The organism is Rhodoferax sp., from assembly GCF_028714215.1.
Lineage (GTDB): Bacteria > Pseudomonadota > Gammaproteobacteria > Burkholderiales > Burkholderiaceae_C > Rhodoferax.
The window spans coordinates 1-57,671 of sequence record NZ_JAQTMS010000016.1 but is presented as its reverse complement, the minus strand read 5'-3'; the positions used below and the strand labels follow the sequence as shown (position 1 = coordinate 57,671).

The following is a 57,671-nucleotide window of genomic DNA, read 5'->3' as shown; positions in this document are numbered from 1 at the left end:
TGTGGTGCCGGCCTCCGGCGCGGTCGACCCGGCCGAGCTGTTCGAGCTGGGCCGCGCCCTCGGGCCGCTCTCCACTTTTGCGGCGCCCACCATCGTCAAGCGCCTGGTCGATCACGCCGAGGCCAGCGACCTCACCGCGCAGGATTGCGCCGCCAGTTTCAAGACCATCGTCTATGGCGGCGCACCGATGTACCTGGCCGACATGCAACGCGCGCTGCGGGTCATGGGGCCGCGCTTTGTGCAAATCTACGGCCAGGGCGAAACTCCCATGGTGGCAACCGCCTTGTCGCGCCGGCATCTGGCCGACAGCACGCACCCCAGGTACCTGGAGCGCATGGCGTCGGTGGGCCTGGCCCAGACGCCGGTGCGGGTCCGCGTCAGCGACGAACGGGACCTTGATCTGCCTGTGGGTGAAGTGGGCGAAGTGCTGGTGCAGGGCGACAGCGTCATGGCCGGCTACTGGGATAACCCGCAGGCCAGCGCCGCGGCGCTGCGGGACGGCTGGCTTTACACCGGCGATGTGGGCTGCCTGGACGCCGATGGATTCCTGACCCTGAAGGACCGCAGCAAGGATCTGATCATCAGTGGCGGCTCCAATATCTATCCGCGCGAAGTGGAGGAAGCGCTGCTGAGCGCCCCCGGCGTGGCCGAGGTGGCGGTGGTCGGCTCCCCTGACCCGGAGTGGGGCGAAGTGGTGGTGGCCTTTGTGGTCGCGCAACGCAACGCCACCCTGGCGACTGGCGAGCTGGACCTGCACTGTCTGGCGCAGATTGCGCGCTTCAAGCGTCCCAAACGCTATGTGCTGCTGGACGAGTTGCCCAAGAACAACTACGGCAAGGTGCTCAAGACCGAGTTGCGGCAACGCCTGCGCGATGAGGCGGTCTTGTCCGGCGACCTGGGCACAGACGGCGGGACAGCGGCCAAGTGACTTTCCTTCTGATCGTCCTGCTGGCCGTTGCTGCCATTGCCATCCGCTACTTGCTGAAGAAACCCAGCGCCGGCGCCGGCCCAGCGAAATCACTGGCAGCGCCGCCGGCCGACCTGCACACCAGAGCGCAAGCGCCAGCGCCTGCCGCAACCCCGGTTGCTGCCGCGCCAGCGCTGCCGGCCGAGATACCGACCGAGCTGGCGGGATGGCGCTTCATCGACCGGGACGAACTGGCGGAGGAACGCCGGTGGGCACTGCAAGCCGAACTCCGCAACATTCCCCGGCCGCCGTTGTCCCTGCACAAACTGCTATCCCCGGAACTGCTGGACAGCGCCACCTCGGTCGAAATCAACGACCTGATCCTGGGCGAGGCACTGATCGCGGCCAAGGTCCTGGCGCGCGTCAATTCTCCGTTCTACGGCTTGCGCCGGCCGGTGCTCAGCATCGGGCAGGCGGTCACCTTCCTGGGCCTGAACGCGGTGCGCAGCATCAGCCTGCAGTACCTGCTGGATCAATCGTTCCAGGCCAGCAGCCCCGAGCACAAAAAGGTTTTCGACACGGTCCTGAGTGCTAGTGCATTGGCCGGCGAACTGTGTTTGAAGCTGGCCCAGCGCCTCGACTGGCCGGAGCAGGGTTCCCTGGTGACGCAGGTGGTGCTGTCGTTCCTCGGTCAACTGGCGACGGCTTCCCTGATGCCGGCCGAGCGCAGTGTCTGGATTGCAGAAAATGGCCTGCTCGAAAGAGCCCGCGCGGAGCAAGCCCAATTGGGGCTGGCTGCCGGCGAAATCGGCAGCCTGCTGATGCAGGAATGGGGCTTGCCGGGGAGCCTGATCGAGCAGGTCAGGGAAATCGACCGCGTCCTGCTGACGCCACCCGCCCTGACGGCGCCCCAGCGCCGCAGCCGTCTGGCCTTGTGCTATCTGTGCGCCCGCCTGGGTGAAAGACTGGCGCTTGGCAGTCTGAGCGATCTCTGCGCTTTCGATCCGGCCGCCGATTCGAGCGCCGAGTTGTTCTACCTGCGCAGCTATCTGGTCTTGCCCGAACTGGCGCGGCTGATCGAGTTTCTGCACGCGCCGGAATTGGGCAAAAGCATCCAGCAAATGCGTCTGGCGATGCGCCCGCGGGGCTAGTTCGTAAGCCAAATATTGACCGTCGCCACCTGGAACGAATCGTAGGTGGATGTTGCGACAAAGGTCATGGGAATCGAAGACTGCAACGGGTAGGTGGCGTAAGTGTCCAAGGCCACGGTGGACGAGTTCAAGGTGGTTGCGGTGATGTCCGCGCCGGCGTAGTACATCTGCACGCCGCCACTGATCGCGCTGCCACCGACGTAGAGGGTCCACACCACCGGCTCGCCCGCATCCAGACGCACCGACTGTCCGACATGGATGGCAAGGTCGGTCGAACCGCCGGGAGCGACGGAGGTGTCACCCATGAACAGACCACCCACTGTGACGCCAATGTTGAAATTTCCGGACGGACCGGCATTGCCGCCGCCACCGCAGGCGCTCAAAACGAGCGCCGCCGCGAGCGCCGTGCCGGCCATCCAGAGTCGATGCTTGCCAATGCGGCTCGGCTCCCGGTTTTGGTTTTGGTTTTGGTTTTGGGTTGTTTTATTTGGACTTATCAACATGGATGCCTTTCGTTATTCCAACAGGTATCAAACGTTCGACGCATGTTTCCGACGACACTCAAGATGTGAGAAATGGAAACAGTGCGTTGATCAGCATGACGACCAAGAGATCGGTCCACTGGCGCCGACCGATCGGATTTTTGAGCATCTAGCCCGAACAGACTGTTCGGTAGACAACATAGGAGCCATGTTTCTGGAGCGCCGCTACGCCAGTGGCAGTGCGGCATTTCCGGCCCGCCACCCCGGGCCGGTGGAAATCAACCCGCCACCCAGGCGCACTCGCAGGTGAAGTGGCGCAGGTATTGGGGCTGCTTGGTGATTCTCACGCCGCGGATGCTGGCGGCTTTTTGCTTGACCTCGTCAATCACCTCGGCCGCGTAGTCGAAGTGCGACTGGGTGTACATGCGCCGGGGAAAGGCCAGCCGAACCAGTTCCATGCTGTGGTAGGTTTCAGTGCCATCGGCCAGCCGTTTGCCGAACATCACCGAGCCGATCTCGACCCCGCGGATGCCGCCTTCCAGGTACAGCGCATTGCACAAGGCCCAGGCCGGGTAATGCTGTACCGGCATATTGGGCAGTACCGTCCTGGCATCGATGTAGACGGCATGGCCACCGGTCGGTTTGACGAAGCCGACGCCGGACGCTTCCAGTCGCTCGCCCAGGTATTCGGCGGTGCGCAGGCGGTAGCGCAGGTAGTCTTCCTGCATGCCCTCCTCCAGTCCCACTGCCAGCGCCTCCAGATCGCGCCCGGCCAGGCCGCCGTAGGTGGGAAAGCCTTCGGTCATGATCAATACGTTGCGCACCGCGTCCATCCACTCCTCGCTGCGCAGCACGATAAAGCCGCCGATGTTGACCATGCCGTCCTTCTTGGCGCTCATGGTGCAGCCGTCGCAGTAGGAGAACATCTCCTGCACTATTGATTTGATCGGCGTGTTCTCATAACCGGGTTCGCGCATCTTGATGAACATGGCGTTTTCGGCGAAGCGGCAAACGTCCATGATGAAGGGCTTGCCATGGTGCTTGAGCAGTGCCGCATAGGCCCGGATGTTGGCCATGGAGACCGGCTGGCCGCCACCGGTGTTGTTGGTCACCGTGAGCATGCCAAACGGAATGCGCTCGCCCTGGGTTTTCAACAAGGCCTCGACGCGCTGCAAGTCGATATTGCCCTTGAACGGGTAGATCAGGGCCGGCTGCAAGCCTTCGGCAATCACCAGATCGACCGCCTCGACGCCAATGTATTCGAGATTCGCGCGAGTGGTGTCGAAGTGCGAGTTGTTGGGTACCAGGTCGCCCTTCTTGCAGACCGCGGTGAACAACACCTTCTCGGCCGCGCGCCCCTGGTGCGTCGGAACGAAATGCTTCATACCGGTGATGTTCTGGATGACGGCTTCCAGTCGATAGAAACTGCGCGCTCCGGCGTAGCTCTCATCGCCTTCCATGATGGCGCCCCATTGTTTGGAGGACATGGCGCCGGTGCCGGAGTCGGTCAGCCAGTCGATCAGCACATCCTCGGCGCGCAGCTTGAAGACATTGAGTTTGGCGGCCTCCAATAGTTGCTCACGCTCGGCGCGGGTGGTCATGCGGATCGGCTCTATGCTTTTGATGCGAAACGGTTCAATCAGGGTTTTAGGCATGGCAATAGGGTGGAAGTTGTAGAAGTGGGCGTGAAGGTAGCACCGCCCAAATCAGCGTGGTGTCGGGTATTGCCAACAGATCGAAAATATTTTGCCCGTGCCACGATAATCGAACAGTCCACGCCCGATTCCAGCGGGCGGACAGTTAAATTTCAGGAGAAAAAAATGGCAAAAGGTCAACAAAACAGCAACAAGATGGTCAAGAAACCGAAAAAGGACAGCGCTCCGCCGAAGGCGGTGTCGCCCGATGCCGTACGCCCCACCATCACCACCGTGGTGCCGGTGCGCGGCAAGGCGAAGAATGCCCCCAACAAGGGCTAGCCACCACGTTTGATCCCATGCAGTCGCACGACGCAGCGGGTGAACTCCCGCTGCTGTACGTGGACGATGCCCTGCTGGTGCTCGACAAGCCGGCCGGACTGCTGGCGGTGCCTGGTCGCGGTGCCGACAAACAGGACTGCCTGAGTGCGCGGGCGCAGCGCCATTACCCCGACGCGCTAGTCGTGCACCGACTCGACATGGCCACCTCGGGTGTGATGCTGCTGGCGCGCGGCGCCGCCGCGCAACGCGCGCTGAACCAGGCCTTCGCCAACCGCAGCGTTGGCAAACGCTACCTTGCCGTGGTCGACGGACAACTGCCAGCGCCGCCTGAAGGCTGGGGCGAGATCAGGTTTCCGATCCGCGTCGACTGGCCGAATCGACCACGCCGTGTGATCGACCCTCAGTTTGGCAAACCCAGTCTGACGCGCTGGCGCGTGCTGTCCTACAACGCCGCACAGCAAACGACCCGGCTGGAGCTTGAACCGCTGACCGGACGCTCGCATCAATTGCGCGTGCACCTGCAGGCGCTGGGGCATGCCATCGTCGGCGACGCCCTGTACGGCTGCCCCAGAATTCAGGCGCTGGCGCAGCGTTTGCTGCTGCACGCCTGCTCACTGGAATTGCGTCATCCGGTGAACGATCAGGCCATGCGGTTTGTCAGCGCCGCAAGCTTTTGACGCCGCTGTCCCACAAGGTGTACTACTCAACGCGCGTAATGGAGGTCGGCTTGAAGCCCAGATCGGCCGCCTTGCCTTTGCGGGCACGGGCCGCCCGGGCGTTGTTCAAGCTGCGAATCTCCAGCGTTTCCTCGCGCGCTTTGCCACCGCGCCCAATGCCTTCGATCTTCACGCTGCGGGTGTAGGCTGCCGCACCGGCCAGCGTGTCCTTGTCCTCCAGGGCAATCAGCATCAGACCCCGGCCACCATTGCTCAAAGTCTTCAGATCCTTGATCTCGAAGGTCAAAATGCGGCCGCCGGTGGAGGCACAGGCCACATGGGTCGCCGGCAACAGCGCTACTGCACCTGAGCCACCGGCCACCGGCGACGGACGGCACAGCACCTCGCCCGCGTTGCAGCTGACGAACGCCTTGCCGGCCTTCAGCCTGGAAGTCATGTTCTCGATCGACGCGATAAAGCCGTAGCCGCCCGAACTGCTGAGCAGCAGAGTCGCGCCAGCCGGGCCGGCGAAGTAATAGCACAACTGCGTGCCGGATTCGAGCTCCAGCAGGCTGGTGATGGGCTGGCCGTCGCCGCGGGCGCCCGGCAACATAGACACGGCGACCGAGTAAATGCGTCCGTTGTTGCCGAACGCCAGCAGCGTGTCCAGCGTGCGGCACTCGAAGCTGCCGTACAAGGCATCGCCGGCCTTGAAGGCGAAGTTGGCGGCGTCATGACCATGGCCTTTTTGCACCCGCACCCAGCCTTTTTCGCTGACCACCACGGTCACCGGCTCGTCCACCACCTTGACCTCCAGCACCGCTTTTTTCTCGGCCTGGATCAGGCTGCGCCGGGCATCGGCAAAGGTTTTGGCATCAAGCTCGATTTCCCGGATCATGAGCCGGCGCAGCGTTGCCGGGCTGGCCAGGATTTCTTCCAGTTTCTTCTGCTCGTCACGCAGCGTGCTGAGCTCCTGCTCGATCTTGATGGCCTCCAGCCGAGCCAACTGGCGCAGGCGAATTTCCAGGATATCGTCGGCCTGCCGCTGCGACAGATTGAAGCGCTCCATCAGCGCTGAGCGGGGCTCGTCGGACTGGCGAATGATGGCGATCACCTCGTCGATATTGAGCAGCACCAGTTGCCGGCCTTCGAGGATGTGGATGCGCTCCAGCACCTTGGCCAGCCGGTGCTGCGAGCGCCGCTCCACGGTGCGCTGGCGGAACTCGATCCACTCGGTCAGCATCTGGCGCAAGGACTTCTGGGTCGGCCGGCCATCCAGCCCGACCATGGTCAGGTTGACCGGCGACGAGGTCTCCAGGCTGGTGTGGGCCAGCAAGGTGGTGATCAGCTCCTGCTGTCCGATGCGGCTGGTCTTGGGTTCGCACACCAGGCGCACGGCGGCCTCCTTGCTGGATTCGTCGCGCACCACGTCCAGCACCGACAGCAGCGCCGCCTTGAGCTGGTTCTGCTCCAGCGACAAGGCTTTTTTGCCGGCCTTGATTTTGGGGTTGGTCAACTCCTCGATTTCTTCCAGCACGCGCTGGGTGCTGACGCCGGGCGGCAGCTCGGTCACCACCAGTTGCCACTGGCCGCGCGCCAGTTCCTCGATCTTCCAGCGTGCCCGCACCTTGAGCGAGCCGCGTCCCGTGCGGTAGGCCTCGGCAATGTCGGCAGCGCTGCTGGTGATCTGCCCGCCGCCCGGATAGTCGGGGCCCGGAATCAGCGCCAGCAGCTCTTCATGGTTGAGCTTGGGGTTCTTGATCAGCGCCACGCAGGCATCGGCCACCTCGCGCAGGTTGTGGCTGGGGATTTCGGTCGCCAGGCCCACCGCGATGCCGCTGGCGCCATTGAGCAGGGCGAACGGCAGGCGTGCCGGCAACTGGCTGGGCTCCTCGGTGGAGCCGTCGTAGTTGGGTGCGAAGTCGACCGTGCCTTCGTCGATCTCGTCGAGCAGCAGGCTGGTGATTTTGGCCAGCCGTGCCTCGGTGTAGCGCATGGCGGCGGCACCGTCGCCGTCGCGCGAACCGAAGTTGCCCTGGCCGTCGATCAGCGGATAGCGCTGTGAAAAGTCTTGCGCCATGCGCACCAGCGCGTCGTACGCGGCCTGGTCGCCGTGCGGATGAAAACGGCCCAGCACGTCGCCAACAACCCGGGCGCACTTGACCGGCTTGGCGCCGCTGTTGCCGTTGGCGCCGCCGAAACCCAGGCCCATGCGCGACATGGCGTACAGGATGCGCCGCTGCACCGGCTTCTGGCCGTCGCAGACATCCGGCAAGGCACGTCCCTTGACCACGCTCAGGGCGTATTCCAGGTAGGCGCGCTGGGCGTAGCTGGCCAAGTTGAGCTGGCTGTCGTCCTCGGCCGGGGCCGGGACCAGATCAAGAATTGTGGGGTCGTTCATGGGAGAAAACACTCGTTTCGATAACGCTGCGGCGAGGCCCAATGGGGTGACTTCCTCATGCTGGAGTACCAGAAATCGTCAGCCACCCCATTGGACCTCACCTTCAACTTTGTCATAGGGATTTGATGGCTACACGTCGATTTCAACCGAATCCCCATGCAACTCCATCAGCTCGCGCCGCGCCGCGGCCTCGCCCTTGCCCATCAGCTTGGTGATCAGGGACTCGGTCTGCCCGAAGTCCATGCTGCCCAGGTGCACCGGCAGCAGGCGCCGGGTATCGGGATTGAGCGTGGTCTCCCAGAGCTGGGTGGCGTTCATTTCGCCCAGACCCTTGAAGCGGCTGATGCTCCAGGCCGACTCGCGCACACCCTCCTTGCGCAGCTTGTCCAGAATCGCCGTCAACTCGCCCTCGTCCAGCGCGTAGGCCTTGGAGGCCGGCTTCTTGCCGCGCGCCGGCGCGTCGACCCGGAACAGCGGCGGACGGGCCACGAACACATGGCCTTTCTCGATCAGCTTGGGGAAATGGCGGAAGAACAGGGTCAGCAGCAAGACCTGGATGTGCGAGCCGTCGACGTCGGCGTCCGACAGGATGCAGACCTTGCCGTAACGCAGCCCGCTCAAGTCGGGGTGGTCGTCGGGACCGTGCGGGTCAACGCCGATGGCCACCGCGATGTCGTGAATTTCGGTGTTGGCAAACAGGCGGTCGCGCTCCACCTCCCAGGTGTTGAGCACCTTGCCGCGCAGCGGCAAAATGGCCTGGCTCTCCTTGTCGCGCCCCATCTTGGCGCTGCCGCCGGCCGAGTCGCCCTCCACCAGGAACACTTCGTTGTGCGCCAGGTCGCGGCTCTCGCAATCGGTCAGCTTGCCGGGCAGCACGGCCACGCCGGAGCCCTTGCGCTTTTCGACTTTCTGGCCCGCCTTCTGCCGCGCCTGCGCCGCCTTGATCGCCAGCTCGGCCAGCTTCCTGCCGTATTCGACGTCCTGGTTCAGCCACAGTTCCAGACTCGGACGAACAAAGCTGGAGACCAGGCGCACGGCATCGCGCGAGTTCAGACGTTCCTTGATCTGGCCCTGAAACTGCGGGTCCAGCACTTTGGCCGACAGCACATAGCTGGCGCGCGCGAAGACGTCCTCCGGCAACAGCTTGACGCCCTTGGGCAGCAGCGAATGCAGCTCGATGAAACTCTTGACCGCCGTGAACAAGCCGTCGCGCAAGCCGCTTTCGTGGGTGCCGCCATCGTGGGTGGGGATCAGGTTGACATAGCTTTCGCGCACCGGCTGGCCGTCCTCCGTGAAGGCGACGCACCAGCTGGCGCCCTCGCCCTCGGCAAAATTGTCGCTCTGGGCATCGGCAAAACCTTCACTCTCGAACACCGGGATCACCAGTTCGCCGGTCAGCGTCTGCATCAGGTAGTCGCGCAGGCCGCCCTTGAAGACCCAGCTCTGCGTCTCCCTGGTCTTCTCATTCACCAGGGTGACGTTGACGCCCGGCATCAGCACCGCCTTGCTGCGCAGCAGATGGGCCAGTTGCGCCAGCGGCAGCGCGGTGGTCTCGAAGTATTTGGCATCCGGCCAGACGCGCACGCTGGTGCCGGATTTGCGGTCGCCCTCGCCCTGCTTGCGCAATTGCAGCGGCTCGACCACCTCGCCGCCGGCAAACACCAGGCGCGCCACCATGCCCTCGCGGTAGGTGGTCACCTCCAGCCGGGTCGCCAGCGCGTTGGTCACACTGACGCCCACGCCATGCAGGCCGCCGGAAAAGCTGTAGGCGCCGCCCTTGCCCTTGTCGAACTTGCCGCCGGCATGCAGCCGCGTGTACACCAGCTCGATCACCGGTGCGTTTTCTTCCGGATGCAGGCCGAACGGAATGCCGCGCCCGTCGTCCTCGATGCTGACCGAGCCGTCGGCGTGCAGCACCAGTTTGATTTTCTTGCCATACCCTGCCAGCGCCTCGTCGGCCGCGTTGTCCAGCGCCTCCTGGATCACGTGCAGCGGGGTGTCGGTGCGGGTGTACATGCCCGGCCGCTGCTTGACCGGCTCCAGGCCCTTGAGCACGCGGATCGAGGCTTCTGAATATTCGTTGCTTGGTTTGACTGCCATAGGGCGCGCATTGTAGTCTGTAATTGAACTTTTGCTGTATAAAACTACAGCCAATTACAAACCCAGTGTCGAAGCCGGAAAGCCCGGCGCGCTGTTGCGGATCACCTCGTCCAGAAATTCCTTGAGTTGCACGCCGCGCTCATGGTCGTAGCCGCAAATGCCCGTGCTGCGTTGCGGATCGAGCCGGTGCATGAACCAGCCGGCGCTCCAGATGGCACTGGGAAAATCGGCCGGCACCGCGACCCGGGAAACCCTGCCCTCGACGATGTGGTCCCAGGTCTTGCGCCAGGCGACAAAACGCGGGTGCAGTCGCAACACCTCGTCGTAACGGGTCGCCAGCATCACCAGGCGCCGACCGGACGTCGACCAGGCCTGCAGCGATTCGATCACCGAGCGTTCGCGCAAAGGCCAGTCGGCAAAACTGGCATCGCTTAAAATAAGCTCGCGCCAGCCTTCCTGGGCCGCTCTGCCAAGCGCGTCGCGCACCAGTCGGGCAAAGGCTTCACGGCCGGAAAAACGGCCGCTGGCCAAGGGATCGGCGGGTAATGGGTTTGTCATAAAAGTCCTGATCAGTCCCGCCATATTATTCTTATTCACTCTCTAAGCAGCAACAATTCTCCAATGGAAATCAAACAACAATGTGTGGTCGCGCTGACCTGGACGCTCACAGACACTTTGGGTGAGGAACTTGACGTGCTCGACGATCCGGTTGAATTTCTGGTCGGTGGCGACGATCTGTTCAAGACCATCGAGGAGGCGCTGCAAGGTTATGAAGCGGGCGCGACGATCGAACTGCAAATCGAACCGGAACAAGGGTTTGGCGATTTCAACGACCAGTTGGTGTTCCTGGAGTCGCGCCAACTGTTTCCCGCGGAACTGGAAGAAGGCATGACCTTCGAGGGTGCCTCACTGCCCGCCGGCTGCAACCCGGAGGCGCCCAAGGACGCCTTGTACACCGTCACCGATATCTACCCGGAGCATGTGGTGCTGGATGGCAATCACCCGCTGGCCGGCATCGCCTTGCGCCTGCGCCTGAAAGTGCAAGCGGTTCGGGAGGCCACCGAAGAAGAGATTGGACGTGGCTCGGCCGGAACCGGTTTTTTCAAGGTCCAGCCCCTGCACGCAACGACCCCTGGCAACCGCACTCTGCACTGAGTCACTGATAGAGATCCGGCTGCCACTGGTGGCCCAAGGCAGGGAACCCCGTGGAACCGGCTTCGCCGGGCCACTGGGGTTGTCCCCCTGGGGGGAGAGGCGGCTACACGCAGTGAGCCGCAACAGGGGGGGGTTAAGTCTTCCCGGTCGAGCCGTAACCGCCCTCGCCGCGCTGACTGGACGGAAATTCGGTCACCACATTGAACTGCGCCTGCAGCACGGGAACGATGACCAGTTGCGCGATGCGCTCCATCGGCGCTATGGTGAAAGCGGTATCGCTGCGGTTCCAGGCGCTGACCATCAACTGGCCCTGGTAGTCGCTGTCGATCAAGCCCACCAGATTGCCCAGCACGATGCCGTGCTTGTGCCCCAGGCCGGAGCGCGGCAGGATCAGGGCGGCAAAATTCGGGTCCTGCAAATAGATGGCGATGCCGGTCGGTACCAGTTGCCAGGCGTTGGGCTGCAGGGTTAACGGCTGCTCCAGGCAGGCCCGCAAATCGAGCCCGGCGCTGCCGGGTGTGGCGTAGGCCGGCAACTGATCAACCATCCGCGGGTCAATGATCTTGACGTCAATTTTCATTCTTATCAGCCCCTGGCTCCAATTCTGTTTGCGATATTGGCGATCAATTGACGCGCCAGCGAAAGTTTGGATGCGCGTGCCAATTCGGTGGCACCCAACTCATCCACCAGCAGCAGCGCATTGTCATCCTGCCCGAACGTCGCCGGGCCGATATTGCCGACCAGCAGCGGCACCTCTTTGCGTTGCCGCTTGGCTTGCGTGTGGGCCAGCAGGTCGTGGCTCTCGGCCGCAAAACCGACGCAGTAAAGCGCGCGACTGCGGCCACGGGGCGACTGCGCCAGGGTGGCCAGAATGTCCGGATTTTCGACAAAACTCAGCTCCGGCGTTTTGCCCGAACCATCCTTCTTGATTTTTTGCTCGGCCGCGCTGGCCGGTCGCCAATCGGCCACCGCCGCGGTGGCTATGAAAACGGTGGCGGCCGGCGCGTGTTCCTGAACCGCTTGCAGCATGTCCCTGGCCGACCTGACATCGATCCGGCGGACGCCCCGCGGCGTCGCCAGACTCACCGGCCCCGCCACCAGCGTCACTGCGGCGCCGGCCTCACGCGCCGCCCGGGCGATGGCAAAACCCATTTTTCCGCTCGACAGGTTGGTGATGCCGCGCACCGGATCGATCGCTTCGTAGGTGGGACCGGCGGTAACCAGTACCTGCTGGCCGGTCAACGTTTTAGGTTGGAAAAAGGCGATCACTTCCTCCAGCAATTCCTGCGGCTCCAGCATGCGGCCGTCGCCCGTTTCACCGCAAGCCTGGTCACCGCTGCCGACCTCAAAAACAGTGGCGCCATCGGCTCTCAGGCGCGCCACGTTGCGCTGCGTGGCCGGATGCGCCCACATCTCGCGGTTCATGGCCGGCGCAATCAGCAAGGCCACCTTGTCGAGCGGACGCGCCAGGCACAGCAGGCTGAGCAGATCGTCGGCGCGTCCATGCAGCAGCTTGGCCATGAAGTCGGCGCTACAGGGCGCGATCAGGATCGCATCGGCTTCGCGGCTCAGGTTGATGTGGGGCATGTTGTTGCCGACGCCGTTGACCGGGCGCGCATCCCACTGCGAGTCGTAAACGGTTCGACCGCTCAAGGCCTGCAAGGTAACCGGCGTGATGAACTGCTGCGCCGCGGCAGTCATCACCACTTGCACCGTGGCCCCTTCCTTGATCAGGGCGCGGCACAACTCGGCCGCCTTGTAGCAGGCAATGCCGCCGGTCAGGCCCAGAACAATGTGTTTTCCAGCAAGCTCATTCATGGGCTGCAATGTATCAGAAGGAATGTTGCCCCCACGCTTGTCATTTCATGTACTGCGCTGCCCCCCAAGGGGGCTCTCGCCCCTAGGGGCGGCCCGTCGGTGGCTCGTATAATTCGCATTTCCACCCGATTGAGCGCAGAGCTCACTCTGACATGACCAAATTTGTCTTCGTCACCGGCGGTGTGGTGTCTTCCCTTGGTAAGGGAATCGCCTCAGCCTCCTTAGCTGCGATTTTGGAATCGCGGGGCCTTAAAGTCACTTTAATCAAGCTTGACCCCTACCTCAACGTCGATCCCGGCACCATGTCGCCGTTTCAACACGGTGAGGTGTTCGTCACCGACGATGGTGCCGAAACCGATCTCGATCTTGGCCACTATGAACGCTTCGTGGAAACACGCATGCGCAAGGCCAATAACTTCACCACCGGCCAGATCTACAAAAGCGTGCTGGAAAAAGAACGCCGCGGCGATTACCTGGGCAAAACGGTCCAGGTGATTCCCCACGTGACCAACGAAATCCAGGATTTCGTGAAGCGCGGCGCCGCTTTCGGAACCCCTGAAGCGGTCGATGTGGCGATCGTCGAAATTGGCGGTACCGTCGGCGATATCGAGTCGCTCCCCTTCCTGGAAGCGGTGCGCCAGATGAGCCTGAAGCTGGGGCGCAACAACACCGCTTTCGTGCATTTGAGCTATGTGCCCTGGATTGCGGCGGCCGGCGAACTGAAAACCAAACCGACCCAGCACACCGCCAAGCAGTTGCGCGAGATCGGTATTCAGGCCGATGCCCTGATCTGCCGGGCCGACCGGCCGATCCCGAATGAGGAGCGGGAAAAGATCTCGCTGTTCTCCAATGTGCCGGACTGGGGCGTCATCTCCATGTGGGACGTGGACACCATCTACAAGGTGCCGCGCATGCTGCACGAGCAAGGCCTGGACGGTCTGATTTGCGACAAGCTGCGGCTCAACACACACCCGGCCAATTTGAAGCGCTGGGACGATCTGGTGTACGAGACCGAGCACCCGCAAGGCGAGGTCAGCATCGCGATGGTCGGCAAGTACGTTGACCTGAGCGACAGCTACAAGTCGCTCAATGAGGCGGTGCGCCATGCCGGCATGAAGAATCATGTGCGGGTGAAGATCGATTACGTCGACTCGGAGAACCTGACGCCTAACAACGTGACGCAACTCGCCAGGTTCGACGCCATTCTGGTGCCCGGCGGCTTTGGCAAACGCGGCATCGAAGGCAAAATCTGCGCCGCCCGCTTCGCCCGCGAGAACAAAGTGCCCTATCTTGGCATTTGCCTGGGCATGCAGGTCGCCACCATCGAGTTCGCCCGCCATGTGGCGGGGCTGGCGGATGCCAACAGCACGGAATTTGAAGCCACCACGCCGCACCCGGTGATCGCCTTGATCACCGAATGGAAGGACGAAGACGGCAGCATCAAGACGCGCAACGAAAACTCCGACCTGGGCGGCACCATGCGTCTGGGCGCGCAGAGTTCCGACGTCGTCAAGGGCAGCCTGGCGCACAAGATCTACGGCGACGTGGTGACCGAGCGGCACCGCCACCGCTACGAGGCCAATGTGAATTACCTGGCACCCCTGCGCCAGGCCGGGCTGGTGATCTCGGCCTTGACGCAACGCGAGCAACTGACCGAAATCGTTGAACTGCCGCAGAGTGTGCACCCCTGGTTCATGGGCGTGCAGTTTCACCCCGAGTTCAAGTCCACGCCCTGGAACGGGCATCCGCTCTTCAACGCCTTCATCAAGGCCGCACTGGACCACCAGACGGCTGGAAAAAATCTAAAGGCGGTGGCGTAGTGAAGTTGTGTGGCTTCGATGTCGGCTTGCACCGGCCCTTGTTTCTGATTGCCGGCCCCTGTGTCATCGAGTCGGAGCAATTGCAGATGGACACTGCCGGCACGCTCAAGGAGATCACGGCCAGCCTGGGCATTCCGTTCATCTTCAAAAGCAGTTTCGACAAGGCGAACCGCTCCAGCGGCAACACCTTTCGCGGACCCGGCATGGCGCAGGGGCTTGAGATCCTGGCCAAGGTCAAGCGCGAACTCCAACTACCGGTGCTGACCGACGTTCATTCGGAAGACCAGATCGCGCAGGTCGCGGCGGTGGTGGATGTGTTGCAGACGCCGGCTTTTTTGTGCCGCCAGACCGATTTCATCCGGGCCGTGGCGCAGTCGGGCTTGCCGGTGAACATCAAGAAAGGGCAGTTCCTGGCGCCCGGCGACATGAAAAACGTGATCGACAAGGCGCGCGCCGCGGCGCGCGAAAAAGGCCTGAACGAGGACAACTTCATGGCCTGCGAACGGGGCGCCAGCTTCGGCTACAACAACCTGGTGAGCGACATGCGCGCGCTGGCCATCCTGCGCCAGACCGGTGCCCCGGTGGTGTTCGATGCCACGCACTCGGTGCAGCTGCCAGGCGCGCAAGGTGGCAGCAGCGGCGGGCAGCGCGAGATGGTGCCGGTGCTGGCCCGCGCCGCAGTGGCCGTGGGTGTGGCCGGTCTGTTCATGGAAACCCATCCCGATCCCAGCCAGGCCCTGAGCGACGGACCCAATGCGGTGCCGCTCAAACACATGCGGGCCTTGCTGGAGACCTTGCTGGAACTCGATGCCGTCACCAAGCGTCACGGCTTCCTCGAGAATAGTTTTGCCGTCTGACCTTGTTCAGTGTTTTTTATTTGAGTTTTTGAAGGAAATGCAATGAGTGCAATTGTTGACATCGTGGCGCGTGAAATTCTGGATTCACGCGGCAATCCGACGGTGGAATGTGACGTGCTGCTGGAGTCCGGCACCATGGGCCGGGCCGCCGTGCCCTCCGGCGCTTCCACCGGCAGCCGGGAAGCGATCGAACTGCGTGATGGCGACAATAGCCGTTATCTGGGCAAGGGTGTGCTCAAAGCAGTGGAGCACATCAACACCGAGATTTCAGAAGCGGTGCTAGGCCTGGACGCGTCCGAGCAAGCTTTTCTGGACAAGACCTTGATCGACCTGGACGGCACCGAAAACAAATCGCGCCTGGGCGCCAATGCCATGCTGGCAGTCTCGATGGCCGTGGCGCGCGCCGCCGCCGAAGAATCCGGCCTGCCGCTGTACCGCTATTTCGGCGGCATGGGTGCGGTGCAATTGCCGGTGCCGATGATGAATGTGGTGAACGGCGGCGCGCACGCCAACAACAACCTGGATTTGCAGGAATTCATGATCATTCCCCTGGGCGCGCCCAGCTTTCGCGAAGCCCTGCGCTACGGCGCCGAGGTCTTCCATGCCCTGAAGAAAATCATCCATGACAAGGGCATGAGCACCGCCGTCGGCGACGAGGGCGGCTTCACCCCCAGTGTGGCGAACCACGAAGCGGCGATCCAGTTGATCCTGGAAGCGATCGACAAAGCCGGCTTCACGGCCGGCGAGCAAATTGCCCTCGGACTGGACTGCGCCGCCAGCGAGTTCTACAAGGACGGCAAATACCACCTGGAAGGCGAAGGCCTGAAGCTCAGCGCGCAGGAGTGGACCGACATGCTGGCCACCTGGGTCGACAAATACCCCATCATCAGCATCGAGGACGGCATGGCCGAGAACGACTGGGAGGGCTGGAAGATTCTGACCGAGCGCCTGGGCAAGCAGGTGCAAATTGTGGGCGACGACCTGTTTGTCACCAACACCAAGATCTTCAAGGAAGGCATAGACAAAGGCATTGCCAACTCGATCCTGATCAAGATCAACCAGATCGGTACCTTGAGCGAAACCTTTGCCGCCATCGAGATGGCCAAACGTGCCGGCTACACCGCCGTCATCAGTCACCGCTCCGGTGAGACCGAGGACTCCACCATTGCCGACATCGCGGTCGGCACCAATGCCGGCCAGATCAAGACCGGCTCCTTGAGCCGCTCCGATCGCATGGCCAAGTACAACCAGTTGCTGCGCATCGAAGAGGATCTGGGCGACATCGCCAGCTACCCGGGGCGTGCCGCTTTTTACAATCTGCGCTAACCGGATGTGCGAGCCGTCGCAGGCCTGATCGTGGGCAAGCACCTTGTCTCGGCGGCCCTGATCCTGCTGATCCTGATTCTGCAGGCTCAGTTGTGGTTTGGCCGGGGCAGCCTGCCTGCGGTGGCCCACCTGACGGAACAATTGAAGACACAAAACCAGCACAACCAGCAGGCGCAACTGGCCAACGACAGACTGGCGGCCGAGGTGCGCGACCTGAAGGAGGGGCTGGAAATGGTCGAGGAAAAAGCCCGCATGGAGCTTGGCATGGTCAAGCCCAACGAGATTTACGTGCAGATCACGCCGGCGGCCAAGGCCTCCGGCAGCCGCTGAAGAGCCGCGGGCTCAGTGCAGTGCCGGACTAGCCGGCGGCGTCTTGCCGGTGGCAGCGAAGATCTGCGCCACGTCAATCGGATCGAAGTGCTGTTGCGCACCGCAAAATTCGCAGCCGACCTCGATCTCGCCGCGCTCGGCCACAATGCTTTGCGCCTCCTCAATCCCCAGCCCCAGAATCATCTTGCCGACCCGCTCGCGGCTGCAGGTACAGGAAAAATGCGGGCCTGCGTCGCCGGTCAAGGGCTCGAAGCGCAACAGCTTCTCCTGCCAAAACAGACGCCGCAAAATGGTATCGACGTCCAGCGTCAGCAGTTCTTCGCGTTGCAGGCTGGCAGCCAGCATGGCAATCCGTTGGTAGTCTTCATTGACGCCAATTTCGTCTTCATGGGCAGGCCCGGGCGAACCGCCGGCCAAGTTGCCGGCGCCCTGCGGCGGCAGACGCTGAATCAATAAACCGGCCGCCACTTTGTCATCCGCCGCCAGCACCAGCGTGGTGTCCAGTTGTTCGCTTTGAAGCATGTAGTGCTGCAACACTTCACTCAATTTTTCAAGCTTTTCATGCGCCTCGCCCACCAGCGGAACGACACCTTGATAGGCCTGCTGCCCGGGAAACTTGTTCTTGGGATCCAGCGTGATGGCGCATTTGCCCTGCTGCTTCAAATTCACCAAGGCGCTCAGGCTGGCGTCTGCCGCCACCTCACCGACGACCGTCGCGGTGGCACGCAAGGCAAAATCGGACTGCACTTCGGCCACCGCCAATTTAACCGGGCCGTCGCCAAAAATTTGCAGCACCAGGGCGCCGTTGAACTTGATGTTGGACTGCATCAAGGTCACCGCCGCCACCATTTCACCCAGCAGGTTTTGCACCGGCAGCGGAAAAGCGCCGGAGGCGCGGCGCCGCAGGATTTCAGTCCAGGCGTCGGTCAGGCGCACCAGCACGCCGCGCACCGGCAAACCATCAAACAAAAACTTGTGAATTTCAGACACGCGCAACGTTCCTTCAGTCCATCCGGCGTAAACCAGCACGAAAGCGCCGGGCGTTATCGACGTAGCCTTGCGCACTGCGGCGCAGACCTTCCACGCGCTCCGGTGCCAGCTGGCGCACCACCTTGGCCGGGCTGCCCAGGATCATCGAGCCGTCCGGAAACTCCTTGCCTTCGGTGACCAGGGAATTGGCCCCCACCAGGCAACCCTTGCCGATCTTTGCCCCGTTCAGCACCACCGCGCCGATGCCGATCAGGCTGCCGTCGCCAATCGTGCAACCATGCAGCATGACGCGGTGCCCCACCGTCACGTCCTCACCCACCGTCAACGGCATGCCCACATCCGCGTGCAAGACGCTCAAATCCTGGATATTGCTGCCGCGCCCTATCCGTATGGTCTCGGTATCGCCCCGGATCACGACACCAAACCAGACGCTGGCGTCGTCGGCCAGGTCCACATTGCCCATCACCTGGGCGCTGTCGGCGACCCAGGCCGAGTCCGAGATGCTGGGGGCTACGCCGTCAAGTTCGTAAATTGCCATGTCAATTCCTGTTTTTTTCTCTGCAAGTTGTTAACCCCGTGGATGATGCTTGGCATGCAAGACTTTCAGCCGCTCCAGTGCCACGTGGGTGTAGATGGTGGTGGTTGATATATCGGCATGCCCCAGCAACATCTGCACCGCCCGCAAATCGGCGCCATGGTTGAGCAGATGGGTGGCAAAAGCATGGCGCAAGGTGTGCGGCGACAAAGGCGCGGTGATACCGGCGCCGATGGCGTATTTTTTCACAATCATCCAGAACATGACGCGGCTCATGGCGCTGCCGGCCTTGACACCGCGGTGCGTGACAAACAGATCTTCGGTCTGCTTGTCCGCCAGCAGGCTGGGACGTGCCTCTGCCAGATAGCGCTTGAGCCAGAGACTGGCGACTTCGCCAAACGGCACCAGCCGCTCCTTGTTGCCCTTGCCAAAAACACGCAGCACATTTTCCGACAGGCTCAGGTTGAGCACCTTGAGCGTCACCAGTTCACTGACGCGCAAGCCGCTGGCGTACATCAGCTCCAGCATGGCGCGGTCGCGCAGGCCCAGATCGGTGTCGCTGTCGGGCGCATTCAGCAGTGCTTCAACCTGTGGCTCGGTCAAGGTCTTGGGCACCCGCAGCGCCTGCTTGGCGGCCTGGAGCTTGAGCGTCGGATCCGAAACGATCAGGTGCTCGCGCAGTGCCCAGCGAAAGTAGCGCTTGAAAACCGTCAGGCGCCGGTTCGCGGTAGTGGCCTTGCTTGACTTGTGCCGCGCCGAGAAATAGGCATTCAGGTCAGCCTCGGTGGTATCGGTCAACGGCTGCCCACGGCCGCTCAGCCAGTGGGCATACAGGGTCAGATCGCGCCGGTAGGCGGCAAGGGTGTTTTTCGACAAACCCTCTTCCAGCCACAAGGCATCGATGAAAGTGTCAATCAAAGCCTCGTCACGCATTCTTAATCAGTTGGGGACAGAGCTTGCGAACTTCCAACATCCCGGTATCAATTGGGGACAGAGCTTGTTCACTTCGTGTAACTGCGGTCTGTCCCACAAACATTGAGTTGGTAGCTGCGGTCTGTCCCGCAAGGTCCCATCATTCCAGTTTCAGATGGGCCGATTCAACCACTTTTTTGTAGACCTCGTACTCGGCCCTGATCTGCGCCGTGAACTGCTGGGGCGTGTTGCCAATGATGAAAGAGCCGGTCTCTTCGATCCGCTTCTTCACGGACGGGTCTTCCAGGGCTTTGCGCACGCCGGCATTGATCTTGTCGACGATATCCTTGGGCATGCCCTTGGGGCCATAAATGCCGTAGTAAGCCATCCGGTTCACCGGTTCCAGCCCGACCTCCTTGAAGGTCGGCACATTCGGGAATTGCGCCAGCCGCTGCGGCGCCGCCACCACGATAGGCACCAGACGGCTGGATTGAATGAAGGGCAAGGCCGAGGGCACGTTGTCAAAAATCATCGGTACCTGGCCGGCCACCGTGTCGTTCAATGCCGGGCCGGCGCCGCGGTACGGAATGTGGGTGATGAAAGTGCCGCTCAAGTTCTTGTACAACTCCATCTGCAGGTGGCCGATGCCGCCGGTGCCGGACGAAGAATAGGAATACTTGCCGGGGTTCTTCTTCAACTCGGCGACGAAGCTCTTGTAATCCTTGGCCGGAAAGCCGGGGTGCACCGCAATCACGTTGGGGGTGGCGGCAATGTTGATGATGGGCGTGAAATCGGTCAGCGGGTTGTACGGCGTGCGCGGATTGATGGCCGGATTGGCTGCCGTGGTGGAAACCGTGGCCATGCCCAGCGAGTAGCCGTCCGGCGCCGCCTTGGCGGTCTCGTTGGCGCCAATGATGCCGCCGCCACCGGCCTTGTTCTCCACCACCACGGTCTGGCCCAGGGCCTTGCCGAGGGCTTCCGAGATGGTGCGGGCAATGATGTCGGTGGTGCCGCCCGGGGCAAAAGGCACTTGCAGCTTGATGACTTTGTTGGGATAGCCCTGCGCCATGGCAGAGCCCGTTGCGACGAGCAGACTTAAGGCCAATAGGGTACGACGATGCACGATGGTGTTACTCCTGAGGTTCAAATGGGACAAAACGTTCAAGCCGCATGTTAACTCGCGGCGTCGCTGGCGATCGGGGTCGGCGCCGCGCGGCCAACCCGGGTTGCGGCGTTTCACTGGTATTCTCGCCGGGTGAACTTCGCCCAACTTTTAATCCCCGATTTTTCCCTGATCCTGTGCGGCTACCTGGTGTGCCGCTACACCGCCTTGAACCGTGCGGTATGGGCGCAGGTCGAGACGCTGGTCTATTTCTTCCTCTTTCCGGTGCTGCTGTTTCACTCCATCGTCAAAAGTCCTCTTGACTTGGGTTCGGCCTCGAGTCTGATAGGGGCCGGCTGGGCCATGGGCCTGAGCGGCATCGCACTGGCTTATTCGATTCCGTATTGGCCCTGGCTGGGGCGCCACGTCCCGGCGCGCGCGCATGCCGCCAGTGCCCAGGTGGCTTTTCGTTTCAATTCATTCATCGGCCTGGCCCTGGCCGACCGGCTGGCCGGCGCGCAGGGCTTGTTGCAGATCGCGGTGTTGATAGGCGTCTGCGTGCCGCTGTTCAATGTCGGCGCGGTCTGGCCCATGGCGCATCACGCGCAGCGCGGTTTGCTGCGGGAACTGGCAGGCAACCCGCTGATCATTGGCACGGCGGCCGGTTTGAGCGCGAATTTACTGGGCCTGACGCTGCCGCCCTGGCTGGACCCCACGGTCAGCCGCATCGGCGCGTCCTCCCTGGCGCTGGGGCTGATGGCGGCCGGTGCCGGCATGCAGTTCGGCGCCCTGAACCAGGCCAAGGCACTGGCCGTGGCGGTGCTGGCGATACGGCATTTCCTGCTGCCTCTGGTGGCGCTGGCCTTCTCGCACCTGTTTCATCTGAACCCGGTGCAAACCACTGTGTTGCTGGCTTTTTCCGCCCTTCCGACCGCCTCCAGTTGCTATGTGCTGGCGGCGCGCATGGGCTACGACGGGCCTTATGTCGCCGGGCTGGTCACGCTGTCCACCGTGCTGGGCATGCTGAGCCTGCCGTTTGCGCTGGGTGTGCTGCGCGGGCTGTAAATCCGGCCTCAATCGAGGCGTGGCTTGATACCGTGGATGTCCCGGAACGATACCACCGCCAGCAGCACATTTTCAGCGTCCGTCACGGGGATGGCGCGAAAAGCGTAGCGATTGAACATGGCCATGGCATCGCTCAAGGTGTCTTGCGGGTTCAGGCTGATGATGTTTTCGGTCATGATTTCTCCCAGCACCTGGCCCGCCTCGGCGGCCATCAGTTCCCTGAAATCGACAACACCTTCCAGTACCTTGTGCTGGTTGACAACATAGACGTACATGATGACGTCGATGTCGCGGGCGATTTCATGAAAATGCGCGATCACGTCGCCCACCTGCGCCGACCTGGAAACCTGCATGAATTTGCGGGTTGAAAACAAAAGAATGTTTTCGTCGTGCTGGTCGATAATTTTCTGAATTTTGCCGGCGCTATCCCGGTCCATCAGCAACAGCAACTCGTCGGCCTCCGAGGTCGGCAGCGCCGCCAGAAGGTCGGCGGCCTGCGCCGGGCTCATGGCATTGATCAGTTGCGCGGCGTGGCGCTTTTCGATGGCGCGTATCAGTTCACGCTGAACTCGGGGCTCCACTTCTTCCAGCGTATCGGAGGCGTGTTCGGTGTCCAGTTCCTTGAACACGGCCAGCCGCTGATCGCCTTCCAGTTCTTCAAGAATGTCGGCCAGATCGACCGGATGGATGTCGCTGATATTTTCCTTCAGCACGCTGAGTTTGACGTGTCCCTTGAAGGCGCCGATATGCTCGGGCAGGGGTTGCACATACAGCCAGGAAACGGTGGTCTCCTGACTTTGCTCGGAGATCCAGTTGGCCAGCCGTTTCAGACCCATTCTGCGCAGCAGCCGGCGCCGGCTGAAATCGACCTCGCTGACATACAGCTTGCCGGCCTGAAAATGCAGGCTAATGTCATAGACAATCTCGACTTCGTGATCGTCCATGTCAAGAATCTTCTTGTCCAGAATGTGGGCCCGCAGCAGGATGGCGCCGTCGGGCGGGACACGCTCATACTCAGGGGTGGCGCTGACGTCGAAAACGATTTCGGTATTTGAAATCAGCGTCAGTTTGTCCCACGGTAGCAGCAGTGACGGGTAGCCAAAGGAACGGCTGACGACGAAGTGGCTGACCTCGGGCAACTTCCCCGTTTCGACGATCAGCATGTCGTCCAGACGGCCGATCTGCTGCGCCTTCAGGTAAACCTTGCGGCCGATGATCTCGCTCAGGAAAAATTTGGGTTCCAGTACGGTGATCATTGGACTGCTCCCGTGGTCAAGGTGACGACAAATTTGTAAACGATCAGACCGACCAGAAGCAGCAGATAGACGCGCAAGGCCATCAGCGAAATCTTCACCAGGGGCGTCATTTCGATATGCGGCTTGCTGTAGCGCTGGTTGATTTCGCGGATTTTCCCGACCAGGAGTTTGAAGCTGGATGCCATTTTGATTTCCTCGTCAATCAGTGGAACAGGTTGGGGAACATGACGCTGACGCCGTACAGCGTGGACAGAATCACGATGGCGATGACGATGAAGCCGCCGATCAGGTTTTCCGTCAAGCTGTTGCAGTATTCGCCCATGTGCTTCTTGTCGTTGAGCAACAGAATCAGGAACACCAGGGCGGCGGGCAGCAAGGTGACCGCCACCACCTGCACAAAGAGTGTGATCAGCACCAGCGGTGCGCCCGGAATCAGCACCACCAGACCGGCCGTAATCAGGGTAAAGAAGTAGGTGATGTAGAACCAAGGTGCTTCCTTGATTTTTTGATTCAGGGAGTGCGCCCAGCCGAAGATTTCGCCGAAAGCCCAGGAACTGGCCAGTGAAATACAGATGGCACCCAGCAGACCGGCATCAAACAGGCCGATCGCCATGAAGGTCCCCACGTAATGGTTGCTCTTCATCAGCAGCGATGCCGCCTGCGCCGCGTCGTCCACCGCGACCCCCTTCAGCACCGCACCGGTCAGGATGACGATGAACACGGCGACCACCACGGTGAAGACGGAACCCACCAGCGTGTCGAATTTGCCCCAGGGAATGTCTTTTTCCAGCATGCCTTTGTCAACCACCGCGCTTTGCTGGAAGAACAGCATCCAGGGCGCGATGGTGGTGCCGATGTTGGCCATCAGAATGAAGAACAGCTCGCCATTGAAACCGCCGGGGAAATTCGGCACCAGGCCGTCTTTCAAAATGTCCGAAACCGACGGATGCACCATGAAGGCGGCCGGGATGTAGATCAGATTCAGGGTGCAAAACAGCAGCGCAATTTTTTCCCAGGTCCAGTAGCGCCCGTTGATCACGATGATGCCCATCAAGGTAACCACACCGGCCACGGTGATCCAGGGCGCAACGCCAAAGATGCTCAAGGCCGAGGTCATGCCGATGAATTCGGTGACCAGCGTCAGCCAGTCGACAATCATCAGGTCAATCAGCGAAAACCAGCCCCAGAAAGCACCGAAGCCGTCAAAGATCGCTTCCGCATGACCACGCTTGGTGACGGCGCCTAGACGCACGGTCATCTCCTGCACGTAATAGGCGACCGGAATCAGAATCAGCAGAAACCAGATCAGGTTGAAACCGTACTTGGCGCCGGTGGCGGCGTAGGTGGTAATGCCACCGGCGTCGTTGTCGGCCACCATCACGACCAGGCCCGGGCCGGCAATGACCAGATAAAGCCGGATGGCTTTCCAGTATTTACGTAGCTCGTAATAGAGCCGGGAGAACAAATTCATCTTGACACCATTTTTCTAAAAATTGCAGTGAAACTGGGACATGCCGATAGATCAAAACTCGCTGTGCCAGCGCAGGGTGTAGGTGCTGACCGGACCGCGGTCGCGGTTGTAGCCAGGGTTGCTGATGCGCTGAAAGCCGGCACTCAGCGCTGACTGGACTTTGCCAAGACGCACGTCCCACGGCGACAGCAGCAGGCGGTAATAGGCTTCCAGCACACGTTCCTGGTCGTAGTTCAACTGGCCGTCACCGAGAAAGAAGCCCTGGCCACCGGCGGCCAGGTAGGCTTGGTGTGGGTCCGACAGGCCGTTGACGGCATAGGCCACGCCCCAGCGGTCCTGGCTGCGGCCCCAGGAGGCGCCGGAGAACTGGCCGCCCAGCGCCAGTTGGCGGTCGATCTCGGCGAAGGCATAGGTCTCAAGCTTGCCGCTGTTGCGGCTGGCGCGCAGGAACAAGCCGGCGTCATCCGCCAGCGGCGCTTCCAGCGTCAGGCCCCAGCCGCTCTTGCTCTGGTCTCGACGCACCAGGCCCACATCCGGCACCCCAGCCAGCGCCAGGGCATCGGTAAAGCTGCCGGCCTGAATGCGGTTGCGAAACAGCAGCGCCCGCCCGCGCAGCGGCCCGGCCGCCAACGTCAGGGGCAACTCGCCTTCGACTTCGAGCTGATCGCCATAGTGGCGACCCAGCGCCGCATCGAGCGCCAGGCCGTTGCTCTCGATCGGCTGCATCGCGCGACCGGCCCGCAGCGCCCAGCCGGGCGCACGGTACTCGGCCACGGCGCCCAAGGTGTAGCCGCGCGCGTCGGCCGCATAGTCCCAGGCGCCATGCGTGAGGAACGACCAGTTGGTGAACTGGCTGCGTGGGTCCTTGGCATAAGGATTGTTGTCAAAGTAGTCAAGCAGGCTGAAATTACCGAACGTGAAAGTCCAGCGCCGGGCGCTGAACTGGCCACCCAGTTCGTTGAAGTCGGATGCCACAGTTTGACTGTCGCCGCCGACGTTGATGCGTTGCTGCACAAAGAACCGGGCCCGGTACATCGCAAGACTGGCGCCGCTGCCGCGGGCCAACTCGCCATTGCTGATGCCGCCGGCGCCCTGCAGGTTGGATAAAGGTAGCCCTTGCGCCCCTTCCGGATTCAGGTGCAGTTGCGCGCCGTCCCACAGGCGCAGACCCAAGTCACCCGTCAGCGTGAAGGAATAAGACCGCTCCTTGAGCGGACTCAGGGAGTTGGGGCCGCTGTAGGCGGCGCTGAAGGCCGGTTTGGCTTGCCAGATGTAAGTGGTCTGGGCGTGGAACGCCGTGCCGGGCGTTTCTTCCGGGTTCGCTTGGGCGAAAGCCCGGGCCGGGCATACGCTTAGCGCCAAGGCCAAGCCGCCCCATTGCGAGCAGCGTCGGAACCTCGCAGGCCAATCAAATTTTGCCGTCATGATTTCACCTCTTCAGGTCTATCCCCGCCAGCGGGGATTTGCGTTCTGAAAAACAAGGCCACGCGGAGGCTCGGCAGGCCCCCGAACCGTCGCGCAGAGGCAAATCTGCGCCTGCGAGGGATCAGGAACGCCAAAGCACAAGCGAGGCGACTTGCGCGAATGAATTCAGGAGATGCGCGCGTGTCAAGAACTGACACACGCAGAAGTTAACTGCACCGCACCGTCCTGCTGTTATCAGCGAGACGGCGACAGAGGCGGACGCTGCCCGGGGTACTCGCTGATCAGTTCGCCAGGGGCGAACAAGTACTAGGGCCAGAATCCATGGATTACTCCGTTGTTGCGAAGGCGCGATTGTCTTACCCGGGTCTACCCGGTGTCAAGCGCGGCGGCAAATACCCCCAATTAAGCAGTTTGCGCCCAGGCGACGTGTTCCCGGACCAGCGCGCTGGGATGGTTGGCGTGCCGCGCCAGGGCTTGCAGCAAGGCCGGGTCTGGCGCGGCGCGCAGCACGTTACCGGGTTCTGAGTCGGCGCCCGCGCGCAGCGCGTTGCCGTGCTCGGAGTCGGCGCCCGCGCGCAGCGCGTTGCCGAGGGCCACCGCAATATTCCTTAACCAGCGCTCGTGCCCGATGCGCCGGATCGGGCTGCCCTCGGTGAAGCGCAAGAACTCTGCTTCGGTCCAGCCAAACAAGGTGACCAACTGACTGCCCACCAAGCCCGCTCGCTCAGCAAAATCCGGCAAAGCACTGCGCTGGGCGAACTTGTTCCAGGGGCAAACCAGTTGGCAGTCGTCACAACCATAAATGCGATTGCCGATCAGGGGCCGCAGCGCCAGCGGAATCGGGCCGGCGTGCTCTATGGTGAGGTAGGAAATACAGCGCCTGGCATCAAGCTGGTAGGGCGCCACGATGGCTTGCGTCGGGCAAACGTCAAGGCACGCGGTGCAGCGGCCGCAGTGCCCCGCCGCCGCTTCGGTCGGCGGCAAGGCCAGATCGACATAGATTTCACCCAGAAAAAACATGGAGCCGGCCGCACGACTCAGCAGCAGCGTGTGCTTGCCGCGCCAGCCCTGGCCGCTGCGCGCTGCCAGTTCGGCCTCCAGCACCGGGGCGGAATCGGCAAAGACGCGATGGCCGAACGGCCCCAGTTCGGCGGCGATGCGCTGGCTCAACTGTTGCAAGCGCTTACGCAATACCTTGTGATAATCCCGCCCTCGGGCGTAGACTGACACGATGCCTTCAGCCGGTCGCCTCAACCGTTGCAACTCGATCACCTGCCAGCCCGGCGCAGTGGCAGCGCTCAGGTAGTCCATGCGGGCGGTAATCACGCTAACGGTACCGGGCACCAGTTCGGCCGGCCTGGCACGCCGCAAGCCGTGCGCCGCCATGTAGCCCATGCCGCCATGAAAACCGCGCGCCAGCCAGGCCGACAAGCCGGCTTCCGCCGAAGACAAATCGACACCGGCCACGCCAATTTGAGAGAATCCCAGTTCCCGGGCCCAAGCCTGAATTTTGGACACCAATTGACTGCTGTTGATATGCGTTTGGAGATGGGTCACCGGCCCATTGTAAAAAGCCTGGCCTGGCCGGACGAAACCGCCACGCAACGCTTCGCCACGGCACTGGCCGCACAGCCGGCCTTGCGCCGCGCCTTTGTCGAATTGCACGGCGACCTGGGCGCCGGCAAGACCACCTTGGTGCGGCATCTGCTGCGCGCCCTGAGCGTGCCGGGGCGCATCAAGAGCCCCACTTATGCGGTGGTTGAGCCGTACCAATTGGCCGATCTCAACATCTGGCATTTCGACTTCTACCGCTTTCAGGACCCGCGTGAATGGGAAGACGCAGGCTTTCGCGACATCTTTGCCAGTCCCGGTCTCAAGCTGGCCGAATGGCCTGAAAAAGCCGCCGGCTTCATCCCGGGCGCCGACCTGGTCATTCATCTGGAGGTTTTGCAGGACGAGTCCAGACAGGTGACTCTGACGGCACAAACCGATATCGGTCTGGCTTTGCTGGCCGCCACCGACTCCGACCCCGCGCATCAGTCACCCGCCTTGGCGCAGGAGCGCCCATGAAGCGCCGCACGCTCCTGCAATCGGGCGCGCTGGTGCTGTTGCTGGGTAGCCGTGAATTGGTCTACGGCGCCACCATTCTGGCGGTGCGGGTATGGCCGGCACCGGACTACTCGCGCGTCACCATCGAGTCCGACGCCGAACTCAGATTCAAACAACTGTTTGTCGCCAATCCACCGCGGCTGGCCGTCGACATCGAGGGTATTGAGCTCAATCCGGCGTTGAAGGCACTGGTCGCCAAGGTGCGCTCCGACGACCCGACCATTGCCGGCATTCGTGTCGGTCAAAGCGCGCCGAGCGTGGTGCGGCTGGTGCTGGACCTGAAGCAGCCGGCAGCGCCGCAGGTCTTCACCCTCAACCCGGTCGCCGCCTACCAGCACCGGCTGGTGTTCGACCTGTACCCGACCCAGATGGCGGACCCGCTGGAAGCACTGATCGCGGAACGGCTGAAGGAGCGCACTGGCGCCCCGCCGGGCACCGATCCCTTGGGCGAACTGATGGCCCGGCAGAGTCAAAAACCGATTCCCAAGCCGGCTGAGCCGGATGGCAGAGCGATGCCGGCGACCAAGCCTGCATCCACCCCCCCGGTGGCGACCGCCGCCTCTGCCCCCGCCAGTGGCAGCCGGAGCAGCACCAGCCCGGTCGCCCCCAAAGCCGATGAGACACCGGCGATGACTGACCGGCTCATCATCATCGCCCTGGACCCCGGCCACGGCGGCGAAGACCCGGGCGCCATAGGCCCCGGCGGCACACGCGAAAAAGATGTGGTGCTGCGCCTGGCGCACCGGCTGCGCGAGCGCATCAACGCCAGCCCGATCAACGGCAACGCGATACGCGCCTACCTGACGCGCGACGCCGATTTTTTTGTGCCGCTACAGGTGCGGGTGCAAAAGGCCAGACGGGTGCAAGCCGATCTGTTCGTGAGCCTTCATGCAGATGCCTTTTTCACGCCGCATCCGCAAGGCGCCAGTGTTTTTGCCTTGAGCCAGGGTGGCGCCTCCAGCACGGCCGCACGCTGGATGGCGGAGCGCGAAAACAAGGCCGACCAGATTGGCGGCTTGAATGTGAAGACCAAGGATGCCCAGGTCAAACACGCTCTGTTCGACATGAGCACCACGGCCCAGATCAACGACAGCCTGAAACTGGGCGGCGCCATGTTGGGCGAAATCGGCCGCGTCGGCAAGCTGCACAAAGGCAAGGTCGAGCAAGCCGCTTTTGCGGTGCTCAAGGCACCCGATATTCCCAGTGTTCTGGTGGAGGCGGCGTTCATCAGCAACCCCGAAGAAGAGGCTAAACTCAACAGCGACGAGTACCAGGAGCAGCTCGCCAGCGCCTTGATGCGCGGTATTGAAGCCTACTTTGCAAGGAACCCGCCGCTGGCCAGGAATCGGACCCTGAGCTGAGCCCAACGGGCGGCCGGTCGGTCTCAGGCCTTGCGGCGCGATTTCCAGGCGCCCCACACGATCACCACGCCGGGAATCAAAATCATGGCCCAGATGATCTTGTCCAGGTGCGCTTTGACAAACGGAAAGTTGCCGAAAAAATAGCCGATGGTGATGATGCCCACCACCCACAGCGAGCCGCCGCTGACATCGAAGAAAGTGAAGCGGGTCCGGGTCATCCTCGCCACGCCGGCAACAAACGGTGCAAAGGTGCGCAGAAACGGCATGAAGCGCGCCACCACCAGGGTGATGCCGCCATAACGTTCGTAGAAATCATGCGCCCGGTCGAAAGCGGCCTTGTTGAAAAGACGGGAGTTTTCCCACTTGAAGACCCTTGGTCCAAAGTGGCGCCCCAGCGCATAGTTGGACTGGTTGCCCAGCACCGCCGCCGCCAGCAGCAACGCCACCGACAGCGGATAACTCATCAGGCCGACTCCGCACATGGCACCGACCACGAACAACAGCGAATCGCCCGGCAGGAACGGCATCACCACCAGACCGGTCTCGACAAAGATCACCAAAAACAGCAGTGCGTAGACCCATAGGCCATAGTTGCGTACAAAGGTCTCCAGGTATTTGTCGACGTGCAGGATGAAGTCGAAGAGAAAGGCAATGATTTCCATGGGGCTGGATTATCCCTGCCAATCGGTTGCGGACTTGGCCTGCCCGCTTCGTGGGCCTGCGGACTGTCCGGCAAGGTCCTAGAATGCCCCCCTGTGAACGCCGTCCTGACTCCCCTCCCCCGCCGCCCGATCCGTGAACTGCCCGACGAACTGATCAGCCAGATCGCCGCCGGTGAAGTGGTGGAGCGGCCGGCCTCGGTGGTGCGCGAACTGCTGGACAACGCGTTGGACGCCGGGGCGACGCAGATCACGCTGCGGCTGCTCTCCGGTGGTGTGCGGCTGATCGCGGTGGAGGACGATGGCGTCGGCATTCTGCGCGAAGAGTTGACCATGGCCTTCAAGCGCCACGCCACCAGCAAGATCAGCAACCTGCTTGACCTCGAATCGGTGAGCACCATGGGGTTTCGTGGCGAGGCTCTTGCCGCGATCAATTCAATAGCCGACTGCGCCATACTGTCCAGGGCCAGCGGCGAGTCAAATGCCTATCTGCTGGATGGCCGCAGCGGCGAACTCAAACCCGTGGCACGCGCTACCGGTACCACGGTGGAGGTAAAGGAATTGTTCTTCAGCACGCCGGCGCGTCGCAAGTTCCTCAAAACCGACGCCACCGAATTGGCGCACTGCGTGGAAGCGGTGCGCCGCCACGCATTGGCGCGCCCCGATGTCGGCTTTGCGATCTGGGCTGAGGGCAAGTTGGTGGAGCAATGGCGGCGCTGCGAAAGCCGTGGCTACGCACTGGCGGCTCTGGAGCAACGTCTGGCCGATGTGCTGGGCAGCGAATTTGTCGAGCGCTCGGTCTGGGTCGATTACCAGAGCAGCGCCGGCCGCCCAGACGGCATGCCGCAAATACGTGTCTGGGGTCGCGCCGGCATTCCGGATGCGGCACGCGCGCGCGCCGACCAGCAGTTTTGTTATGTCAATGGCCGCTTCGTGCGCGACAAAGTACTCTCTCATGCGGCGCGCAGCGCTTTTGAGGACGTGCTGCACGGCCAGCGCCAGCCGGTCTACGCACTGCACATCGAGATCGACCCCAGCCGTGTCGACGTCAACGTGCACCCGACCAAGATCGAGGTCCGTTTTCGCGACAGCCGCGAAGTGCATCAGGCGGTCCGCCACGCGATCGAAGATGCCCTGGCGGCACCGCGTTCCGGCCAAGCCACGTCGCTTGCGGCGGAACTCACGACGCCGCAGCCTGACAGCTCGGAGCGGCCGGCAGCCCCTCTGTATTCGGCACAGCCAACGATCAATTTTGGAACTGCCGGCGGGCACCGCGTGAGCGACTTGGGTTTGCTGTGGAACCGGTCCACCGAGTCCGTGGAATCCCCTACCGGGATCGCGACGGGTCCAGCGACAGCGGGGAGCACCAGCAACCCGGCCGCAGCCGACCTGCCGGCTGGCGACTGGCCCCTGGGCCGCGCACTGGCGCAACTGCAAGGGGTCTACATCCTGGCCGAGAACGCCCAGGGATTGATCGTTGTGGACATGCATGCAGCGCACGAGCGCGTCGTCTACGAGCGGCTCAAGGCCCAGTTGGACAGCAACACTGCCCTGCCCCGCCTGGCCAGCCAACCATTGTTGATTGCCGCCACTTTTGCGGCCACGCCGACCGAAGTGGCAACCGCCGAAGCGCACACCGAAACCCTGCAAACACTGGGACTGGAGATCACCGCCTTTTCGCCTAAAACGCTGGCGGTGCGCGCGGTACCGACGACACTGGCACAAGGCGACGCCACCGAACTGGCGCGCAGCGTGCTGGCTGAACTGGCCCAGGTCGATGCCAGCACAGTGTTGCAGCGGGCGCAAAACGAACTGCTGGCGACCATGGCCTGCCACGGCGCCGTGCGCGCCAACCGGCGCCTGAGCCTGGAAGAAATGAATGCCTTGTTGCGCCAGATGGAGGCCACCGAGCGCTCCGACCAGTGCAACCACGGTCGGCCCACTTGGCGCCAAATCAGCCTGCGCGATCTGGACACCCTGTTTCTGCGCGGTCGCTAAGGCCGGTGGCTGGAAGCGGTTTTATAACGAGTCCAGCAGGGACTTGGCAGTAGCCCATCATTTTCGGGCTTGCTCAAATCGTGCAGTCCGGTAGCGGCCAGCCAGCGCCTCAACGCCAACCTTGATAGCAACATCGCCCTTGCGGGCACGCAAATCAACAGCCGATTGAGCGGCAATATTGCACCAAGACCTATTATGCGATTAATGTCAATAATTTAATAAAATTGCTATGTGTATGAATTTAAAAGCATATTTTATTTAATAAATTTGCTGTAAATTATGCGTTAAATGTCAATTTATCAGTACAAATTGCACATAATATGCACTGCACAGCATGAACGATTATTTCAAAAACCCTATGTCAACCCTTCCTGACCTCGGAAAACGCTTCCAAACGCTTAGGAAGGCGGCGGGGAAAACTCAGATCCAAATTGCTGAAATCACGGGGATGCGCCAGGAAGCCCTGTCGCGCTTTGAGCGCGGCCGGGGCAACGACTTCTCGCTGGGCAAGATGCTGCGCCTGCTGCAAGCCCTGGACATGGAGATGAACTTCCAACCCGTCACGGCGCGCCCGACTCTGGACAGCGTGCTCGATGAGCGTCGCGCCGGCGGCAATATCGGGCCGGACGCACGATGAAGCTCAATGTGTTCGTGAGCGACCGGGCCGTCGCCACGCTGCAAAGTAGGGACAACTTTGAGTACCACCTGAGCTATCTGGACTCCGCCGATTCCCGGGACTTCGTCTCCTTGCAGATGCCGGTCAGAAAAGCGAGTTGGCGTTGGCCTGCCCTGCACCCCTTCTTCCAAATGAACTGGCCAGATGATTTTTGGCTCTCCGTGCTGAAGGATCTGCTCGGGCCTGGTCTGAATGTCGGCCCGCTCAACCTGCTGGCCCTGGTCGGCCATCAGTTCCCTGGGCGGGTAACCGTGCGTAACAACGAGACCGTCGAAACCAGCAGGGTAGCGCCCGACACACGCGCCCTGCTGCGCGGCAAGTCGTCACAAGAAGCGTTTCTGGAACTGATGTCCCGGAGCCTTGCTGGCGGCGTGCCTGGCTGGCCCCCGAAACCTCCGAGCCCTGTGACGAAAGCACTGTTTCGCAACGCTAGCGTTTTAACCGAGCGTCACATTGTCAAGGCCACATCGGTACATCAGCCCTTCATGGCCCTGAACCAACACCTCTGCATGCGGGCCGCGGCAGCCACCGGATTGAGTGCCAGCAGAACCCAGGTTTCAGAAGATGGTCAGATCCTGCTGACCGATCGCTGTGACTGCGAAGCCGAGACGGGACACTACAAGGGGTTCGAAGACTTTTGCAGCTTGCTGGGCCTGCCGCCCGACCACCGGTACGACCCGAGCTGGGAGCGCCTGGCTCGCCTGACGCGCGACTACGTGGCCCCGGATGGCTTGCGCCAAGCCACAGAACAGCTCGCCGTGACGCTTTTGCTCAGCCTGGCGTTGGGCAATGCCGACTGCCACGCCAAGAGCCTGGCCTTTGTTTACCGCAATCTCGACGATGTGCAACTGGCACCCATCAGCGACATGGTGACCAGCCTGGCCTACGACCTTGACGCCAACAGGGCACCGGGGCTGCATCTGGACGGCCAGAAGAACTGGAACCCCGGCAAGGGGCTCTGGCGCTACCTGCAGCAGCACCTGGGCCTGGAGAACGCGCGCCAACGAGAACTGGCGGACCTGGTGTGTAGCAGCGTTAGCGGGCAAGTACCCGAGGTACTGCATCACATCAGCCATACCCCCGGATTCGCCAACCTGGGTCGGCGCATGCTGTGGCAGTGGAGCCAGGGTGTCAAGCGTCTGAGCGAGCGACTGACCATGCCGGTGCCCGACTTTTCAGTGTCGTCAAATGAATCCAATCCAGTAGCGCAAGATTCACCACCGACCTGGCTCGACAAGGAAACCAGCGAATCGTCGGCCGTTCAGCAAAAGAAGAAGCGCCGTTCCCGATCCGACCTGCCATCGGCCGCCGACGCGGCGCAGCTCAAACTTCTATTCGAATAGAAGCTGCGTCTGTCACCCGAAGCCACAGACTTACTTCGTCTTGGCCAAGTGCCGCACCAGACTTCTCAGTTTGGCCGGTCGAACCGGCTTTTGCAGAAGGGTCAGTCCAGCGGCTTGTGCTTTTTGCCTGACACTCGCGTCGGTATCACCACTGACCAGACAGGCCGCAATCCGGCGTCCTGCCGCCGCGCTCAACATATCCACGGCCTCGATGCCGTTGACCCCGCCGCCCAACCTGAAGTCGCTGATGATGATGTCAGGGGACTGGTCCGGCCGATACAGCTTGCAGCCCGCTTGCGCCCCTTCGGCCGCCAAGACCGTGCAGCCCCAGGATTCCAGCAAGCTCGCCAGTCCCACCCGGCCCAACGCATCGTCCTCGATCAGCAGCACGCACAGGCCGTCGAATTCGACACTTGTCGCCACTTCAGTTGTCTGTTCATGCTTTCGACCCGCCTGTGCCGGCGCCATCGGCACGGTCAGCGTGAAGCGTGTTCCACAGCCCGGTGCCGAATGCATGACCAAGGGATGATCCAATAGCCGACAAGCCCGATCAACAATGCTCAAGCCAACGCCCAGGCCCTTGCTGCGGTCGCGCTGCAAATTGTCGATCTGAAAGAACTCCTGGAAGATATTTTCATGGTGTTGCGCGGCGATCCCGACACCACTGTCCCGCACCTCGATGCGAAGCCGGGTGCCGTCGGACGTCGGCCGACAGGCCACCAAGACACTGCCTTGCCGGGTGTACCGCACGGCGTTGCTGACCAGATTGAGCAGGATTCGATGCAGCAGGCCGGGGTCGCTCTCAACCCAGGCCGTTGATGGCCGAAATCGCAGGCGCAAGCCCTTGTCGCTGGCCGCGCTGGCAAAACCGTTACCCAATTGCCCGAATACGGCCTGGATCGGAAAGCCCACCTTTTTGATTTGCGTCTGCTCCGATTCCAGCCGCGATATGTCGAAGAATCCATCCAGCATATCCTGCATGGCACGCACCGAGGCGTCCATGCAGTCCACCAGATGCCTGGTTTGCGCGTCATTTGGCAACTCTGCCAATCGCGCCACAAACAGCCCCAGGGCATGGGCCGGCTGACGCAGGTCATGGCTGGCAGACGCCAGGAAGCGCGATTTGGCCTGACTCGAATTCTCGGCCCTCAAGCGCGCGGCTTCGAGCACCGCTTCAATGGCCTTGCGTTGCGTGATGTCGCGCACCGCCAGATGAACGGCCGGTGCGCCATCGTACGAAATCGACGAGCTTTGGACTTCAACGTCGATAGTCGTTTTGTCCATTTTGCAAAACTTTTGCTCGCCCCTGGGCACGAAACCGTGCTCAATAAAGTATTGCTCACGCGCCAGCGCCTCTGTCAGACAATCCGGCGCAATCCGCTCCACGATGGACCCGCCGACCAGGTCTTGTGCAGAGCCGGCACCAAACAGCGTCACGGCCGCCGGGTTCACGTAGAGGATTTTCCGATCCCGATGAACGACCAGTGGTTCCGGCGTCCACTCCACCAAGGTGCGGTAGCGTTGCTCGCTGTCTTTCAAGGCCACCTCGACCTGTCTGCGCCGCTCGATTTCCTGCTCGGCACGTGAGAGCGCTCGCCGTGTTCCCAGGCTGACGTAATAAGTCACACCGCTTGTGAATCCGAACAAGGCCGTGAAGGTGAGCCACTGCATCAGGCCGACACCCTGAAAAGGCTGGCGCAGCCAGCCGGCATTCTGTGCCACGATCAATCCCGACACCGCCAGCGAGGCGGTGGGGGTGCCGATCAAAATACCGCGCAGGCCAAAGAGCAACCCGGTCATCAGGACCCAAAAAACAAAGACGGCTGCGGTCGGCGTGCGAATGGTTCCTATGCTGGCGGTAGCGCCAGTGATGTAGACCAGGCCGAAGATGATGATCCCGGCCCGCGCCAGCGTCACCTTGCCGATGCGCAGCCAGCGCAGCAGTTGCAGGATGACTGCGGATCCGGAAAAGAGCTCGATGATCAGAATGGTGGTGGGGATATTTCCGGTCAGCAGGGAACCCGCCACTAGGACCCATATGAACACCAGGGAAGCGACGCAGATGACGTTGATCAAACTCGCCTGGCGCGTTTTCTCTTCATCCCCTGCAAATACAGGAGGTGCCAGCCAGCGCATGATTGAATTCATTCCAAGTCCCCCTGAATCACATCTTTGTACGATCAGTTTACGCCTTACTTCGCTCGCTGTGATCAGCTCGCGGGAGGACTTGCACTTCCAGGAGCGCGCGCATGCTGGGCGCACAAGAAAAAAGCCATCAATCTTTCGATCGATGGCTTTTCCAATGTTGGCGGGTGGACGGGACTCGAACCCGCGACCCCCGGCGTGACAGGCCTAAAATTCACTCTTCTTGAAACCCTTACGTATCAACGTTTTCAGCCATAATACGTTGTACTTTTTCCCATACGGGGACAAAACGGGGACAGCGAGGATCAGCAATGGCAACTTTTACTCAGCGTGAATCTGGACGCTGGCAAGCAAAAATCAGACGGGACGGCTGGCCCGTACAGTCTAAGACCTTTCGCACACGGGCGGATGCTGGGGCATGGGCTCGCACATTAGAGCGAGAGATGGATGTTGACGCGTTCATCAACCGTGACGACGCGGAAAAAACTACGTTTGCCAAGGCTGCGGAGCGGTATGAGCGTGATGTGCTACCCAGCAAACGCGGCAAGGATCAGGACATCTATGTCCTTAAACGGGTAGCCAAGGCTTTTGGCCCCTACTCTCTGGCTGCCATTACGCCAGCCAGATTGTCGGAGTACCGGGACGAACGGCTCAAGGCCGTGAGTCCACAAACCGTGATCCATGAACTGGGCATGGTGTCCCGGATTTTCAAAGCCGCATCAATGGATTGGGGGATCGCCCTGCCCAAGGGTAACCCGATTTCCTTGGTCAGGAAGCCAAGTCTCTCGAATGACCGGGATCGTCGCCTCGAAGGCGACGAGGACTCGTTGCTTCTGGCCGCATTGCAAGAGTGCGAAAGCCCGCTACCGCACGCGGCAGCAGTGCTGGCCATTGAGACAGCCGCGAGACAGTCAGAATTGCTCTCACTCCAGTGGGACGAAATTAATCTCAAACACCGGGTGGCCCGGATTCGGGGCAAAGAAGGCGGAGTCACCAAGAATGGCGACTCCTTCCGTGATGTACCCCTCAGCCGACGCGCTGTAGCCCTATTGGAAACTTTGCCGAAGGCAACCATGGGCAAGGTGCTACCCCTTTCCCAAAACGCGCTCCAAATGGCTTGGGATCGTGCTATGAGGCGTGCGCGAAAGGCGCACGTACATAAGCAACTGCGCGGCCTGATGGCCAATGCTGGGTTCGACCAGAAGGAGCAGGACTTGGAAATCCGTGCCCTGATCTTCAAAAAGAGGGCACCGCGGCAGATTACACTCGATTTGCTGGCCAGAATCGAGATCGAGGACAAGGTCCTTGTTGACCTGCATTTCCATGACCTGCGGCACGAGGCCACTTCCCGACTTGCCGAGAAGTTGGCCATGCATGAGCTGATGAAGGTCACGGGCCACAAATCGACCAGGATGCTGGGGCGGTACTACCACCCAAGAGCTGCGGACTTGGCGGCAAAATTGGATTGAATTTACGATTACAGCGTCGGGTGGGGTCACCCTTGCAAAACGGGTATTTGCGCTCTGGTCAGCTCTCACTTAACCATAAACCCCAAATTGCGAAGCAGTCAGTTCAGCATGACTTCCAACCAGTGAGGTGAAGTAAGCCGGATCAGTAACATCCAGATCCCCAGCAGTTGCCGTGCCAGCGTAACTGCCATCCACATCTCCGCTCAGATATCCCACCAAACCGACATGTACCGGACTGCTGCCGCTGAGGTCTATCGTCACTGTTGTTTGCGGTGTACCTGGGTTTAGGCCGGTCTTACCTGGTACGCTGGGATCGACTTCGTTGACAAAGTGCCAAGTCGGCTCGGGTGCTGTCAGGCCCACAACGTGTTTGAGAACATCAATCGCATCGGTCAAGCCCACAGTGCCATTGCCATCAAAATCTGCTGCCAGGGTTTGATAAGGGGAAACTGGTTTGCCTGCGCCGTTGACGTCCAGACCGACGATCATCTTGAGGATGTCTATGGCATCTTGCAGGTTAACCGCACTCGATGTCGCTGCCACTTCTGCCGTGGGGATGTCGCGACTGACTGTCAGGCTCAGGCTGGGGTCGGTCACAGCAGTGAAGCTCGCCGCACCGCTTTGGTTGGTGGTGCCACTGTAATGGGTGCTGCTGATGCTCACTCCATCGAGCAGGGTGTGGGCGTTCCAACTGTAAGCCAGCAGGTCCACGGTGGAGCCCAGAGAGATAACGTTGCTGCCAACGGCTTCTACTGTCCCATGTCCATCGGTATAGCTGGCCAGGGTGCGCAGAAAGTGACCCCCTTGGCTTGCACTCAGGGTCAGAGTAGTGCTGGTGGCTCCCGCAATGTCAGTCCAGGCGGTTGTGCCATTCTCCGAAGATTGCCACCGGTAGCTTACTGCACCTAACCCGTCGAGGTCAGACAAATTGTTGGAAGCCGTCAGGATGCTACCCGGCGTGCTTCCACCACTGATGCTTACTTCGCCCACGGGTGCATCATTAACGTTGACCACCGCAACAGTGGCGTTGCTGGTGAGGGCTTCGGCTGTATCGTTGCCGTCAAGATAACTGACTGCTACGGTGAGGGTCTTTCCGACTTGGTTCTCACTCAGGGTGATGGTGTTTTTGGTTGCACCGACAATGTCTACTGCGTCAGCTTTCCATTGGTAGCTGACGCTGCCTACGCCATCGACATCGCTGACGGCTGCTGTAAGGGTTTGACCTTGTGTTGGCTCGCCAGAGATAGTCACGGAACCGTTGGAGAGTCTGGCTGTCTTGGTGCTGCCAACATCGACGTTGTGGGTGATGCTGTCTGCCGTGACAATCGATGTGTCGCCCCCTGCCGCTTTTGATTCGAGTCCGATCTGGAATGCGCTCACAAGGCTATTGACCTGTAGTGTGACTGTCAGCACATCTCCATTCGCATCAATGATGGGGTTGGCGGCGTCGGTGGCTGCCGTAAGTGCAATCTTCCCGTTGGCAGATGCACCCACCAAGTTTGATACGACGTTACTCCAGACGTTGCTCTCCGTGCCAAAGGTGGAATCGATGTATTTCGCACTGGTAGCTTGCGCAGCGCTCACTTTGCTGTAGTCATAGACTAAATCGACGATTGCGCCTTCAACCTTGGAACCTTCTATTGCGTCAGCATCGAAGTGAACGTTGAACTTGACCACCGTCGTGTTGTTCGCGGCATTCTGTGTCAACGACAGGTGGTCAATTTTTATAAATTCGGTTGCCCCGCCATTGAGTACGCGATCTCCATCGGCGAAACGCAAGGTTTCAATCTCATGGACTTGATCGATTCCATCGTTGCTTGACCAAGTGTTGGTGTTGGTGTCGTAGTGCGCCGCGGCGCGAAGATCTTCCACTTGCCAACCACCACCAGCAATTGGCGTAATCGCATATTGGCTCTGATTACCGCTGAAAATCGCGGTGTCGTTGCCGGCACCACCCATCAAGGTGTCATTGCCACCCAAACCTTCGAGCACGTTGTCCGCTGCATTACCCGTGATGGAGTCGTTGAAATCACGCGAACCACGCACGTTCTCGATGTTGAGTAGCGTGTCGGTGCCTTCGTAACCATCGCTGGCCGTACCCGTGCTAAGGTTCACTATCACACCGGATCGTGCAACCTTGTAGTCCACCCGATCAATGCCACCCATGCCGTCGATACTGTCGTTGCCTTCGAGTCCCTCGAAAGATTCAAAGGCTGCCGTGTTACTACCGGTCAATGTATCGTTGAAGGCAGAGCCACGCACACCTTCAATGTTGCGCAGCACGTCTGTACCACCCAGACCGTCGCTGGCACTTCCGTTCAGCGTGTCATTCAGGACCACATTCACACCTGCAGTGGAACTGGTGTAGTCCACGCGGTCGTAACCCTGGCCACCATCAATGGTGTCGTTGCCCGCACCACCGCGGAATACTTCACTCAGCACGTCACTGACGGTCACGCCATTGGCGGCGTTGCCACCTATCAGGTTGTCTGCGTACGCTGATCCAATCACACCCTCGATGTTGATAAAGGTGTCCGTGCCAACGCCAGTGCCTGTGGCTGTGCCTGTGACCAGGTTGACTGTCACACCTCCCCCAGCGCTGTCGTAACGAAGCATGTCAAAGTCGCCACGGCCATCAATGCTGTCGTTGCCTGCTCTGCCTTCAAAGGACTCGGTCACGTCGGTCCGATTGGAGCCAAGCAGAGTGTCGTCAAAGCTGCTGCCGCGCACCTGGTTGAAGTTGGATAGGGTGTCGCTACCGGCATTGCTGCCCGTTGCTCCCACGCCCGTGTCAGCAATAAGGTCCACCGTGACACCAGCACCGGTGGCGGTTTGGTAAGAGACACGGTTGCTGTTGTCGGCGTTGAGCGTGTCTGTGATGGCGCCACCATCGAGCGTGTCATTGCCGGGACCGCCGTCAATTTGCTCGAAAATCAGTGCAGTGCTACCAACGATGGTGTCGTTGAAATTCGAGCCCTGCAGAATGTCAATGTTGATGAGGGTATCTGCGCCGACCGAGGCGTCGCCGCTGGCGGTGCCACTGCCCACACTTCCGTCCCCTGTGATGCCAGAGAGGTTGATGTTGACGGCTGCGGTCGCAAAAGAGTAGTTGGCGAAATTGTTGTCGCTGTAGTTGATGCGGTCCAGCACCAACCCGCCGTCCAGCGTGTCGCTGCCGGCGCCGCCAATCAGCGTGTCGGCCCCCGCCCCACCCAGCAGACTATCGCTGCCGTCATCTCCGTACAGAACGTCATTGCCCCCTAAACCAGCGATGGTGTCGTTGCCCGCGCCACCGTACATCGTGTCCCCAACACTCGTACCAGTCATGTTGTCGTCAGCTGCCGTGCCAAAGAGAGGCGTGAAATTACTGGCCACCAAGTTGCTCGTGACTACGTTGCTTAAGACCGCCGCGGTTTGGAATCCGTTGGCGCCACCAGGACCATCAGTATCGAACTCAAGCAGCGTGTCAGTACCAGACTGGGTCACTCGAACGTGACCGCTGACAAAGGGGTTGGAACTACTGGTGTAATTGGTGAATTGGTTCGTGGGAATTACGAGTCGGTCACCCCCTTCACCCGCTGTGAAGTCGGTGAAGACATCTATCGACGTATCGGCGACATTCTGGCGTACATAGAATAGGTCAGAGCCAGCACCACCGGTTAGCGTGTCGGTGCCATTGCCGCCGATCAACGTGTCATTGCCGTCTCCGCCATCAAGCGAGTCGTTGCCGTTCGCTCCGACCAGAGAGTCATTTCCTGCGCCACCAAACAGGGTATCGGCCCCCAAGTTACCAAAGAGGGAATCATCACCTGCCGTGCCTGTCGCCAGAGTGCCCGGCACGTAGCTAAGGTGCGCGCCGCCGTTCTGGTCGTTGCTGAAGTACAGACCAGAGACGGCATAGTTGCCCTCGAGTTCAATCGTCAAGTCTGCGCCTGGGGTGGCGTCCACACCCACACTGATTGTGGTCACGCCACCCACGGGAGTGCCAACCAGTACGGCGCCCTTAGCCAAGGCAGAGGCGTCATCGCCCCCACTCAACTTGTTGATCGAGAAGTTCATGAAGTACAAGTCGTCGGTCGCACTAAAGTCAGTGACCCGGTCTGTACCACTGGCCTGTAACATGTTGTACGCAAATGAGTCGTTGCCAGCGCCCCCGGTTAGCGTGTCATTACCGGCATTACCCATGATCCAGTCGCGCCGCGCATCACCCACCAACGTGTCGGCAGCGCTGCCGCCCTGAATGTTTAGCTCTTCAATGTTCAGCAGCGTGTCAGTGCCCCCCCGCCCATCGGGTTGCGTGCTCGTGCCGGTAGCGGTGAAAGTGACTCGTGTGTTGACATCACCAAAGTAATAGCCCGCGATGTCATAGCCATCGCCACCATCAATGGTGTCATTGAATCCATCAGCAGCAACAATGTAGTCGTCGCCGGCGCCACCCATCACCGAGTCGCTGCCGCTCTGTCCGTCAAGGGTGTCGTTTCCTTCCAACCCGCTGATGGTGTCAGGGCCCATGGTCCCGTTGAGTTGGTCATTCCCTGCCGTGCCAACGAGGTTGATGCCCGGTGCGTAGTTGATATTCGCACCGAACGCGTCGTTGCTAAAGTGAAAGTTAGATGCGGTGAAGTTTCCCTGAAGCTCGAAGCTCAGGTCAGCACCTGGAGTTGCGTCCACGCCCACACGAATCGTGGTCACACCACCGGTTGGAGTGCCGACCAGCACAGCACCCTTACCCAAGGTGCTGGCGTCATCACCAGCACTCAGACTGGTGATAGTGAAGTTTTGCAAATTCAGGTTATCTTCGGCACTGAAGTCTGTAATCCGGTCGACTCCGTTGGCCTGCGAGGTGTCAAAGGCAAAGGTGTCACCCCCGGCACCGCCGGTCAGGGTGTCATTACCACCGTTGCCGATGAGCCAGTTGTAGCGCGTATCGCCTACAAGGGTATCTCCGGCACTGCCACCAAAAATGTGAATCTGTTCGATGTTGAGCAGGGTGTCAGTGCCACCCAGACCATCGGGCTGGGTGCTGGTGCCACTTGCCGTGAAACTGACCGGCGTGTTACTGCCGCTGAAGTTGTACGACACAACATCATTGCCGTCACCGCCATCGAGCGTGTCGTTTGACCCGTCCGCCCCTTGCATGTAGTCGTCGCCCGCGCCACCCAACACAGAGTCGGCTCCGGCGTTGCCGTCAAGGTAGTCGTTACCGTCGCCACCGATGAGTGTGTCGTTACCGCCTTGTCCGTTGATGTTGTCATTGCCCGCCAGGCCACTGATGTTGTCAGCGCCCATCGTCCCATTGAGAGTGTCTGCACCGTCGGTGCCAGTGATCGTACTGCCCGGGATGTAGTTGATATTCGCACCGAAGCTGTAATTCTGGTAGTAAAAGTCCGATGCTGCGAAGTTCCCCTGAAGCTCGAAGCTCAGGTCAGCACCGGGGGTTGCATCCACGCCCACACGAATCGTGGTCACACCACCGGTTGGAGTGCCGACCAGCACAGCACCCTTACTTAAGGTGCTGGCGTCATCACCAGCACTCAGACTGGTGATAGTGAAGTTTTGCAAATTCAGGTTGTCTTCGGCACTGAAGTCCGTAATCCGGTCGACCCCGTTGGCCTGCGAGGTGTCAAAGGCAAAGGTGTCCCCCCCAGCACCGCCGGTCAGAGTGTCGTTACCACCGTTGCCATTGAGCCAGTTGTAGCGCGTATCGCCTACCAAGGTATCTCCGGCAGTGCCCCCAAAAATGTGAATCTGTTCGATGTTGAGCAGGGTGTCGGTGCCACCCAGACCATCGGGCTGGGTGCTGGTGCCACTTGCCGTGAAACTGACCGGCGTGTTACTGCCACTGAAGTTGTAAGACACAACATCATTGCCGTCACCGCCATCGAGCGTGTCGTTTGACTCGTCTGCCCCTTGCATGTAATCGTCGCCCGTGCCGCCCAACACAGAGTCGGCCCCGGCGTTGCCGTCAAGGTAGTCGTTGCCGTCTCCCCCGATGAGGGTGTCATTGCCGCTCCCACCCCAAAGGGTATCGTTGCCCCCCAGACCTTCGAGCAGGTTGTCCGCCGCATTGCCCGCGATGGAATCGTTGAAGTCCCGCGAGCCTCGAACGTTCTCGATATTGAGCAGCGTATCGGTACCGCCATACCCATCGCTGGCCGTGTTATTGGCAAGATCGACCGTGACCCCGGCCTTGGAGTATTGATAGTCGACCCGGTCAATGCCACCTCTGCCGTCGATATAGTCGTTGCCTGCGGTGCCAGTTATTGAATCACCTCCTGATGTACCCATAATCGCGTTGGGATCGTAGCCATTCAAATTACTTGCCACCAGGTTGGCTTTGGTAACGTTGTTCAGTATCGCTACGGTTTGGAAGGTACCCACGCCTGTGGGGCCATCGGTGTCGAGTTCAAGCAGGGTGTCGGTGCCTGACTGGGTCAGCCGGGCATGGCCGCTGGCAAAGGGGTTGGCTCCGGTGTAGTTGGTTAAACGCCAAGTTGGGATTCCAAGGCCATCACCCCCCACCCCTACCGTGAAGTCAGTGATCGTGTCCACAGAAGTATCTGTGTTGTAGTTCCAAAACTGGAAAAAGTCCGAGCCGGGACCACCGGTGATCGTGTCGTTCCCGACGCCACCCGTCAAGCTGTTGCTGTTGGCGTCGCCAATCAGGGTGTCGGCATATTGACTACCCCAGCCATTTTCAATGCTAAGCAAAGTGTCGACGCCAACGCCTGCCCCTGTAGCTGTGCCCAGCGCCAGGTTGACCGTGACTGGGCCTGTCGCATCGTCGTATTGAACATTGTCGGAGTCGGCGCCTCCGTCCAGCGTGTCGTCACCAGCTCCCCCGTAAAAATTGTCAAAACCCGCACCGCCCGTGATATTGTCATTACCGTCGTTGCCGAAGAGTTGGTCGTTTCCGTCGCCGCCATCTATGACGTCGTTATCAAGGCCTCCATACAGAGTGTCGTTACCCGCCAAGCCAGTCAGCGTGTCGTTGCCAGTACCACCATCGATGTAGTCATTGCCTACAGTGCCAGTTATTGAATCCGCTGCTGAGGTGCCGGCAATGGCATTGGGGTCCCAGCCATTGATATTGCTGGCCACCAAATTGCCTTTGGCGACGTTGTTCAGTATCGCTACAGTTTGGAAGGTACCCACGCCTGTGGTGCCATCGGTGTCGAGCTCAAGCAGGGTGTCCGTGCCTGACTGGGTCAGCCGAGCATGGCCGCTGGCAAAGGGGTTGCTGCCGCTGTAGTTGGTAAAGCCTGAGGTCGTGAAGTAAAGGTTGTCACCCCCCACGCCTGCGCTGAAATCGGTGATGGTGTCCACCGAGGTGTCTGCACTGCTGGTGCTGACTTGAAAGAAATCAGAACCCAAACCACCAGTCAGGGTGTCGCTGCCGACGCCACCCGCCAAGCTATTGTTGTTGGAGTCGCCAATCAGGGTGTCGGCATATTGACTGCCATTGACGTTTTCGATACTGATCAGCGTGTCTGTGCCAACGCCTGCCCCCGTAGCTGTGCCCAGCGCCAGGTTGACCGTGACTGGGCCTGTCGCATCGTCGTATTGAACATTGTCGGAGTCGGCGCCTCCGTCCAGCGTGTCGTCACCAGTTCCCCCGTAAAAGTTGTCAAAGCCCGCACCGCCCGTGATACTGTCATTACCGTCATTGCCGAAAAGCTGGTCGTTGCCATCTCCACCGTCGAGCACATCATTACCAAGCCCACCGTACAAGTTGTCGTTTCCGGCGCCGCTGTAAACGGTGTCATTGCCGTCGTTTCCGAAGAGCTGATCGTTGCCATCTCCCCCCTCTATGACGTCGTTATCAAGGCCACCGTAAATCGTGTCATTGCCAGCCAAGCCAGTTAGCGTGTCGTTGCCCGCACCACCATCGATATAGTCGTTGCCTGCGGTGCCAGTTATTGAATCCGCTGCTGCGGTACCTGCAATCGCGTTGGGATCGTAGCCATTCAAATTACTTGCCACCAAGTTACCTTTGGTAACGTTGTTCAGTAAAGCTACGGTTTGGAATGCATTGACGCCACCAGGACCATCAGTGTCCAACTCAAGCAGTGTGTCGGTGCCTGACTGGGTCAGCCGAGCATGGCCGCTGGCAAAGGGGTTGGCACCACTGGCGTAATTAGTGAAACCCGAAGTAGTGAAGTACAGGTTGTCGCCGCTATTGCCAGCGGTGAAGTCTGTGATCGTATCTACTGATGTGTCGGTACCACTGGTGCGAACTTGGAAATAGTCCGAGCCAGCACCTCCGGTCAGTGTGTCGTTGCCTGTGTCGCCTGAAAGTGTATCGTTGCCATCACCGCCATCAAGGATGTCATTACCTCCCATGCCACCATAAAGCCCGTCATCACCAGCGCCACCGGTGATGTTGTCATTGCCCTTGCCACCAGTCAGGCTGTTGTTGTTTGCATCGCCAATCAGAACGTGGCCATACTGATTGAATTGAACCGAAACATTTTCGATACTAATCAGCGTGTCGACACCAATGCCTGCGCCAGTGGCCGTTCCCAACGCCAAGTTGACGGTTACCGGGCCGGTGGCGTCGGTGTACTGAACGTAGTCATTGTCTGCACCGCCATTGAGCGTGTCGTTGCCTAGTCCGCCGTAAAGGTTATCAAAGCCCGCACCACCCGCGATGCTATCGTTGCCGTCGTTGCCGAAGAGCTGATCGTTGCCATCACCGCCATCTATGACGTCGCTATCAAGACCACCGTACAGAGTGTCGTTACCCGCCAGGCCAGTCAGCGTGTCGTTGCCCGCACCACCATCGATATAGTCATTGCCTGCGGTGCCGGTTAGTGAGTCGGCTGCTGCCGTGCCGCCAATGGCGTTCGGATCATAGCCATTCAAATTACTTGCCACCAAGTCGCCTTTGGTGACGTTGTTCAGTATCGCTATGGTTTGGAATACATTGACGCCTCCAGGGCCATCAGTGTCCAACTCAAGCAGTGTGTCGGTGCCTGACTGGGTCAGCCGAGCATGGCCGCTGGCAAACGGGTTAGAGCCCGTGTAGTTGGTTAAGCGCCAAGCTGGAAAGTAGAGACTGTCGCCTCCTACACCAGTTGTGAAGTCGGTGATAGTGTCGACCGACGTATCGTTACCGCTGTTCCAAAACTGGAAATTGTCAGATCCCGCACCACCGGTCAGTGTGTCGTTGCCATTTTGGCCATACAAAAGGTCATTTCCCGCACCACCAATCAAGGTGTCGGCATACTGACTGCCATAGACGTTTTCGATGCTGATCAGCGTGTCTGTGCCAATGCCAGCACCAGTGGCCGTTCCCAGCGTCAGATTGACGGTTACCGGGCCAGTGGCGTCATAGTACTGAACGGAGTCGGTGTCCGCGCCACCATCAAGCGTGTCGTTGCCTAGTCCGCCGTAAAAGTTGTCGTAGCCGGCACCACCCGTGATGCTGTCATTGCCGTCGTTACCGTAGAGCTGGTCGTTGCCATCTCCACCATCAATCACGTCGTTGTCTAACCCGCCGTAAAGCTGATCATTGCCAGCCAAGCCAGTCAGCGTGTCGTTGCCGGCACCACCATCGATATAGTCATCGCCAGTAGTCCCGCTTATTGAATCAGGTCCTGCGGTTCCTGCAATGGCATTGGGGTCCCAGCCATTGACATTGCTGGCCACCAAGTTGCCTTTGGCGACGTTGTTCAATATCGCTATGGTTTGGAACGCACCCACGCCACCGGGTCCATCAGTGTCCAACTCAAGCAATGTGTCGGAGCCTGACTGGGTCAGCCGAGCATGGCCGCTGGCAAAGGGGTTGCTACCGCTGTAGTTGGTAAAACCTGAAGTTGTGAAATAAAGGTTGTCGCCCCCCACCCCTGCGGTGAAATCGGTGATAGTGTCCACCGAGGTGTCGGCAGTGCTGGTGCGGAGTTGGAAGAAATCAGAACCCAAACCACCGGTCAGTGTGTCGTTGCCGACGCCACCCGTCAAGCTGTTGCTGTTGGCGTCGCCAATCAAGGTGTCGGCATATTGACTACCCCAGACATTTTCAATGCTAAGCAAAGTGTCGACGCCAACGCCCGCCCCTGTAGCTGTGCCCAGCGCCAGGTTGACAGTGACTGGGCCTGTCGCGTCGTCGTATTGAACATTGTCGGAGTCGGCGCCTCCGTCCAGCGTGTCGTCCCCGGCTCCCCCGTAAAAGTTGTCAAAGCCCGCACCTCCCGTGATACTGTCATTACCGTCGTTGCCGAAAAGCTGGTCGTTGCCATCTCCACCGTCGAGCACGTCGTTACCAAGCCCACCGTACAAGTTGTCGTTTCCGGCGCCGCTGTAAACGGTGTCATTGCCGTCGCTGCCATAGAGCTGATCATTACCATCTCCGCCATTGATGACGTCGTTGTCAAGGCCACCGTACAGAGTGTCGTTACCCGCCAAGCCATTCAAGGTGTCATTGCCCGCACCGCCGTCGATATAGTCGTTGCCAGCGGTGCCCGTTATTGAATCAGCTCCTGAGGTACCCACAATCGCGTTGGGATCGTAGCCATTCAAATTACTTGCCACCAAGTTGCCTTTGGCGACGTTGTTCAATATCGCTATGGTTTGGAAAGTACCCACGCCTGTGGTGCCATCGGTGTCAAGCTCAAGCAGTGTGTCGGTGCCAGACTGGGTCAGCCGAGCGTGACCGCTGGCAAAGGGGTTGCTGCCGCTGTAGTTGGTCAACATCCAGGTCGGGATCGAAAGAGAATCGCCTCCAATGCCTACGGTGAAGTCGGTGATGGTATCCACCGAGGTATCGTTGCTGCTGTTACGGAGTTGTAAGTAGTCTGAACCAGCACCACCGGTCAGAGTGTCATTGCCGTAGTCGCCTGAAAGGTAGTCGTTCCCGTCACCGCCATTGAGCGAGTCGTTGCCGTTTTGTCCGTATAAAGTATCATTTCCCGCACTACCAATCAAGGTGTCGGCATACTGACCGCCACTGACGTTTTCGATACTGATCAGCGTGTCTGTGCCAATGCCAGCACCAGTGACCGTTCCCAGCGCCAAGTTGACGGTTACTGGGCCGGTGGCATCGGTGTACTGAACGTAGTCAGTATCTGCACCACCATCGAGCGTATCGTTGCCTAGTCCGCCGTAAAGGTTATCAAAACCCGCACCACCCGTGATGCTATCGTTGCCGTCGTTGCCGTAGAGCTGATCGTTGCCATCTCCACCATCGAGCACGTCGTCGCCAGTTCCTCCGAAAAGGGAGTCACTACCGCCCAGCCCAGTCAGCGTGTCGTTGCCTGCGCCTCCGTCGATGTAGTCATTGCCTACAGTGCCAGTTATTGAATCCGCTGCTGCAGTGCCAACAATGGCGTTAGGGTCCCAGCCATTGATATTGTTCGCCACCATACTGCCTTTGGTGACGTTGTTCAGTATCGCTACGGTTTGGAAAGTACCGGCACCACTGGGTCCGTCGGCGTCGAGCTCAAGCAGTGTGTCAGCACCTGACTGAGTCAAGCGAGCATGGCCGCTGGCAAAGGGGTTGCTGCCGCTGTAGTTGGTAAAACCCGCAGTAGTGAAGTACAGGTTGTCGCCGCCCACGCCTGCGCTGAAATCGGTGATGGTGTCCACCGAGGTGTCGGCGCTGCTGTTACGGAGTTGGAAAAAGTCCGATCCGGCACCACCGGTCAGGGTGTCGTTGCCGTAGTCGCCTGAAAGGTAATCGTTCCCGTCACCTCCATTGAGCGAATCATTACCGCCCTGTCCATATAAATTGTCATTTCCCGCACCGCCAGTGAACGTATCGGCATACTGACCGCCGTAGACCTGCTCGATGTTAATCAGGGTATCTGTACCAATACCAGCACCACTGGCCGTTCCCAGCGCCAAATTGACGGTTACCGGGCCAGTGGCGTCGTAGTATTGAACCAAATCTGAATCCGCGCCACCATCAAGCGTATCGTTGCCAAGTCCGCCGTAAAAAACGTCATAACCCGCGCCGCCCGTGATGCTGTCGTTGCCGTCGTTGCCGTAGAGCTGATCGTTGCCGTCACCACCATCGAGCACGTCGTCGCCAGTTCCTCCAAAAAGGGAGTCACTGCCGCCCAGCCCAGTCAGCGTGTCGTTGCCCGCGCCACCATCGATATAGTCATTGCCTGCGGTACCGATTATTGAATCCGCTGCTGTAGTCCCTGCAATGGCGTTGGGGTCCCAGCCATTGATATTGCTGGCCACCAAGTTGCCTTTGGTGACGTTGTTCAGTATCGCTATGGTTTGAAAGGTACCCACGCCTGTGGGGCCATCGGTGTCGAGCTCAAGCAGGGTGTCAGTGCCTGACTGTGTCAGGCGAGCGTGACCGCTGGCAAAGGGGTTGCTGCCGCTGTAGTTGGTAAAACCCGAAGTCGTGAAGTACAGGCTATCACCACCCACCCCTGCGCTGAAATCGGTGATCGTGTCCACCGAGGTGTCGGCACTGCTGGTGCGGAGTTGAAAGAAGTCCGATCCGGCACCACCGGTCAGAGTGTCATTGCCATTTTGACCAATCAAAAAGTCATTCCCGGTACCCCCAATCAGGACGTCGGCATACTGGCTGCCGTAGACCTGCTCGATGCTAATCAGGGTATCTGTGCCAATGCCAGCACCAGTGGCCGTTCCCAGCGCCAAGTTGACGGTTACCGGGCCAGTGGCGTCGTAGTATTGAACGTAGTCATTGTCAGCACCGCCATCGAGCGTATCGTCGCCAAGTCCGCCGTAAAAAACGTCATAACCCGCGCCGCCCGTGATGCTGTCGTTGCCGTCGTTGCCGTAGAGCTGATCGTTCCCGTCACCGCCATTCAACAAGTCGTTGCCGCCTTGTCCGTATAAAGTGTCATTTCCGGTACTGCCAATCAAGGTGTCGGCATACTGACTTCCGTAGACGTTCTCGATACTGATCAAAGTGTCCGAACCAATGCCTGCACCGCTGGCTGACCCCAGCGCCAGATTGACAGTTACCGGTCCAGTGGCGTCAGCGTAATATGCACCGTCAGTGTCAGCACCGCCGTCCAATGTGTCGTCCCCAGCGCCGCCATAAAGGATGTCATTGCCTGCACCTCCGGTAACGCTGTCGTTCCCGTCGTTGCCGAAAAGTTGATCTACACCGGCGCCACCGTCGAGCAGGTCGTTACCAAGCCCCCCATACAGAGTGTCATTGCCAGCCAAGCCGATCAATGTGTCGTTGCCACCGCCTCCGTTAATCTGATCATTCCCCGAAGTTTCAGTCAACGAGTCAGCCAGGTCGGTACCCAGATTGGCATAAGGATCGACACCATTGAAATTGCTGGCCACCAGATTGGCTTTGCTCACGTTGCTCAAAACCACCATGGTCTGGTAGCCGCCCGGGCCTGTGGCCCCGTCAGCGTCCACCTCTACGAGGGTATCGGGGCCTGATTGCGTCAGGCGCACATGCACACTGGTAAACGGGTTGCTACCGCTGGTGTAATTGCTCAAACGTGAGAGGGGAGCAGAAATGCTGTCACCGCCGATGCCGGCAACGAAATCGGTGACCGTGTCTACCGACACATCGCCATTGGCATTCCAGAAACCGAAAAGATCTGAGCCCGCGCCACCTGTCAGGGTGTCATTGCCGAGTCCGCCTGTCAGGTAGTCGTTACCCGTGCCACCGCTCAACGTGTCATTGCCAGAAGTACCCGTAATGGCAACGCCGTTGTCGGCACTGATCTTGATGCTTGAACTTGCAACCGTTGTCAGCACACCACCGGGACCCTGTGCCCCGGTATTGCCGTCGTTGAATGTCCAAGCAATCTGAACCGTCGTTCCCACAGGGTCAGTGGTATTGCTGTAAGCCAATTGCTGCAACACACTGTTGACCAACGTTTGGCTGGCGCCGGTGACCACTGATCCAGTAAGGCTGCTGGTAAAACTTAGTTCCAGTGTCCCACCATGGTTGCTGACCACAGTCCCGATGACAGTGCCACCAATCGTCAGATTGCCGCCGTCAGTCAAGTCGCCTAAGGTGCCACCCGCTTTGGCGACAAACACATCGTTGGCGCTGGCACCACCCTCGCGCATCAGCGTGAGAGACGAGCCACCATAGCCGGTTAACCCCATTTCAGGGTCTGCTATGGCGGCGTGGCCGTCCAGCACAACGCTGCCGCCCGATGCTGGCTGAGCATGGCCTTCAAAACTGGCGTCCAGACTGCCGTCGCTGTTGTAGCGTGCCAGGGCGAAGTTGCCGTTGGAACCACCAGCAACCAGTAGCTTGCCGGCGTCGTCGACAGCGACCGTGTAGGCAGTATCTCCACCGGTGCCGAAGTCCGCAGTGAGACTGCCTGCCGTACCGAACGAAGTATCTACGCTACCGTCCGAGTTGTAGCGGATCACGCAAAAGTTGCCTTGGGAACTGCCGGCAACCAGTAGTTTTCCATCGGGCTGGAGCGTGACTTGCTTTGGGGTAATTGCATTGACTGAAACTTTGCCATCGGAGTCAAAGTTGGTATCGAGGCTACCGTCAGGGTTGTACCTCAGCAAAACCGCATTGTTCGCCGTAGTCAAGGCATCTGAAGCACCTGCCAACACCACCGTCTTACCGTCTGCTTGCTGCTTGGCGTCGATTACCCGCACAGAAAGCGAAGCGCCCAGGCTAGTAGTCAGGATGCCATCACCATCAAAAGTGACGTCAAGACTTCCATCGCTATTGAGTCGAGCCAAACCAAGATCGCCGCCGGCACCGCCCACCATGCAGGCAACCAAGATCTTGCCATCCGGAAGAGCCAACACACGCTCACCAGCACTGTCGGTTCCAAAACCCAGATTCACTAAACCACCGGTACCAAAACTCGTGTCTACACTGCCATCAGTGTTAAAACGCAGCACACCGGTATCCCCGTACCAAACAGGATTGGTTCCCTGGTCCCCAGTGACCAGAATCTTGCCATCGGCTTGCAAGGCAGCGTGATTCAGGTTGGAGTAATTTCGCAAATCAAAGGTTTGCTTGCCATCGACATCGAAACCGGTATCCAGACTTCCGTCGGCGTTGTAACGCGCAATCGCCCATCGCGTATCGGGCACTGACAATGCACTGTCATTGACGATATAGCCAAGAGCCGTCGCCTTCCCGTCCGGGCCCATGATTGTGTTGAATATCGCATTGCCTTGCGGACCATTCACGAATTCGGTGATACGCGTCCCCTGATTGCCAAAACTGGTATCCAGGCTGCCGTCTGGGTTGTATCGAACTTCTGCGAACGAGTAAGGTGCGGTCTGACCAGAACCCACCCGGCTACTGCCCGCCACCAAAATCTTCCCATCTGGCAAAACTGTGATGGCTTGCGCGTATTCGGAAGCCCCAAGGTCCGTCGAAACTCGCCCTACCCCCAGACTGGTCGCGTCATTCACTGGACTGACGGTGACGATCTTGGTTACAACCGCGCTATCGCTCGTCCCATCGTTCAGCACGAAGCTGATACTTCGATCACCGCCGGTTGGCGTCTGCGAGTTGTTGGAGTAAGTGATCAAACGCAAAGCCGCCTGCCACTGCTCAAGCGTTGCCGCTGCTCCCGCTGAGCTCAAACTCAGCACGCCAGTGCTTGCCGACCAGGATCGCGTGATATTGCCGGTGGACGCATCCAGGTTCAATATCAAACTATCAACTCCACTTTGATAACCACCGGTGATGCTGACGGTTGCGCTGGCAAACGTGGTGCTGTCGGCATCGGCAATCGTCAAGGCCGGATTGATCACATACCGAAGCGACGGGGTGTTGTCGCCCTCGACAAAATTGGTGGTCTCGGCACTGGAAGTGAGGACTGGAGCGGTCATGACGAACCCTTCACATTAGGCTTCGTTCGAAATACGAACGGCCATCAGAGACAAAAAAATGTTACTCTTTGTAACACTTACTTTACCTAAGCGATATCCCCCATTTGGGGGATATAAGCAAAATTTTTCCTGGTCAGCGGGTTACCAACTTTGTCCGATTTTTCGCTTGGCAAGAATTTTCAAATTTGCGTTGCACGCCATCTGAGCACGGGTTAACCCTATGATGTTGACGCTAACGAAGCCTTGTCCGGCAAGGTTGAAGTGATCGCTCAACTTACCTTCATGCACAAAACCCAGGCGAAGCGCGTTATGCAGTGCCCGCGGGTTGTCTTCGTAGACGTAGGCATAGACCTTGTTGAGGGGCATCATCACCAATGCAAAGTGCAGCATCATCAAGGTGGTCTTGATACCCAGAGAGGTCAGGATTTGACCCGGAAAGCCAATCGCCAACTCTGCTCGGCGGTTCCCGGTGTCGATATTGCTCAAACTGGCCAAGCCAATCGGCCCCCTGGAACTGGACTGAACAACCCACATCAACAGCCCCGTCTGGATGGGTGGCAATTTGCCGGACTTCTCCAATGCCAAAGCCAGCTTGCCGCGCCACGGCTGTTGCCGGTTGAACTGCCGGCAAAACTGCTCATCGGCAAAGCACTTTTGAAAGAAATCTGCATCATCCGCCTGGCAGCGCCGCAGGCTGATGCCACCATGCTGTAATTTGGCCCACCACAGCGGCGCCAGACGCCAAAGCCCTGCCTTGACGATTCCGCGCAGAACCTCTTCCGATCCGTCCGCTGCCAACAATTGATCACAACGCTGTAGCAAACTGTAGGCTTGCCGATATTGGCCCGCGTCTTCAAGAACCCGGGCTGATTTCATCAGTTCCTTGCCGTCTGACTTGATTGGTTGTGTTGAATTCATTGTTGGCTACCGGGAAGCCAATCGGCCAATCAAATCGATTTGCTGCGGCAAGCATTTTGTCTTCAGGTCATACCGTTCGACCACCGTATTGCGGGCTCGCTTGCCAATATCGCGGTAAGCTCCCGGGTCAGCCAGAACATCGATAACCTGCTTCGATAGCGCCGCAGCATCAAAAAAATCAAACAACAGGCCGTTGATGCCGTGCTCAATGACCTCTTGCACTGGTTCGGTGTTGCTGGCCACCACCACCCGGCCTGCGCTCATGGCTTCCAGGCAACTCCAGGACAGCACAAACGGGTAAGTCAGGTAGACATGGCAAGTCGAGATCTGGATCACCCGCAGGTAGTCCTGATACGCCAGGTGCCCCAAAAAATGAACACGCTCCATCGGTAGCTGCGCTCCGACCTCGGCCAACATCACTTGCCGCCAACTGCCACCGCCTTTTGGAGCCGAGCCGTAACTGACCTCATCCCGACCTACGATCAGGCAATGCGCTTTGGGGCGTTGCTTCAAGATTTCTGGCAGAGCACGCATAAACACATGAAAACCTCGATACGGCTCCAGGTTACGGTTGACAAAGGTAATGACTTCGTCTGCCTGCGTCAGTCTCAGGCCGTCCCTTTTGAGTTGAATCAAGGCTTGCGGCTTTGGTGCTACCACTGCGGTATCAATGCCGTCAAAAATAACGTTCAGCTTGGGGTGGTACTCGACCGGCAACTGGCTTAGTTGCCATTGGGTTGGCGTGTAGGCTGCATCGGCGGTGTGCAGGGCGTGCAGATGCACACTGTTTTTGAGACGCAAACGGGCCCGGTCGATCAGGCTGTCATGGGCAAACTCGGCGTCAAAATTGTAGTCAGCACCGTCCGCCGAATAAAAGAATTCGGCAAACATAATGAGCCTTGCCCCAGGCCATACATCCTTGCAAAACAAGGCTTCGCCCCAGCCTGGATGCGCCACCACCGTATTCGGCGTAAAGCCACTTTCTTTGAGCTGCTCCATTGCTTCAGCACAAGCCAAACCGCGCAGTATTTTGGTCTCAAAATCTCTTGTCAATTCCACTTCCGAGATGCGTCCCAACGCCTTGGGCGCATAACGGATGTACCTGACACCCGGCAGCGTCCGCCCCTTGATGCCCAACGCCACCACATCGTGGCCCAACCGCACCAACTCCCCAACGACGTGGACAAACTGACCAGGAAAGTTTTGATGGATGAAAAGAAATTTTTGTCGGGTCATGGCGCAATCATTCTGGCGGGTGGTGGATTGGAACGAAGCCACTCGGGTATCTACCTTGGGTTGACCTCATCCATACACCCCAAACTGCGAAGGATTCACGCCTGTGGTGGCAATCAAATTCTGAAAATAGGCCGGCTGGGTCGCATCTAGATCCATTGCTCCTGCCGCACCGGCGTAGCTACCATCCACATCGCCAGTCAAATACCCTACCAGCCCGACATGCACTGGACTACTGCCGCTGAGGTCTACCGTCACCGTTGTCTGCGGTGTGCCTGGGTTTAGGCCGGTCTTACCTGGTACGCTCGCATCAACTTCATTCACAAAGTGCCAAGTCGGCTCGGGTGCTGTCAGGCCCACAACGTGTTTGAGGACATCAATCGCATCGGTCAGCCCAACTGTGCCATTGCCGTCAAAGTCGGCTGCCAGGGTCTGGTAGGGCGAGACTGGTTTGCCTGCACCGTTGACGTCCAGACCGACGATCATCTTGAGGATGTCTATGGCATCTTGCAGGTTCACTGCGCTCGATGTCGCTGTGGCTTCTGCGCCCGGGATGGTGCGGCTGGCGGTGAGCGTCAAGCTGGGGTCGGTAACGGCAGTAAAGCTGGTGGCACCGCTTGCATTGGTGGTTCCGTTTTGATTGGTGCTGCTGATGCTCACCCCTTCGAGCAAGGTGTGCGCATTCCAGCTGTAGGCCATCAGATCGACGGCCTTGCCCAGCGTTTGCGTGGCATCAGTAAAAACCAGTTTCTCGATATTCGTCAGGGTGTCGATGCCATCAGTGCCAACGTTGTCAGTCACCGTGAAGCCGCTTGCGGTTCTGGTTACCGTGTAATTGGCCTGAATGCCAGAATAGGTAGCCTGATCGCTGCCTTCGCCACCGTCAAGGATGTCGTTGCCCGCTCCTCCGACCAAGGTGTCGTTACCCAAACCGCCGTCCAGCGTATCGTTGCCTGCCCCACCACTGAGGTTATTGGCCGCGCCATTGCCCACCAGCAGATTGTTCTCAGCATTGCCAGTGCCATTGATGGCAGCAACTCCGGTAAGGGTGAGGTTCTCCACATTGGGCAGCGCAGCCAGGGTGTAGGAGATGCCGGTCTGGACGGTGTCGGTGCCTTCATTGGCAAGCTCGGTCACCACGTCGGTCAGCACGTCCACCACGTAGGTGTCGTTGCCAGTGCCGCCGATCAGGGTGTCGGAGCCGCTGCCACCATCGAGCAGGTCATCACCAGCACCACCATCAACCCGGTCGCTACCCAAGCCAGCATTGATCGTGTCGTTGCCAGCCCCGGTGACGATCTCATCGTTGGTATTGACTGTGGTGTTGCTGATGGAATCATCCCTACTGCCGGTGAGAACAAGCATGCGTTCCACACCCGAGATGCTGGTGTCATTGACCGTCTGTGCCGGCCCCGCAGGGTTGTTGATCCAGGTGATGGTAGAAGTAGCTGTACTCCAGTCGGCGTACAAGGTGTCCGTTCCAGCACCACCTACGTAGGTTCCGTTGCTGCCCAACGCTAGCAATAGGTCCTGCTGCGTCGAACCCAAGATACTCAGGTTCTGAATGTTGTGTATCAGCACACCATGGCCTTGAGCAGAGCCATAACTGGAAGTCTGAGCGTTCGTGCGCAGATGCAGCTTGTCTGCCCCGGTCAGCAGTGTCTGGATTGAGGCCATCGAGGAACTAGCATCCACCGCCGACATCCACGCGCCTGATGCATTCAGGCCATCCCACAGCAGGTACGCGTTGGCTTGATATGGGATCTGATATGAATTGCTGGAGTAGAGCGGTGTCGTGGACACCATGCCAGATGCATCCACCGTCAGCTTGTTGACCCCCGTACCGCCTTCAATCGTGTCCGACTCGCCCCAGTTCGCTATCACACTGATCGTGTCATCACCAGCACCACCATCAACCCGGTCGCTACCCAAGCCAGCATTGATCGTGTCGTTGCCAGCCCCGGTGACGATCTCATCGTTGGTATTGACTGTGGTGTTGCTGATGGAATCATTCCCACTGCCGGTGAGAACAAGCATGCGTTCCACACCCGAGATGCTGGTGTCATTGACCGTCTGTGCCGGCCCCGCAGGGTTGTTGATCCAGGTGATGGTAGAAGTAGCTGTACTCCAGTCGGCGTACAAGGTGTCCGTTCCAGCACCACCTACGTAGGTTCCGTTGCTGCCCAACGCTAGCAATAGGTCCTGCTGCGTCGAACCCAAGATACTCAGGTTCTGAATGTTGTGTATCAGC

General features: G+C 59.8%; 37 protein-coding genes and 1 pseudogene (1 of these 38 running past the window's edge). 16 read left to right on the top strand and 22 right to left on the bottom strand.

All coding sequences use genetic code 11. From position 1 onward, the window contains the following. Together PHS32_RS09645 and PHS32_RS09640 are read left to right on the top strand one after the other, a co-directional pair. A protein-coding gene (locus PHS32_RS09645) for an AMP-binding protein (protein ID WP_301078724.1) crosses the window boundary here: on the top strand, nt 1–928 show its 3' portion. Its footprint begins 653 nt before the window's first position; the window shows 928 of its 1,581 coding nt (coding positions 654–1,581); the start codon falls outside the window, past its left edge; its stop codon occupies nt 926–928. Continuing rightward, a complete protein-coding gene (locus PHS32_RS09640) occupies nt 925–2,058 on the top strand; it encodes an HDOD domain-containing protein (protein WP_301078723.1) in 1,134 nt (377 codons plus the stop codon). Before PHS32_RS09645 ends, PHS32_RS09640 begins: the two co-directional genes overlap by 4 nt. Here PHS32_RS09640 and PHS32_RS09635 read toward each other — a convergent pair. Together PHS32_RS09635 and PHS32_RS09630 are read right to left on the bottom strand one after the other, a co-directional pair. After that, nucleotides 2,055–2,561 carry a hypothetical protein gene (locus PHS32_RS09635; RefSeq protein ID WP_301078722.1) on the bottom strand — a complete coding sequence of 169 codons (507 nt, stop codon included), beginning with the start codon at nt 2,559–2,561 and terminating at the stop codon, nt 2,055–2,057. The two genes, PHS32_RS09640 and PHS32_RS09635, sit on opposite strands and share 4 nt — an antisense overlap. 257 nt (nt 2,562–2,818) lie before the next feature. Then, complete coding sequence (locus tag PHS32_RS09630) at nt 2,819–4,195, bottom strand: tryptophanase (protein WP_301078721.1); 1,377 nt, start codon at nt 4,193–4,195, stop codon at nt 2,819–2,821. Between the two features lie 165 nt (nt 4,196–4,360). Between PHS32_RS09630 and PHS32_RS09625 the strand changes: the two genes are divergently transcribed. Next, entirely contained in the window at nt 4,361–4,516 is a 156-nt protein-coding gene (locus PHS32_RS09625) for a hypothetical protein (protein ID WP_301078720.1), read from the top strand. A 17-nt stretch (nt 4,517–4,533) separates the two neighbouring features. Then, nucleotides 4,534–5,193 carry an RluA family pseudouridine synthase gene (locus PHS32_RS09620; RefSeq protein WP_301078719.1) on the top strand — a complete coding sequence of 220 codons (660 nt, stop codon included), beginning with the start codon at nt 4,534–4,536 and terminating at the stop codon, nt 5,191–5,193. A gap of 22 nt (nt 5,194–5,215) precedes the next feature. Here the strand turns inward: PHS32_RS09620 and parC are convergent, their stop codons facing one another. The 3 genes from parC to PHS32_RS09605 all read right to left on the bottom strand — a co-directional run bounded on the left by parC (nt 5,216) and on the right by PHS32_RS09605 (nt 10,231). Continuing rightward, nucleotides 5,216–7,573, bottom strand: coding sequence for a DNA topoisomerase IV subunit A (parC, locus tag PHS32_RS09615; RefSeq protein ID WP_301078718.1), 2,358 nt, complete (start codon nt 7,571–7,573; stop codon nt 5,216–5,218). A 129-nt stretch (nt 7,574–7,702) separates the two neighbouring features. Continuing rightward, complete coding sequence (locus PHS32_RS09610) at nt 7,703–9,673, bottom strand: DNA topoisomerase IV subunit B (RefSeq protein WP_301078717.1); 1,971 nt, start codon at nt 9,671–9,673, stop codon at nt 7,703–7,705. Nucleotides 9,674–9,727: 54 nt separating this feature from the next. Next, complete coding sequence (locus tag PHS32_RS09605; protein WP_301078716.1) at nt 9,728–10,231, bottom strand: hypothetical protein; 504 nt, start codon at nt 10,229–10,231, stop codon at nt 9,728–9,730. Between the two features lie 63 nt (nt 10,232–10,294). On the opposite strand from PHS32_RS09605, the gene PHS32_RS09600 reads away from it, so the two are divergent. Next, nucleotides 10,295–10,828, top strand: a complete 534-nt coding sequence (locus PHS32_RS09600; RefSeq protein ID WP_301078715.1) for an FKBP-type peptidyl-prolyl cis-trans isomerase — start codon at nt 10,295–10,297, stop codon at nt 10,826–10,828. 133 nt (nt 10,829–10,961) lie between these two features. Here PHS32_RS09600 and dut read toward each other — a convergent pair whose 3' ends face one another. Next, entirely contained in the window at nt 10,962–11,408 is a 447-nt protein-coding gene (gene dut / locus PHS32_RS09595; RefSeq protein ID WP_301078714.1) for a dUTP diphosphatase, read from the bottom strand. A 5-nt stretch (nt 11,409–11,413) separates the two neighbouring features. Continuing rightward, the gene (gene coaBC / locus PHS32_RS09590; RefSeq protein WP_301078713.1) at nt 11,414–12,646 is read right to left on the bottom strand and encodes a bifunctional phosphopantothenoylcysteine decarboxylase/phosphopantothenate--cysteine ligase CoaBC; all 1,233 of its coding nucleotides are present in this window, start codon (nt 12,644–12,646) and stop codon (nt 11,414–11,416) included. 152 nt (nt 12,647–12,798) lie between these two features. Here coaBC and PHS32_RS09585 point away from each other — a divergent pair, with 152 nt between their 5' ends. From PHS32_RS09585 to PHS32_RS09570, 4 genes are read left to right on the top strand one after another with little or no spacing between them, the layout of a single operon-like run. Beyond that, the gene (locus tag PHS32_RS09585) at nt 12,799–14,466 is read left to right on the top strand and encodes a CTP synthase (RefSeq protein ID WP_301078712.1); all 1,668 of its coding nucleotides are present in this window, start codon (nt 12,799–12,801) and stop codon (nt 14,464–14,466) included. Next, complete coding sequence (gene kdsA / locus PHS32_RS09580) at nt 14,466–15,323, top strand: 3-deoxy-8-phosphooctulonate synthase (protein ID WP_301078711.1); 858 nt, start codon at nt 14,466–14,468, stop codon at nt 15,321–15,323. The genes PHS32_RS09585 and kdsA overlap by 1 nt, the downstream gene beginning before the upstream one ends. Nucleotides 15,324–15,365: 42 nt before the next feature. Further along, nucleotides 15,366–16,649, top strand: a complete 1,284-nt coding sequence (eno, locus tag PHS32_RS09575; RefSeq protein ID WP_301078710.1) for a phosphopyruvate hydratase — start codon at nt 15,366–15,368, stop codon at nt 16,647–16,649. 30 nt (nt 16,650–16,679) lie between these two features. Beyond that, nucleotides 16,680–16,979: a septum formation initiator family protein gene (locus PHS32_RS09570; RefSeq protein WP_301078709.1), complete on the top strand. Its 300-nt coding sequence runs from the start codon at nt 16,680–16,682 to the stop codon at nt 16,977–16,979. Between the two features lie 12 nt (nt 16,980–16,991). Here the strand turns inward: PHS32_RS09570 and PHS32_RS09565 are convergent, their stop codons facing one another. The 4 genes from PHS32_RS09565 to PHS32_RS09550 form a co-directional block, all read right to left on the bottom strand. Next, the gene (locus tag PHS32_RS09565; RefSeq protein WP_301078708.1) at nt 16,992–17,969 is read right to left on the bottom strand and encodes an Hsp33 family molecular chaperone HslO; all 978 of its coding nucleotides are present in this window, start codon (nt 17,967–17,969) and stop codon (nt 16,992–16,994) included. A gap of 13 nt (nt 17,970–17,982) precedes the next feature. Further along, the gene (locus PHS32_RS09560) at nt 17,983–18,507 is read right to left on the bottom strand and encodes a gamma carbonic anhydrase family protein (RefSeq protein WP_301078707.1); all 525 of its coding nucleotides are present in this window, start codon (nt 18,505–18,507) and stop codon (nt 17,983–17,985) included. A gap of 30 nt (nt 18,508–18,537) precedes the next feature. Next, nucleotides 18,538–19,437: a site-specific tyrosine recombinase XerD gene (gene xerD / locus PHS32_RS09555; RefSeq protein ID WP_301078706.1), complete on the bottom strand. Its 900-nt coding sequence runs from the start codon at nt 19,435–19,437 to the stop codon at nt 18,538–18,540. A gap of 139 nt (nt 19,438–19,576) precedes the next feature. Then, complete coding sequence (locus PHS32_RS09550) at nt 19,577–20,539, bottom strand: tripartite tricarboxylate transporter substrate binding protein BugE (protein WP_301078705.1); 963 nt, start codon at nt 20,537–20,539, stop codon at nt 19,577–19,579. A gap of 132 nt (nt 20,540–20,671) precedes the next feature. Here PHS32_RS09550 and PHS32_RS09545 point away from each other — a divergent pair, with 132 nt between their 5' ends. Continuing rightward, nucleotides 20,672–21,583 (top strand): AEC family transporter, encoded by a 912-nt coding sequence (locus PHS32_RS09545; protein WP_301078704.1) that lies wholly within the window; start codon nt 20,672–20,674, stop codon nt 21,581–21,583. A gap of 8 nt (nt 21,584–21,591) precedes the next feature. Here the strand turns inward: PHS32_RS09545 and PHS32_RS09540 are convergent, their stop codons facing one another. From PHS32_RS09540 to queG, 5 genes are all read right to left on the bottom strand, one after another. Beyond that, nucleotides 21,592–22,839 carry a CBS domain-containing protein gene (locus tag PHS32_RS09540; RefSeq protein WP_301078703.1) on the bottom strand — a complete coding sequence of 416 codons (1,248 nt, stop codon included), beginning with the start codon at nt 22,837–22,839 and terminating at the stop codon, nt 21,592–21,594. Beyond that, the gene (locus tag PHS32_RS09535; protein WP_301078702.1) at nt 22,836–23,024 is read right to left on the bottom strand and encodes a hypothetical protein; all 189 of its coding nucleotides are present in this window, start codon (nt 23,022–23,024) and stop codon (nt 22,836–22,838) included. Before PHS32_RS09535 ends, PHS32_RS09540 begins: the two co-directional genes overlap by 4 nt. Nucleotides 23,025–23,041: 17 nt before the next feature. Then, a complete protein-coding gene (locus PHS32_RS09530; RefSeq protein WP_301078701.1) occupies nt 23,042–24,310 on the bottom strand; it encodes an NRAMP family divalent metal transporter in 1,269 nt (422 codons plus the stop codon). 51 nt (nt 24,311–24,361) lie between these two features. Continuing rightward, nucleotides 24,362–25,735, bottom strand: a complete 1,374-nt coding sequence (locus PHS32_RS09525; RefSeq protein WP_301078700.1) for a carbohydrate porin — start codon at nt 25,733–25,735, stop codon at nt 24,362–24,364. Between the two features lie 402 nt (nt 25,736–26,137). Then, complete coding sequence (gene queG, locus PHS32_RS09520) at nt 26,138–27,244, bottom strand: tRNA epoxyqueuosine(34) reductase QueG (RefSeq protein WP_301078749.1); 1,107 nt, start codon at nt 27,242–27,244, stop codon at nt 26,138–26,140. Nucleotides 27,245–27,283: 39 nt separating this feature from the next. Here queG and tsaE point away from each other — a divergent pair, with 39 nt between their 5' ends. Both tsaE and PHS32_RS09510 read left to right on the top strand, forming a co-directional pair. After that, nucleotides 27,284–27,805 carry a tRNA (adenosine(37)-N6)-threonylcarbamoyltransferase complex ATPase subunit type 1 TsaE gene (tsaE, locus tag PHS32_RS09515; protein ID WP_301078748.1) on the top strand — a complete coding sequence of 174 codons (522 nt, stop codon included), beginning with the start codon at nt 27,284–27,286 and terminating at the stop codon, nt 27,803–27,805. Further along, nucleotides 27,802–29,205 (top strand): N-acetylmuramoyl-L-alanine amidase, encoded by a 1,404-nt coding sequence (locus PHS32_RS09510; protein ID WP_301078699.1) that lies wholly within the window; start codon nt 27,802–27,804, stop codon nt 29,203–29,205. The genes tsaE and PHS32_RS09510 overlap by 4 nt, the downstream gene beginning before the upstream one ends. Before the next feature lie 23 nt (nt 29,206–29,228). Here the strand turns inward: PHS32_RS09510 and PHS32_RS09505 are convergent, their stop codons facing one another. Further along, a complete protein-coding gene (locus PHS32_RS09505; RefSeq protein WP_301078698.1) occupies nt 29,229–29,867 on the bottom strand; it encodes a VTT domain-containing protein in 639 nt (212 codons plus the stop codon). Between the two features lie 93 nt (nt 29,868–29,960). On the opposite strand from PHS32_RS09505, the gene mutL reads away from it, so the two are divergent. The 3 genes from mutL to PHS32_RS09490 all read left to right on the top strand — a co-directional run bounded on the left by mutL (nt 29,961) and on the right by PHS32_RS09490 (nt 33,881). Beyond that, nucleotides 29,961–31,862, top strand: coding sequence for a DNA mismatch repair endonuclease MutL (gene mutL / locus PHS32_RS09500; RefSeq protein ID WP_301078697.1), 1,902 nt, complete (start codon nt 29,961–29,963; stop codon nt 31,860–31,862). A 334-nt stretch (nt 31,863–32,196) separates the two neighbouring features. Further along, nucleotides 32,197–32,499, top strand: coding sequence for a helix-turn-helix transcriptional regulator (locus PHS32_RS09495; RefSeq protein ID WP_301078696.1), 303 nt, complete (start codon nt 32,197–32,199; stop codon nt 32,497–32,499). Further along, on the top strand, nt 32,496–33,881 hold the full coding sequence (locus PHS32_RS09490; protein ID WP_301078695.1) for a type II toxin-antitoxin system HipA family toxin: 1,386 nt from the start codon (nt 32,496–32,498) through the stop codon (nt 33,879–33,881). The genes PHS32_RS09495 and PHS32_RS09490 overlap by 4 nt, the downstream gene beginning before the upstream one ends. Before the next feature lie 30 nt (nt 33,882–33,911). Here PHS32_RS09490 and PHS32_RS09485 read toward each other — a convergent pair whose 3' ends face one another. Continuing rightward, a complete protein-coding gene (locus tag PHS32_RS09485) occupies nt 33,912–36,029 on the bottom strand; it encodes an ATP-binding protein (protein ID WP_301078694.1) in 2,118 nt (705 codons plus the stop codon). Nucleotides 36,030–36,469: 440 nt separating this feature from the next. Here PHS32_RS09485 and PHS32_RS09480 point away from each other — a divergent pair, with 440 nt between their 5' ends. Beyond that, nucleotides 36,470–37,495, top strand: coding sequence for a site-specific integrase (locus PHS32_RS09480; RefSeq protein ID WP_301078693.1), 1,026 nt, complete (start codon nt 36,470–36,472; stop codon nt 37,493–37,495). A gap of 69 nt (nt 37,496–37,564) precedes the next feature. Here the strand turns inward: PHS32_RS09480 and PHS32_RS09475 are convergent, their stop codons facing one another. The 4 genes and pseudogenes from PHS32_RS09475 to PHS32_RS09460 all read right to left on the bottom strand — a co-directional run. After that, a complete protein-coding gene (locus PHS32_RS09475; protein ID WP_301078692.1) occupies nt 37,565–53,269 on the bottom strand; it encodes a hypothetical protein in 15,705 nt (5,234 codons plus the stop codon). A gap of 141 nt (nt 53,270–53,410) precedes the next feature. After that, nucleotides 53,411–54,145, bottom strand: a complete 735-nt coding sequence (locus tag PHS32_RS09470; RefSeq protein ID WP_301078691.1) for a GNAT family N-acetyltransferase — start codon at nt 54,143–54,145, stop codon at nt 53,411–53,413. Nucleotides 54,146–54,193: 48 nt separating this feature from the next. After that, the gene (locus PHS32_RS09465; protein ID WP_301078689.1) at nt 54,194–55,423 is read right to left on the bottom strand and encodes a glycosyltransferase; all 1,230 of its coding nucleotides are present in this window, start codon (nt 55,421–55,423) and stop codon (nt 54,194–54,196) included. A gap of 66 nt (nt 55,424–55,489) precedes the next feature. Beyond that, nucleotides 55,490–57,671, bottom strand: a pseudogene (locus PHS32_RS09460) (hypothetical protein); the annotation flags it as partial.

Coding starts and splice junctions, on each gene's coding strand:
- PHS32_RS09635 (WP_301078722.1), bottom strand. CDS start 2,561: ATGTTGATAAGTCCAAATAAAACAACCCAAAACCAAAACCAAAACCAA.
- PHS32_RS09630 (WP_301078721.1), bottom strand. CDS start 4,195: ATGCCTAAAACCCTGATTGAACCGTTTCGCATCAAAAGCATAGAGCCG.
- PHS32_RS09625 (WP_301078720.1), top strand. CDS start 4,361: ATGGCAAAAGGTCAACAAAACAGCAACAAGATGGTCAAGAAACCGAAA.
- PHS32_RS09620 (WP_301078719.1), top strand. CDS start 4,534: ATGCAGTCGCACGACGCAGCGGGTGAACTCCCGCTGCTGTACGTGGAC.
- parC (WP_301078718.1), bottom strand. CDS start 7,573: ATGAACGACCCCACAATTCTTGATCTGGTCCCGGCCCCGGCCGAGGAC.
- PHS32_RS09610 (WP_301078717.1), bottom strand. CDS start 9,673: ATGGCAGTCAAACCAAGCAACGAATATTCAGAAGCCTCGATCCGCGTG.
- PHS32_RS09605 (WP_301078716.1), bottom strand. CDS start 10,231: ATGACAAACCCATTACCCGCCGATCCCTTGGCCAGCGGCCGTTTTTCC.
- PHS32_RS09600 (WP_301078715.1), top strand. CDS start 10,295: ATGGAAATCAAACAACAATGTGTGGTCGCGCTGACCTGGACGCTCACA.
- dut (WP_301078714.1), bottom strand. CDS start 11,408: ATGAAAATTGACGTCAAGATCATTGACCCGCGGATGGTTGATCAGTTG.
- coaBC (WP_301078713.1), bottom strand. CDS start 12,646: ATGAATGAGCTTGCTGGAAAACACATTGTTCTGGGCCTGACCGGCGGC.
- PHS32_RS09585 (WP_301078712.1), top strand. CDS start 12,799: ATGACCAAATTTGTCTTCGTCACCGGCGGTGTGGTGTCTTCCCTTGGT.
- eno (WP_301078710.1), top strand. CDS start 15,366: ATGAGTGCAATTGTTGACATCGTGGCGCGTGAAATTCTGGATTCACGC.
- PHS32_RS09560 (WP_301078707.1), bottom strand. CDS start 18,507: ATGGCAATTTACGAACTTGACGGCGTAGCCCCCAGCATCTCGGACTCG.
- xerD (WP_301078706.1), bottom strand. CDS start 19,437: ATGCGTGACGAGGCTTTGATTGACACTTTCATCGATGCCTTGTGGCTG.
- PHS32_RS09540 (WP_301078703.1), bottom strand. CDS start 22,839: ATGATCACCGTACTGGAACCCAAATTTTTCCTGAGCGAGATCATCGGC.
- PHS32_RS09535 (WP_301078702.1), bottom strand. CDS start 23,024: ATGGCATCCAGCTTCAAACTCCTGGTCGGGAAAATCCGCGAAATCAAC.
- PHS32_RS09530 (WP_301078701.1), bottom strand. CDS start 24,310: ATGAATTTGTTCTCCCGGCTCTATTACGAGCTACGTAAATACTGGAAA.
- PHS32_RS09525 (WP_301078700.1), bottom strand. CDS start 25,735: ATGACGGCAAAATTTGATTGGCCTGCGAGGTTCCGACGCTGCTCGCAA.
- tsaE (WP_301078748.1), top strand. CDS start 27,284: ATGGGTCACCGGCCCATTGTAAAAAGCCTGGCCTGGCCGGACGAAACC.
- PHS32_RS09510 (WP_301078699.1), top strand. CDS start 27,802: ATGAAGCGCCGCACGCTCCTGCAATCGGGCGCGCTGGTGCTGTTGCTG.
- PHS32_RS09505 (WP_301078698.1), bottom strand. CDS start 29,867: ATGGAAATCATTGCCTTTCTCTTCGACTTCATCCTGCACGTCGACAAA.
- PHS32_RS09495 (WP_301078696.1), top strand. CDS start 32,197: ATGAACGATTATTTCAAAAACCCTATGTCAACCCTTCCTGACCTCGGA.
- PHS32_RS09490 (WP_301078695.1), top strand. CDS start 32,496: ATGAAGCTCAATGTGTTCGTGAGCGACCGGGCCGTCGCCACGCTGCAA.
- PHS32_RS09485 (WP_301078694.1), bottom strand. CDS start 36,029: ATGAATTCAATCATGCGCTGGCTGGCACCTCCTGTATTTGCAGGGGAT.
- PHS32_RS09480 (WP_301078693.1), top strand. CDS start 36,470: ATGGATGTTGACGCGTTCATCAACCGTGACGACGCGGAAAAAACTACG.
- PHS32_RS09475 (WP_301078692.1), bottom strand. CDS start 53,269: ATGACCGCTCCAGTCCTCACTTCCAGTGCCGAGACCACCAATTTTGTC.
- PHS32_RS09470 (WP_301078691.1), bottom strand. CDS start 54,145: ATGAAATCAGCCCGGGTTCTTGAAGACGCGGGCCAATATCGGCAAGCC.
- PHS32_RS09465 (WP_301078689.1), bottom strand. CDS start 55,423: ATGACCCGACAAAAATTTCTTTTCATCCATCAAAACTTTCCTGGTCAG.